Origin of the sequence: Williamsia deligens (assembly GCF_024171765.1) — a bacterium.
Lineage (GTDB): Bacteria > Actinomycetota > Actinomycetes > Mycobacteriales > Mycobacteriaceae > Williamsia_A > Williamsia_A deligens.
Window position 1 is genome coordinate 1197162 of record NZ_JAMTCI010000001.1, and the last position, 56052, is coordinate 1253213.

At 69.6% G+C, this 56052-nt stretch carries 59 protein-coding genes, 1 tRNA gene and 1 pseudogene (2 of these 61 running past the window's edge); 36 read left to right on the top strand and 25 right to left on the bottom strand.

What is annotated here, in order from left to right; all coding sequences use genetic code 11:
• The 5 genes in view from LX14_RS05720 to LX14_RS05740 are tightly spaced (each overlapping or abutting the next) and all read left to right on the top strand, a layout consistent with a single transcriptional unit that may run on beyond the window.
• Positions 1-1397, top strand: the 3' portion of a protein-coding gene (locus tag LX14_RS05720; RefSeq protein WP_253646287.1) for a dynamin family protein. It extends 430 nt beyond the left edge of the window; 1397 of the gene's 1827 nt are visible here — the last part of the coding sequence; its start codon lies off the left edge, out of view; the stop codon is at positions 1395-1397.
• Positions 1394-2851: a GTPase gene (locus LX14_RS05725; protein WP_253646288.1), complete on the top strand. Its 1458-nt coding sequence runs from the start codon at positions 1394-1396 to the stop codon at positions 2849-2851. The genes LX14_RS05720 and LX14_RS05725 overlap by 4 nt, the downstream gene beginning before the upstream one ends.
• Complete coding sequence (locus LX14_RS05730) at positions 2848-4593, top strand: Hsp70 family protein (RefSeq protein ID WP_253646289.1); 1746 nt, start codon at positions 2848-2850, stop codon at positions 4591-4593. The genes LX14_RS05725 and LX14_RS05730 overlap by 4 nt, the downstream gene beginning before the upstream one ends.
• Positions 4590-4961 carry a hypothetical protein gene (locus LX14_RS05735; RefSeq protein WP_253646290.1) on the top strand — a complete coding sequence of 124 codons (372 nt, stop codon included), beginning with the start codon at positions 4590-4592 and terminating at the stop codon, positions 4959-4961. Before LX14_RS05730 ends, LX14_RS05735 begins: the two co-directional genes overlap by 4 nt.
• Positions 4954-5496, top strand: a complete 543-nt coding sequence (locus LX14_RS05740; protein WP_253646291.1) for an RNA polymerase sigma factor — start codon at positions 4954-4956, stop codon at positions 5494-5496. The genes LX14_RS05735 and LX14_RS05740 overlap by 8 nt, the downstream gene beginning before the upstream one ends.
• 9 nt (positions 5497-5505) lie before the next feature.
• On the opposite strand, the gene LX14_RS05745 is transcribed toward LX14_RS05740, so the two are convergent.
• Both LX14_RS05745 and LX14_RS05750 read right to left on the bottom strand, forming a co-directional pair.
• Positions 5506-7041: an HNH endonuclease signature motif containing protein gene (locus tag LX14_RS05745; RefSeq protein WP_253646292.1), complete on the bottom strand. Its 1536-nt coding sequence runs from the start codon at positions 7039-7041 to the stop codon at positions 5506-5508.
• A gap of 83 nt (positions 7042-7124) precedes the next feature.
• A complete protein-coding gene (locus LX14_RS05750) occupies positions 7125-7754 on the bottom strand; it encodes a TetR/AcrR family transcriptional regulator (RefSeq protein ID WP_253646293.1) in 630 nt (209 codons plus the stop codon).
• Positions 7755-7856: 102 nt separating this feature from the next.
• Between LX14_RS05750 and LX14_RS05755 the strand changes: the two genes are divergently transcribed.
• Positions 7857-8636, top strand: coding sequence for an SDR family NAD(P)-dependent oxidoreductase (locus LX14_RS05755; RefSeq protein WP_253646294.1), 780 nt, complete (start codon positions 7857-7859; stop codon positions 8634-8636).
• A 7-nt stretch (positions 8637-8643) separates the two neighbouring features.
• Here the strand turns inward: LX14_RS05755 and LX14_RS05760 are convergent, their stop codons facing one another.
• Positions 8644-9288, bottom strand: a complete 645-nt coding sequence (locus LX14_RS05760) for a class I SAM-dependent DNA methyltransferase (protein WP_253646295.1) — start codon at positions 9286-9288, stop codon at positions 8644-8646.
• A 113-nt stretch (positions 9289-9401) separates the two neighbouring features.
• Between LX14_RS05760 and LX14_RS05765 the strand changes: the two genes are divergently transcribed.
• The 3 genes from LX14_RS05765 to LX14_RS05775 are packed head-to-tail and all read left to right on the top strand — an operon-like array spanning position 9402 to position 14169.
• The gene (locus LX14_RS05765) at positions 9402-10994 is read left to right on the top strand and encodes a carboxyl transferase domain-containing protein (protein ID WP_308214074.1); all 1593 of its coding nucleotides are present in this window, start codon (positions 9402-9404) and stop codon (positions 10992-10994) included.
• Positions 10995-10999: 5 nt separating this feature from the next.
• On the top strand, positions 11000-13009 hold the full coding sequence (locus LX14_RS05770) for an acetyl-CoA carboxylase biotin carboxylase subunit (RefSeq protein ID WP_253646296.1): 2010 nt from the start codon (positions 11000-11002) through the stop codon (positions 13007-13009).
• Positions 13006-14169: an acyl-CoA dehydrogenase family protein gene (locus LX14_RS05775; RefSeq protein ID WP_253646297.1), complete on the top strand. Its 1164-nt coding sequence runs from the start codon at positions 13006-13008 to the stop codon at positions 14167-14169. Before LX14_RS05770 ends, LX14_RS05775 begins: the two co-directional genes overlap by 4 nt.
• A 25-nt stretch (positions 14170-14194) precedes the next feature.
• Here LX14_RS05775 and LX14_RS05780 read toward each other — a convergent pair whose 3' ends face one another.
• On the bottom strand, positions 14195-14695 hold the full coding sequence (locus tag LX14_RS05780; protein ID WP_253646298.1) for an SRPBCC family protein: 501 nt from the start codon (positions 14693-14695) through the stop codon (positions 14195-14197).
• 96 nt (positions 14696-14791) lie between these two features.
• Between LX14_RS05780 and LX14_RS05785 the strand changes: the two genes are divergently transcribed.
• Both LX14_RS05785 and LX14_RS05790 read left to right on the top strand, forming a co-directional pair.
• Entirely contained in the window at positions 14792-15544 is a 753-nt protein-coding gene (locus tag LX14_RS05785; protein ID WP_253646299.1) for an isocitrate lyase/PEP mutase family protein, read from the top strand.
• 153 nt (positions 15545-15697) lie between these two features.
• On the top strand, positions 15698-16771 hold the full coding sequence (locus tag LX14_RS05790) for a GGDEF domain-containing protein (protein ID WP_253646300.1): 1074 nt from the start codon (positions 15698-15700) through the stop codon (positions 16769-16771).
• 12 nt (positions 16772-16783) lie between these two features.
• Here the strand turns inward: LX14_RS05790 and LX14_RS05795 are convergent, their stop codons facing one another.
• Together LX14_RS05795 and LX14_RS05800 are read right to left on the bottom strand one after the other, a co-directional pair.
• Complete coding sequence (locus tag LX14_RS05795; RefSeq protein ID WP_253646301.1) at positions 16784-17110, bottom strand: DMT family transporter; 327 nt, start codon at positions 17108-17110, stop codon at positions 16784-16786.
• Positions 17110-17454 carry a DMT family transporter gene (locus tag LX14_RS05800; protein WP_253646302.1) on the bottom strand — a complete coding sequence of 115 codons (345 nt, stop codon included), beginning with the start codon at positions 17452-17454 and terminating at the stop codon, positions 17110-17112. The genes LX14_RS05795 and LX14_RS05800 overlap by 1 nt, the downstream gene beginning before the upstream one ends.
• 151 nt (positions 17455-17605) lie before the next feature.
• Between LX14_RS05800 and arr the strand changes: the two genes are divergently transcribed.
• A complete protein-coding gene (arr, locus tag LX14_RS05805) occupies positions 17606-18031 on the top strand; it encodes an NAD(+)--rifampin ADP-ribosyltransferase (protein ID WP_253646303.1) in 426 nt (141 codons plus the stop codon).
• Positions 18032-18105: 74 nt separating this feature from the next.
• On the opposite strand, the gene LX14_RS05810 is transcribed toward arr, so the two are convergent.
• Positions 18106-19011, bottom strand: a complete 906-nt coding sequence (locus LX14_RS05810; RefSeq protein WP_253646304.1) for an alpha/beta hydrolase — start codon at positions 19009-19011, stop codon at positions 18106-18108.
• Positions 19012-19102: 91 nt separating this feature from the next.
• On the opposite strand from LX14_RS05810, the gene LX14_RS05815 reads away from it, so the two are divergent.
• Positions 19103-19549, top strand: a complete 447-nt coding sequence (locus tag LX14_RS05815; RefSeq protein WP_253646305.1) for a YdeI/OmpD-associated family protein — start codon at positions 19103-19105, stop codon at positions 19547-19549.
• A 1-nt stretch (position 19550) separates the two neighbouring features.
• On the opposite strand, the gene LX14_RS05820 is transcribed toward LX14_RS05815, so the two are convergent.
• Complete coding sequence (locus tag LX14_RS05820) at positions 19551-20423, bottom strand: LysR family transcriptional regulator (protein ID WP_253647903.1); 873 nt, start codon at positions 20421-20423, stop codon at positions 19551-19553.
• Positions 20424-20557: 134 nt separating this feature from the next.
• Between LX14_RS05820 and LX14_RS05825 the strand changes: the two genes are divergently transcribed.
• From LX14_RS05825 to LX14_RS05845, 5 genes are read left to right on the top strand one after another with little or no spacing between them, the layout of a single operon-like run.
• Entirely contained in the window at positions 20558-21742 is a 1185-nt protein-coding gene (locus tag LX14_RS05825; protein WP_253646306.1) for a CaiB/BaiF CoA transferase family protein, read from the top strand.
• A 50-nt stretch (positions 21743-21792) separates the two neighbouring features.
• Positions 21793-22965 carry an acyl-CoA dehydrogenase family protein gene (locus LX14_RS05830; RefSeq protein ID WP_253646307.1) on the top strand — a complete coding sequence of 391 codons (1173 nt, stop codon included), beginning with the start codon at positions 21793-21795 and terminating at the stop codon, positions 22963-22965.
• Between the two features lie 17 nt (positions 22966-22982).
• Positions 22983-24158, top strand: coding sequence for an acyl-CoA dehydrogenase family protein (locus LX14_RS05835; RefSeq protein ID WP_253646308.1), 1176 nt, complete (start codon positions 22983-22985; stop codon positions 24156-24158).
• 9 nt (positions 24159-24167) lie between these two features.
• Positions 24168-25079 carry an SMP-30/gluconolactonase/LRE family protein gene (locus LX14_RS05840; protein WP_253646309.1) on the top strand — a complete coding sequence of 304 codons (912 nt, stop codon included), beginning with the start codon at positions 24168-24170 and terminating at the stop codon, positions 25077-25079.
• The gene (locus LX14_RS05845) at positions 25076-26014 is read left to right on the top strand and encodes a 3-hydroxyacyl-CoA dehydrogenase NAD-binding domain-containing protein (protein ID WP_253646310.1); all 939 of its coding nucleotides are present in this window, start codon (positions 25076-25078) and stop codon (positions 26012-26014) included. Before LX14_RS05840 ends, LX14_RS05845 begins: the two co-directional genes overlap by 4 nt.
• Positions 26015-26235: 221 nt before the next feature.
• On the opposite strand, the gene LX14_RS20900 is transcribed toward LX14_RS05845, so the two are convergent.
• Positions 26236-26934, bottom strand: a complete 699-nt coding sequence (locus tag LX14_RS20900; RefSeq protein ID WP_253646311.1) for a GAF and ANTAR domain-containing protein — start codon at positions 26932-26934, stop codon at positions 26236-26238.
• Positions 26935-27370: 436 nt separating this feature from the next.
• Here LX14_RS20900 and LX14_RS05855 point away from each other — a divergent pair, with 436 nt between their 5' ends.
• The 7 genes from LX14_RS05855 to LX14_RS05885 all read left to right on the top strand — a co-directional run bounded on the left by LX14_RS05855 (position 27371) and on the right by LX14_RS05885 (position 33612).
• Positions 27371-27952, top strand: coding sequence for a hypothetical protein (locus tag LX14_RS05855; protein ID WP_253646312.1), 582 nt, complete (start codon positions 27371-27373; stop codon positions 27950-27952).
• A gap of 319 nt (positions 27953-28271) precedes the next feature.
• Positions 28272-28772, top strand: coding sequence for a hypothetical protein (locus LX14_RS05860; protein ID WP_253646313.1), 501 nt, complete (start codon positions 28272-28274; stop codon positions 28770-28772).
• A gap of 507 nt (positions 28773-29279) precedes the next feature.
• The gene (locus LX14_RS05865; protein WP_253646314.1) at positions 29280-29810 is read left to right on the top strand and encodes a hypothetical protein; all 531 of its coding nucleotides are present in this window, start codon (positions 29280-29282) and stop codon (positions 29808-29810) included.
• A gap of 386 nt (positions 29811-30196) precedes the next feature.
• Entirely contained in the window at positions 30197-30592 is a 396-nt protein-coding gene (locus tag LX14_RS05870) for a hypothetical protein (protein WP_253646315.1), read from the top strand.
• An 86-nt stretch (positions 30593-30678) separates the two neighbouring features.
• Positions 30679-31698, top strand: a complete 1020-nt coding sequence (locus LX14_RS05875; RefSeq protein ID WP_253646316.1) for an alpha/beta hydrolase — start codon at positions 30679-30681, stop codon at positions 31696-31698.
• Complete coding sequence (locus LX14_RS05880) at positions 31695-32930, top strand: glycosyltransferase (RefSeq protein WP_253646317.1); 1236 nt, start codon at positions 31695-31697, stop codon at positions 32928-32930. The genes LX14_RS05875 and LX14_RS05880 overlap by 4 nt, the downstream gene beginning before the upstream one ends.
• 97 nt (positions 32931-33027) lie before the next feature.
• Entirely contained in the window at positions 33028-33612 is a 585-nt protein-coding gene (locus LX14_RS05885; RefSeq protein WP_253646318.1) for an Rv1733c family protein, read from the top strand.
• A 24-nt stretch (positions 33613-33636) separates the two neighbouring features.
• Here LX14_RS05885 and LX14_RS05890 read toward each other — a convergent pair whose 3' ends face one another.
• Positions 33637-34215 carry a TetR/AcrR family transcriptional regulator gene (locus tag LX14_RS05890; protein WP_253646319.1) on the bottom strand — a complete coding sequence of 193 codons (579 nt, stop codon included), beginning with the start codon at positions 34213-34215 and terminating at the stop codon, positions 33637-33639.
• 107 nt (positions 34216-34322) lie between these two features.
• Here LX14_RS05890 and LX14_RS05895 point away from each other — a divergent pair.
• Positions 34323-35093, top strand: a pseudogene (locus LX14_RS05895) (DMT family transporter); the annotation flags it as partial.
• A 90-nt stretch (positions 35094-35183) separates the two neighbouring features.
• Here LX14_RS05895 and LX14_RS05900 read toward each other — a convergent pair.
• Complete coding sequence (locus tag LX14_RS05900; RefSeq protein WP_253647904.1) at positions 35184-35591, bottom strand: DoxX family protein; 408 nt, start codon at positions 35589-35591, stop codon at positions 35184-35186.
• A gap of 151 nt (positions 35592-35742) precedes the next feature.
• On the opposite strand from LX14_RS05900, the gene LX14_RS05905 reads away from it, so the two are divergent.
• The gene (locus LX14_RS05905) at positions 35743-36882 is read left to right on the top strand and encodes an acyl-CoA dehydrogenase family protein (protein ID WP_253646320.1); all 1140 of its coding nucleotides are present in this window, start codon (positions 35743-35745) and stop codon (positions 36880-36882) included.
• 9 nt (positions 36883-36891) lie between these two features.
• Here LX14_RS05905 and LX14_RS05910 read toward each other — a convergent pair whose 3' ends face one another.
• Positions 36892-37974 (bottom strand): DNA polymerase domain-containing protein, encoded by a 1083-nt coding sequence (locus LX14_RS05910; RefSeq protein WP_253646321.1) that lies wholly within the window; start codon positions 37972-37974, stop codon positions 36892-36894.
• Between the two features lie 70 nt (positions 37975-38044).
• Between LX14_RS05910 and LX14_RS05915 the strand changes: the two genes are divergently transcribed.
• The 5 genes from LX14_RS05915 (at position 38045) to gluQRS (ending at position 43059) form a co-directional block, all read left to right on the top strand.
• Entirely contained in the window at positions 38045-39112 is a 1068-nt protein-coding gene (locus tag LX14_RS05915) for an ATP-dependent DNA ligase (protein ID WP_253646322.1), read from the top strand.
• On the top strand, positions 39109-39549 hold the full coding sequence (locus tag LX14_RS05920) for an NUDIX hydrolase (protein ID WP_253646323.1): 441 nt from the start codon (positions 39109-39111) through the stop codon (positions 39547-39549). The genes LX14_RS05915 and LX14_RS05920 overlap by 4 nt, the downstream gene beginning before the upstream one ends.
• 9 nt (positions 39550-39558) lie before the next feature.
• On the top strand, positions 39559-40392 hold the full coding sequence (locus tag LX14_RS05925; RefSeq protein ID WP_253646324.1) for a TIGR03854 family LLM class F420-dependent oxidoreductase: 834 nt from the start codon (positions 39559-39561) through the stop codon (positions 40390-40392).
• Positions 40393-40468: 76 nt separating this feature from the next.
• Positions 40469-42154, top strand: a complete 1686-nt coding sequence (locus LX14_RS20905) for an SMP-30/gluconolactonase/LRE family protein (RefSeq protein ID WP_253646325.1) — start codon at positions 40469-40471, stop codon at positions 42152-42154.
• The gene (gene gluQRS, locus LX14_RS05935) at positions 42151-43059 is read left to right on the top strand and encodes a tRNA glutamyl-Q(34) synthetase GluQRS (RefSeq protein ID WP_253646326.1); all 909 of its coding nucleotides are present in this window, start codon (positions 42151-42153) and stop codon (positions 43057-43059) included. Before LX14_RS20905 ends, gluQRS begins: the two co-directional genes overlap by 4 nt.
• Positions 43060-43077: 18 nt before the next feature.
• Here gluQRS and LX14_RS05940 read toward each other — a convergent pair whose 3' ends face one another.
• A complete protein-coding gene (locus tag LX14_RS05940) occupies positions 43078-43956 on the bottom strand; it encodes a hypothetical protein (protein WP_253646327.1) in 879 nt (292 codons plus the stop codon).
• Positions 43957-44151: 195 nt separating this feature from the next.
• Here LX14_RS05940 and LX14_RS05945 point away from each other — a divergent pair, with 195 nt between their 5' ends.
• Positions 44152-44886 (top strand): RDD family protein, encoded by a 735-nt coding sequence (locus LX14_RS05945; protein ID WP_253646328.1) that lies wholly within the window; start codon positions 44152-44154, stop codon positions 44884-44886.
• 16 nt (positions 44887-44902) lie between these two features.
• Here the strand turns inward: LX14_RS05945 and tgt are convergent, their stop codons facing one another.
• Together tgt and LX14_RS05955 are read right to left on the bottom strand one after the other, a co-directional pair.
• Positions 44903-46162 carry a tRNA guanosine(34) transglycosylase Tgt gene (tgt, locus tag LX14_RS05950; protein ID WP_253646329.1) on the bottom strand — a complete coding sequence of 420 codons (1260 nt, stop codon included), beginning with the start codon at positions 46160-46162 and terminating at the stop codon, positions 44903-44905.
• A gap of 51 nt (positions 46163-46213) precedes the next feature.
• Positions 46214-46693, bottom strand: a complete 480-nt coding sequence (locus LX14_RS05955; RefSeq protein ID WP_253646330.1) for a cupin domain-containing protein — start codon at positions 46691-46693, stop codon at positions 46214-46216.
• An 80-nt stretch (positions 46694-46773) separates the two neighbouring features.
• On the opposite strand from LX14_RS05955, the gene LX14_RS05960 reads away from it, so the two are divergent.
• Entirely contained in the window at positions 46774-47274 is a 501-nt protein-coding gene (locus LX14_RS05960; RefSeq protein ID WP_253646331.1) for a hypothetical protein, read from the top strand.
• A gap of 71 nt (positions 47275-47345) precedes the next feature.
• On the opposite strand, the gene LX14_RS05965 is transcribed toward LX14_RS05960, so the two are convergent.
• From LX14_RS05965 to LX14_RS05980, 4 genes are all read right to left on the bottom strand, one after another.
• A tRNA-Ser gene (locus LX14_RS05965) sits at positions 47346-47436 on the bottom strand.
• A 66-nt stretch (positions 47437-47502) separates the two neighbouring features.
• On the bottom strand, positions 47503-47712 hold the full coding sequence (locus LX14_RS05970; protein ID WP_253646332.1) for a CsbD family protein: 210 nt from the start codon (positions 47710-47712) through the stop codon (positions 47503-47505).
• Between the two features lie 99 nt (positions 47713-47811).
• Positions 47812-48249, bottom strand: coding sequence for a nucleoside deaminase (locus LX14_RS05975; protein ID WP_253647905.1), 438 nt, complete (start codon positions 48247-48249; stop codon positions 47812-47814).
• A gap of 48 nt (positions 48250-48297) precedes the next feature.
• Entirely contained in the window at positions 48298-48807 is a 510-nt protein-coding gene (locus LX14_RS05980; RefSeq protein WP_253646333.1) for a tRNA adenosine deaminase-associated protein, read from the bottom strand.
• Positions 48808-48887: 80 nt separating this feature from the next.
• On the opposite strand from LX14_RS05980, the gene LX14_RS05985 reads away from it, so the two are divergent.
• The gene (locus tag LX14_RS05985) at positions 48888-49880 is read left to right on the top strand and encodes a prephenate dehydrogenase (RefSeq protein WP_253646334.1); all 993 of its coding nucleotides are present in this window, start codon (positions 48888-48890) and stop codon (positions 49878-49880) included.
• On the opposite strand, the gene LX14_RS05990 is transcribed toward LX14_RS05985, so the two are convergent.
• The 3 genes from LX14_RS05990 to LX14_RS06000 are packed head-to-tail and all read right to left on the bottom strand — an operon-like array spanning position 49877 to position 52771.
• Positions 49877-50476 carry a putative glycolipid-binding domain-containing protein gene (locus tag LX14_RS05990; protein WP_253646335.1) on the bottom strand — a complete coding sequence of 200 codons (600 nt, stop codon included), beginning with the start codon at positions 50474-50476 and terminating at the stop codon, positions 49877-49879. The genes LX14_RS05985 and LX14_RS05990 overlap by 4 nt on opposite strands.
• Positions 50442-51263: an aspartate/glutamate racemase family protein gene (locus tag LX14_RS05995; protein ID WP_301283167.1), complete on the bottom strand. Its 822-nt coding sequence runs from the start codon at positions 51261-51263 to the stop codon at positions 50442-50444. Before LX14_RS05995 ends, LX14_RS05990 begins: the two co-directional genes overlap by 35 nt.
• Positions 51264-51268: 5 nt before the next feature.
• The gene (locus LX14_RS06000; protein WP_253646336.1) at positions 51269-52771 is read right to left on the bottom strand and encodes an NCS1 family nucleobase:cation symporter-1; all 1503 of its coding nucleotides are present in this window, start codon (positions 52769-52771) and stop codon (positions 51269-51271) included.
• A gap of 96 nt (positions 52772-52867) precedes the next feature.
• Here LX14_RS06000 and LX14_RS06005 point away from each other — a divergent pair, with 96 nt between their 5' ends.
• Positions 52868-53248 (top strand): VOC family protein, encoded by a 381-nt coding sequence (locus tag LX14_RS06005; RefSeq protein WP_253646337.1) that lies wholly within the window; start codon positions 52868-52870, stop codon positions 53246-53248.
• Between the two features lie 182 nt (positions 53249-53430).
• Here LX14_RS06005 and LX14_RS06010 read toward each other — a convergent pair whose 3' ends face one another.
• The 3 genes in view from LX14_RS06010 to alc are tightly spaced (at most 29 nt apart) and all read right to left on the bottom strand, a layout consistent with a single transcriptional unit that may run on beyond the window.
• Positions 53431-54120 (bottom strand): GntR family transcriptional regulator, encoded by a 690-nt coding sequence (locus tag LX14_RS06010; RefSeq protein WP_253646338.1) that lies wholly within the window; start codon positions 54118-54120, stop codon positions 53431-53433.
• Between the two features lie 7 nt (positions 54121-54127).
• Complete coding sequence (puuE, locus tag LX14_RS06015) at positions 54128-55051, bottom strand: allantoinase PuuE (RefSeq protein ID WP_253647906.1); 924 nt, start codon at positions 55049-55051, stop codon at positions 54128-54130.
• Between the two features lie 29 nt (positions 55052-55080).
• Positions 55081-56052, bottom strand: the 3' portion of a protein-coding gene (alc, locus tag LX14_RS06020) for an allantoicase (RefSeq protein WP_253646339.1). 12 nt of this gene lie beyond the right edge of the window; the window shows 972 of its 984 coding nt (coding positions 13-984); its start codon lies off the right edge, out of view; the stop codon is at positions 55081-55083.

Sequence of the window (56052 nt, forward strand, 5' to 3'; positions counted from 1 at the left end):
ACACCGCCCTGCCCGGCGTCACGATCGTCGACACCCCGGGCGTCGGTGGGCTCGACCCGGCGATGGCCGCGCTGGCGACGCAGACGGCGCAGACCGCGTGCGTCGTCGTCGTCGTGTGCGACGCCTCGAGTCCCCTCACCGCTCCGGAGATGGCGTTCATCCGTGAGGCCGGCGCCTCGGTCGACTCGCTGATCGTCGCGGTGACCAAGACCGACAAGCACCTGCGCCGGTGGCGGGCCATCGTCGACGACGACCGCCGACTGCTCACCGAACACCTGCAGCGCGACATCACCGTCGTCGGTGTGTCCAGCCTGCGGGCCTCGCTCGCCCGCGACATGCCGACCGGCCCCGATCGTGATCGCGCGGAGGAGGCGTCCGGCATCGTCGCCCTCCGATCGCTCGTCCTCGATCGTCTCGACGCCGCAGCGGGTCTGCCGGCCGCGGACGCTCTGCGCACCCTGCGCGAGGGGCTCGTCCGTGTCCGGACCCAGGTCTCCGCCGAGCGGGACGCCATCGACGGCCGCGGCGCGACGGTCCCCGACCTCACCGCGAAGCTCGACGAGCTCAACGCTTTCCGTGAGCAGAGCCGCGAGTGGGAGCAGTTCCTCGCCCGCGATCTCACCGAGCTGCGACAGAAGGCCATCGAGGACAGCGACCGGCGCCTGGAGGACATCCGCCGGCGGTGGACCGAGCGCATCACGAAGAGCGGCATCGCCGTGCTCCGTCGCAGCCCACAACAGTTCACCGCAGAGATGCAGTCGGAGCTGGAGGTGGCTCTGGCGGAGACGATCTCGGGATTCCTGCAGAGCCTGTACACGACGGTCGTCGAGCCGCGGTTCGCCTCCGACGCCGTGTGGGAGCAGATCTGCGGACGGATCGTCGAGTCGATGGCCGGCCCCCGGATCGATGCCCCGCCCGTGGGCAGTCGCAAGCAGGGTCTCTTCGACCCGACGTTGCTGAACATGGGCGTGATGGGGTCGTCGGTGATCGGCGGGATGGTCGGCCTGTCCGCCGTCCTGGGCGTCGGCGCCGTCGTCGGGACCCTCTGGGTCGGCGTGAATCTCGGGTTCCGCGCGATGCGCACCGGGAAGTCGAACCTGCTGTCCTGGTTGCGGGAGACGCTCGCGACCACGAAGACGGTGACAGCCCGGCTGCTGGAGATGGCCATCGCGCAGGCCCGCCCCGAGATCGTCGTGCGCCACCGCGAGTACCTCCGGGTGTCCATCGAGGACCTGCAGCGTCAGATCACCGTCGCCCGGGAGTCCGCCACCGCCGACGCCTCGCGTCGGGAGAAGGACCTGGCGCGCGTCACGTCCAACCTGGAGATCATCGGCAAGCGCCTCGTCGAGGTCGAGACAGCGCTCGGCGCGCTCGCACCGGCGGGAGCGCTCCGATGACCGGGGTCGGGATCGATCCCGTGCACGCTGCACTCGACCGTGGTCTGCACGCGCTCGCCGCCATCGGGGGCGATCTCGTCGAGCACGCGAACGCGATCGGCGCGACACTGTGGGCGCCACCGCGTCTCGTGGTGGTCGGCCGGCTGAAGGCGGGCAAGTCGACCCTGGTGAACGCGATCGTCGGCGCACCGATCGCGGAGACCGCGGCCCTGGAGGCGACGAGGGTCGTCGCGGTGTACTCCGACGGTCAGCCGTCGCGCGCCGAGGTCGTCGCGCTGGACGGCACCCGCATGCCGGTCCCGTTGGGGCCCGGGCACGTCCGCGAACTGCCCCTGCCCGACGAGGAGATCGCCTACCTGCAGCGGTGGCTGCCGTCGGCCGCGATCCGCGACCTCACCTTCGTCGACACCCCCGGACTGGCGACGCTCACCGCACGGAACGACCGCGCGACCCGGCGGGTGCTCATCGACGGCGTGGAGCAGACGCGCGCTGCGTCGGTGGACGCCGACGCAGCCGTCTTCCTGTTCGACGCGACACCCCGCCAGGACGAGCTGGATTTCCTGCGGAAGCTGCCGCTGTCGCCGCTGAACACCATCGGGGTCCTCTCCCGCGCAGACGGTTTCGCCGAGGGCGCCCTCGGACGACGGGACCCGATGCAGCATGCCGCCGAACACGCCCGCCACCTCGCGTCCCGCCTCGCGGGGACCGTCGCGACGGTGGTGCCCGTCTCGGGACTGATGGCCCAGACCGCGCGGACGGGTGCGGTGTCGGAGGCGGACGCGCGGGCGTTGGCCGCGCTCGACGGGCTGCCCGCCCTCGACCTGGTCGAACTGCTCGAGTCCGACGCCCCCGGGCCTGTGTCGCCGGAGACGCGGGATCGACTGCTCGATCTCGTCGGCGAGTACGGGATGATCCACGGACGCACCGTCGCCGGCCGGGGCGCCGCCGCACTCACGGCCTGGCTCGATTCGACGTCGGGCATGGCCGAGCTCATGAGCGTCGTGCGGTCGTCGTTGCGGGAGTACGCGGTGCTGAACCGGGCCCGACGGGTACTCGACCAGATCGAGGCGTTGGCGTGGTCGCATCCCGACCGCGACCGCATCCGGGGAGTTGTCCACGAGGTGCGATCCGATCCGGTGATGCTGCGCGTCGCGCTGCTGCGGGACCTGCAGAACGTCCTCACCGCGGATCCGACAGCGCTCGTGGCCGACGATCTGCGGACGCTCCTGGTCGGCCGCACGCCCGCAGCACAGGTGGGGCTCTCGCCGGACGCCCCGGACCACGAGGTACGCCGGGTGGCGCGTGACCGCGCCGCCGAGGTGGGTTCGCGAGCACTGGCCTCGGCGAGCGCCGCCGAGGACGCCGCGATCGTCGACGTGGTGCGCGCCTACACCGCCATCGCGAGCGGACCGGGCGCCGGCCCCGCACAGTCATACGGGAGGATGCAGCCATGAGCACGGGGAACTGGCTCCTCAGCGTCGATTTCGGGACCTCCAACACGGCGGCCGCGCATTCGGCTGCGGTGAGCGGTGCGACAGAGACACTCCCGCTGTCGCACACCTCCAACGTGATGCCGTCGGGCGTGTTCGTCGCCGGACCGGACCGGATCGCCGTCGGCGACCATGCACTGGATGAGGCTCAGCGGTTCCCCGCCGGGTTCCTCCCCGCCCCCAAGAGGCTCGTCGGCCAGGGTTCGGTGTCGGTGAACGGCGTCGACCTGCCGACGTGGCAGCCGGTGGCGGCCATCTTCCGCACGGTGTTCTCGCGCGCCGCCGCGGTCCACGCGGGGCAGATGCCGGAGCGGCTGGTGCTCACCCATCCCGAGGCGTGGTCGCCCGCCCAGGTCGACGTCCTCCGGCAGGCCGCTGCGGCAGCGGGGATGGATCCGGCCGCGACGGTCACCGTCTCCGAACCGCGAGCTGCAGCAGCACATTACGCACGCGGCAACCGGGTCCCGCCGGGTGGCCGCATCGCGGTGTTCGATTTCGGTGGCGGCACACTCGACGTCGCCGTGCTCGGGACGGACACGGACGGCGGGTTCGAAGTGGTCGCGGCGCGGGGCGACAACGCGTTGGGCGGCAAGACACTCGACGCCACCGTGCGCAGCTGGGTGATCGAGCAGCTCGATGCGCGCGATCCCGACCTGTCCACCGCGCTGCGGTCGCCGGTGGCGCGACGCGCGCTGGACGAGTCGATCCGCCGTGCCAAGGAGTTCCTGTCGGAAGCGCCGTCGGCCACGATCAGCGTCTCGGGCGACGGCGTCGCCGAGACCCTCCAGATCACGCGCGACGAGTTCGAGGAGTTGATCGCCGACCCCGTCGCGGCCGCGGTGCGGTTGGCGCGGGCGGTGTTCGACGACGCCGGCGTGTCCGCCGAGAACCCGCTGTCCGCGATCTTCCTGACGGGCGGCACGTCCCGGGTTCCCCTCGTCCAGCGCGCCCTGCAGGATCTCGGTCCCGTCGCCACCCTCGACGATCCGAAGACCGTGGTCGCCCGCGGCGCGATCGCTGCCGTCACCACAGCGGGTCGTCAGCCGTCGATGCCTGCCGCCGGCGATCTGCTCACCCGGTGGGACACGGCGCCGACGCCGGCCGCGCGCGCCGACGACCAGCCCCAGCGTCGTGGCCGACGGCCGCTGATCGCTGCGGGTGTCGCGGCCGTGCTGGTCGTCGCCGCGGTGGTGACGGCGGTGGTCCTGACCCGCGGCGGTTCCGACGAGAACCCCTCGGCAGGGGGCGCATCACCGTCGGCGGCCGCGTCGTCGTCGGTCGCGTCGGCGACCACCGCGGAGCAGGTCCAGGCCGCACTCCCCGACCGCCTGCGGGGGTCGCTGCGCGGGTGCACGCAGAGTTCGGCGATGGTGGGCAGCCCGTTCGCGATCACCTGCAGCATCGACTCGTCGAGCGGCCTGGTCACCGGCCTGCTCGACAGCAGGGCCCGCATCATCCTGGCCGTGGACGACGGCAACGCCCGCCGCGACGTGGTGCGGATCCGTCAGGGCGCCGGGGCTTCTGCCGACGACGTGCTGGTGGAGAACACCGCACGGACAGCCGCGGCCACCATCAGTCAGGACCCCGGGTCGTCGGCGACGATCATGTACGCCGGCTCCGCCAACGGCATCCGGATGTTCCTCACCGGCGTGCTCGGTGCCACGGAGGGCAAGACCTTCCTCACCCGATCGGAGTTGATCCAGTGACCGATCCCGACGAACCGGTGCTGCGCGGCCTCGCGCTGACCGACACCGTCCCGGACGACGTGTGGACGCGAGCGCTGTCGGTCGCGTTCGATCCGGACGCCCACGCGGCGGACGCGTCGGTGGTGCCGACGATGGACGACGCCGGCGACCTGCCGGACACCGCCGACGACAGCGATGTCGGGATCGTCCACCACGCCGGTCACGACGACGGCGCTCACGAGGGACACGACGCGATCGACCTGGGTGGCCACGAACACGACGGGGTCCACGACGACGAGACGCATCACGACACCGGCGCGCACGACATCGATCACGGACACGACGACGGCCCCGGTCACGATCCCCATGATTCGGGGTGGCATGTCTGACGCGGCGACGCTGATGGCCGCCCGGACCGGCGACCAGCAGGCGTTCGCGCAGTTGGTCGGCGAGCACCGCAACCACATCTGGGCGGTGTGTGTGTCGATCACGGGGAACGCGCAGGACGCCGAGGACGCGCTGCAGGAGACGTTGATCTCGGCGTGGCAGCACCTCGACCGCTTCCGGGGTGACGCGAAGTTCGGGACGTGGCTGCACCGCATCGCCGCGAACTGCGCACTCGCCGTGGTGCGGCGGCGGAAACCGAACACCGACACCGTCGACTTCACCGACACGGAGCGTCCCGTCGTCCTGGTCGACACCGCCCCCGCTGTCGACGAGCGCGTCGCGCGTGAGGATCAGGTGCGGGCTGCGCTGGCGACGCTGTCGGAGGACTTCCGCGAGGCGATCGTGTTGCGGGAGTTCGGCGATCTCAGTTACGAGGACATCGCGACCCACCAGGGGGTGGGTGTGCAGACTGTTCGGTCGCGGCTCAATCGTGCGCGCAGCCAACTCGCCGCGGCGCTCGCGACGTCCGACGCATAGTCGGGTCCTTCAGCACTCGGCGAATCCGTACGCGGACGGATGGATTCCCGGGACGGTACGGACATCGATGACCGTGATCGGCGGCGGGATGGTCTCGCGCAGAATGGTTCTCAGACCATGCTCGACCGCGGACTCGACATCCGGTGGTGCGTGGTCGGCGAGTATCTGATCCGGTCGGTGCAGATGGTTGGTGCGGGGTGGATCGGTGGTGCCGTTGGCGGTCCATCCGAACTTTCCGCGGTCGGGGCCCTCGGTGATCTTGCGGGTCTGCCATCCGCCGGGTCTGTCGTGGACGGCGCGGTTGTGGGGTCCGCAGGCTGGGGCGAGGTCGGTGATGTCGGTGTTGCCGCCTTGGGCCCAGTCCTGTTCGGCGTGATGGGCCTCGGTGTGGGAGAACGGCGCCGGGCAGCCGGGCATGGAGCAGCCACCGTACTGGGCGAACGTCATGAACCGTTGCGCCTCCGAGGCCAGGCGGCGGCTGCGGCCGTAGAACAGGGCTTCGCCGGTGATGTCGTCGAACACGGCCAGGTGCATCTGGGCTTGCGCGGCGAGTTTGATGATCTCGCTCATGGGCAGGTCGGTCCCGGTCGCGGTGTGCCCGATCCCCGCGCGCTCGCGGAGTTGGGTGTCGGTGATGGAGATGATCAGGTGCGGCGGCAACCCACGGTGGGATTTACCGAGCAGCCCGCCGTCCGCGGCGGCACGCAGCAGCGCGTTCAGTGCGTCGTGGTTGCGCTGCGGCTGCGACCGCGAATCCCGTTCTGCCGCCGCTGTGAGTGCGTCGGTGTCGATGCCGGCGTCATCGACCCCGCCGCGCGGTGAGGCCTCGTCGTCGGGGTTGTTCATGCCCGGCTTGGCCCACTTCGCCAACACCACCTCGAACAACGCCCGCGTGACCGGATCGAGATTCCCGCGCAGCTTCGACATCAATTGCGGGTCCTGGTTGCCCAACGACAGCGACCGCTGCCGGGCCCGATCACGATCCGACGGTTCCTCGCCGTCGGGGTCGAGGTGGGCGAGCAGCCGCGCCCCCGCGCGGTGAATGTCCTTCGGCGAGTGATGCCGAGCGATCTCAGCCATCTGCTCCTCGGCCTTCTCCCGCACCTCCGGCGGTGTCGCGGCCGGGACCTTGTCCATCACGCCCAGTACCGCATCCACGTGCTCGTGGGTGAGGTCGCCGTCGGCCATCGCCGCCGCGGTCTCGGGGCACTTCGCGGGCAGTTTCTCGCCGGTCACCGAGTGCATCTCCGACAGTGCCAGCACCTGCTTCAACCGCCGCTTGGGGTTCGGCACCCGCAATCGTTCGGCCACGAACTGCGTCAGCGTCGAGCACTGCACCGACGTGTGGGCATCACGATCGCTCACATCGAGAATGCGTCGCAGCCCGATCGACCCCATCGTGCGGACCGCACGCTCATGCGTGATCGCCAACTTCGCGACCTCCGCCTCGGAGCACGAGTCGGACGTCGTGGCAGCAATACGATCCAGGAGCTGTTCCAGCGCAGCGTAATCCGCGATCAGAGAATCCTCGACGACGTCACTCACGATGCACCTCCCCCAGCTACAGCGACACCTCCATCATAGAACAGGCGTACGACATTCGCAAGGGTGTTCGAACGCGAACAGGGCTACCGGCGGCTTCTCTCGACGTAGCGGGCGACCATCGTGGCGACGGCCTCGTCGACCACCTGGCCGACACGCTCAGCGGACACCGTCCACCCCGACACCAGCAACGCCGGCCAGAAGACGTAGTTCGAGATCATCCCCAGGAACTGGGTCGCGGCGAGGTCCGGGTCGTCGAGATCGAGTCCACCGGAATGCTTCTCGGTCACCAGGTATCGGCGGACCGATTCGAAGTAGGGCAGTTTGCCGCGCGTGAACTGTGCATCGGCGAGGTCGGGGAATCGTGGGAGTTCTGCGATGACGATGCGGAAGAGGTCGACCATCTGCGGACGGAGCAGCAGGTCGGCGTAGCGGCGCCCGATGGTCGTCAGGCCGGCGGCGAGGTCGCCGGGAGGCGGCGCTTCGTCGTCATGGTCGGTGGACCACGCCTCGCCGACGATGGCCTCGAACAGCGCGGCTTTCGTCGGGAACTGCTTGAACAAGGTGGCCCGAGAGACGCCCGACTGGGTGGCGATGCGGGCCAGGGAGGTCCTGTCGTACCCCAGCTCGAGGAACAGGTCCGTCGCCGCCTGCACGATGACGGCGCGCTTCTCCTCAGCCACACGCTGGTGGTACGTCGAGACGGCCTTGGTCACCTCGCCACCTTATGAGGTGAGTGGCTTGACTCACCTCACTGCCCGGCCTACCGTCGTCAATGGTGAGTCACCGGGCTCACCACTACGACAGGGAGAGCAACCATGGGCCGCTTCACCGATCAGACCGTGCTCGTGACCGGCGGGACCGGCGGGCAGGGTGCGAACCACGTCCGCGCCTTCCATGCCGAGGGCGCCAACGTGGTCATCGGTGCCACCGACCCCGACCGTGGGGCCGCTCTCGCATCCGAGCTCGGCAGCCGCACTCTGGTGGCATCCCTCGACGTCACCGACGAGAGGGCGTGGACCGGTGCCGTCCGAGACGCGGAACGCTCGTTCGGATCTCTCGACGTGCTGGTCAACAACGCGGGCGTGCAGAATCCCCCGGCGCTGATCGAACACACGGATCAGGCGACCTGGTCGCGCATCCTCGACATCAACCTCACCGGCGCCTTTCTCGGCATCAAGGCAGCGGTGCCCGCGCTGCGTCGTGCCGGCGGCGGATCGGTGGTCACCGTCGGCTCAGTCATGGGCATCGGCGGAACGGCCCATTACGCCCCGTATGTCGCGAGCAAGTGGGCGCTGCGCGGCCTGACGCGGACGGCGGCCCTGGAACTGGGTCGCGACCTCATCCGGGTCAACGCCATCCATCCGGGGGTGATCTCGACCCCGTTCATCCACCAGCCCGCACTCGGGGCCGCCGCCGCGATCGCCGACCACTTCTCCCCCGAGCCTTTCGCCGTCTCCCGGCTCGGAGAGCCCGCCGACGTCACTCAGCTCCTGCTGTTCCTCGCATCGTCCGACGCGTCGTTCGTCACCGGCTCCGAGTACGTCGTCGACGGCGGACTGCACCTCGGCCCGGCGCTCGCGCACGACGCGGCGTGACGGCCCCTCAGCCGGCCGGGTTCTTTGCGCAGACGATCACCCCTGGGGGTACGGACGCCTCGGGCGACGGCACGCGCAGCTCGACGGTCCGGCGGAGACCGGCGTCCTCGACCAGTCCCGCCAACTCGTCCGGCTGATACAGGTGCGAGGTCCAGTCGACAGGGACGTCGCCGTAGCAGCGCGTGCGACGCAGATCCCCGTCGCCGCAGTGCATCCCCATCAGGAGCTGTCCGCCCGGACGGAGTGCACCTGCCATGGTCGCGATGATTCGTGGGAGCCACGGCCGCGGGAGGTCGAACCAGGACCACCAGCCGAGGACACCACCGAGAGACCACGGATCGGGGCGGAACTCCGTCACCGACGCCACGTCGAACGTGATGTCGGGGTGCCGCCGCCGCGCGTGGTCGATCATGCGCGGCGACAGATCGATGCCGTGGATGTCGACGCCCCTGTCGTGCAGGTAGCCCGTGACCCAGCCGGGCCCGCACCCGGCATCCAGCACCGGACCGACGGGCCGAACCTGCTCGGCGAACGCGTCGAGAACCGCGCGATGCCATGGACCGGGGTCGCCCACCATCGCGACATAGTTGTCGGCCACGGCGTCGTAGGACGCGCGCACCGCGTCCAGATCCGGGGGCGGCTCAGGGTCCACACCGAGCACAGTAACGAGGGTCCGCCGGTCGGTGACGAGCACTGGACAGCGTCGTCTCGTCAGACGTACTCTTCGGTCAGTTATTCACGATTAACCGAACCGGGGGTCGAGCTGTGGCCGTGGATCGTGCGCGCAACCGTGCCGAGCACGAACGTCTCGTCGCCGAGCTGCGCGAGCGGACGGCCGTGGCCGCCCGGGGTGGGCCGGAGAAGGCCCGCGATCGCCATGTGGCGCGCGGGAAACTGCTCCCCCGCGACCGCGTCGACACCCTTCTCGACCCGGGCAGTCCCTTCCTCGAGCTGTCGCCGCTGGCGGCGTTCGGCATGTACGACGACGCCTGCCCCGGCGCCGGGATGATCGGCGGGATCGGGCGGGTGTCGGGCCGCGAGTGCCTCGTGGTGGCCAACGACGCGACGGTCAAGGGCGGCACCTACTACCCGATGAGCGTGAAGAAGCACCTCCGCGCGCAGGAGGTGGCCGCGGCCAACAACCTGCCGTGCATCTACCTCGTCGACTCCGGTGGCGCCTTCCTCCCACTCCAGGACGAGGTCTTCCCCGACCGCGATCACTTCGGCCGGATCTTCTTCAACCAGGCGACGATGAGCGCACGCGGTATCCCGCAGATCGCCGCGGTGCTCGGATCCTGCACCGCGGGAGGCGCGTACGTGCCGGCCATGAGCGACGAGGCCGTGATCGTCGCCAACCAGGGCACGATCTTCCTCGGCGGTCCGCCGCTGGTGAAGGCGGCCACCGGTGAGGACGTCACCCCCGAGGAACTCGGTGGCGGCCTGTTGCACTCGCAGACGTCGGGCGTCACCGACCATCTCGCCGCCGACGACAGCGACGCGCTCGCCCGGGTCCGGTCGATCGTCGCGACGCTCGGGCCGAGGAGCCCGTCACCGTGGGAGGTCGCCGAGACGGTCTCTCCCGCCTACGATCCCGACGAGCTGTACGACGTCGTGCCGGTGGACCTGCGCACCCCCTACGACGTGCGGGAGGTGATCACGAGGGTCGTCGACGGCCGCCCCGACGGTTCGTCGTCGTTCGACGAGTTCAAGGCCCTGTACGGGACCACCCTCGTGACGGGGTTCGCCCGCATCCACGGCCACCCCGTGGGCATCGTCGCCAACAACGGTGTGCTGTTCGCCGAGTCGGCGATGAAGGGCGCGCACTTCATCGAGCTGTGTGACAAGCGCTCCATCCCACTCCTGTTCCTGCAGAACATCTCCGGCTTCATGGTCGGGCGTGAGTACGAGGCGGGCGGCATCGCCAAACACGGCGCGAAGATGGTCACCGCCGTGGCGTGCGCCCGGGTGCCGAAGCTGACCGTCGTTATCGGCGGGTCGTACGGGGCGGGCAACTACTCCATGTGCGGACGCGCGTATTCGCCACGTTTCCTGTGGATGTGGCCCAACGCCCGGGTGTCGGTGATGGGCGGAGAACAGGCCGCCTCGGTGCTGGCGACCGTCCGCGGCGACCAGCTCGACGCGGCCGGCGAGCCGTGGTCCGAGGACGACGTCGAGGCGTTCAAGGCGCCGATCCGCGACCAGTACGAACAGCAGGGCAATCCGTACCATTCGACTGCCCGGCTGTGGGACGACGGGATCATCGACCCCCTCGACACCCGGCGCATCGTCGGCCTGGCCCTGGGGGCGTGCGCCAACGCGCCCCTCGCGCCGGTCTCCTACGGCGTCTTCAGGATGTGACCGCGATGACCGGGAACCGTTCCATCGACTGCGTCCTCGTCGCGAACCGCGGCGAGATCGCCGTGCGCGTGATGCGCACCCTGCGCGCCATGAACATCCGGTCCGTCGCGGTGTTCAGCGACGCCGATGCCGACGCACCGCACGTCCACGCCGCTGACGACGCCGTCCGGGTCGGTCCGGCGCCCGCCCGCGAGAGCTACCTCGATGTCGCCGCGGTGCTTGCCGCCGCGAAGGCGACCGGGGCCGACGCCATCCATCCCGGCTACGGGTTCCTCTCCGAGAACGCGGCGTTCGCCCATGCCTGTGCGGACGCGGGGATCGTGTTCATCGGTCCGCCGGCGGAGGCCATCCGCGTCATGGGCGACAAGATCACCGCGAAGGCGACGGTCACCGGCCACGGAGTCCCTGTGGTCCCGGGGATCTCGCGCCCCGGGCTGACCGACGACGACCTGCTCTCCGCCGCGCCCGAGATCGGCTTCCCGGTCCTGGTCAAGCCGTCCGCCGGCGGCGGGGGCAAGGGGATGCGCGTCGTCGCGGCGATCGACGACCTCCCTGCTGCGCTGGCGGGCGCACGACGCGAGGCCGCGGCGTCCTTCGGCGACGACGCCCTGTTCCTGGAACGATTCGTCCACCGCCCCCGCCACATCGAGGTGCAGGTCCTCGCCGACGGACAGGGAGGCGTCGTCCATCTCGGCGAGCGCGAGTGCAGCCTCCAACGCCGCCACCAGAAGGTGATCGAGGAGGCCCCGTCACCCCTTCTCGACGAGGCGACCCGCGCCCGTATCGGCGAGGCGGCCTGCGCCACCGCGCGCAGCGTCGACTACTCCGGCGCCGGCACCGTCGAGTTCATCGTGTCCGCCGACGCACCCGACGAGTTCTTCTTCATGGAGATGAACACGCGGCTGCAGGTGGAGCACCCCGTCACCGAGATGGTCACCGGGATCGACCTGGTGGAGTGGCAGATCAGGGTCGCCCGCGGTGAGCGGCTCACCATCGCGCAGTCCGACATCACCATGACGGGCCACGCCGTCGAAGCGCGCGTCTACGCCGAGGACCCGGCAGCCGGGTTCGTCCCGACCGGCGGCACGGTCGCCCGCGCACTTGTCGCCGACGGCCCCGGGATCCGCGTCGACACCGGCATCGCCGACGGCACCGTGGTCGGCGGCCACTACGACCCGATGCTCGCCAAGGTGATCGCCCACGCGCCCGACCGGACGGCAGCCCTCGCACGACTCGACCGAGCACTCGCCGACACCGCCGTCGTCGGCGTCGGTACGAACATCGACTTCCTGCGGTACCTGCTGTCGGACAGCGAGGTACAGGCCGGACGCCTCGACACCGCACTTCTCGACACGATCGCCGCCGACTACGCACCCACTCCCGCACCCGACGACGTCGTCGCGGCGGTGGCGGCTGTCGAGGTCGCGAGGCGATGGGCCGCCGCGGACGACGACCTGTGGTCCCGACCGGACGGCTGGCGCAGCGGCAGCTCGTCCGCTCCCCACCGCATCACCCTGGGCGTGGAGGATTCCGAGACAGTCGTCGAGGTCACCGGACCCCCGACGGGCATGCAGGTGGTCATCGACGCCACCCCACACCCGACGACGGTGGGGCGACTCGATTCGACGGGGATCACGACGACAGCACAGGTGACCGTCGACGGACGTCGGCGGTCCTACGTGCTCACGACGACACCGGATCGCTGGTGGGTCGCGCGCAGCGGTGGGTGTTGGGAGGTGCGCCGCGTCGACGCGGAGCGAGCCGAGGCGGGCTCGACGGTCGGGGGCGACACCGATGTGCGGAGTCCCATGCCGGGCAGCGTCATCGCGCTCCCCGTCGAGACCGGCAGCACGGTCACCGCGGGAACCGTCGTCGCCGTCGTCGAGGCGATGAAGATGGAACATTCACTGACCGCAGCCGTCGACGGTGTCGTCGACGTGACCGTCGCGGTCGGGGACCAGGTCAAGGTCGGTGACGTGCTGGCGCATGTCACCGCGGAGGGAGACGAGACATGAGCGGGTTCTTGAGCACCGAGGATCTACCCGAGGACTACCGCGACCTGAAGGCGACGGTGGCCGACTTCGCCCAGAGCGTCGTCGCACCCGTTGCGGCGCAGCATGATCGCGACCACACGTTCCCGTACGAGGTCGTGAAGGGCATGGCCGACATGGGCTTGTTCGGCCTCCCGTTCCCGGAGGAGTACGGCGGGATGGGTGGCGACTACTTCGCGCTGTGTCTGGCGCTGGAGGAGCTCGGCAAGGTCGACCAGAGCGTCGCGATCACGCTGGAGGCGGCGGTCTCCCTCGGCGCCATGCCGATCCACCGTTTCGGGACCGAGGAGCAGAAGCAGGAGTGGCTGCCCCGCCTGACGTCCGGGCAGTCCCTGGGTGCGTTCGGCCTCACCGAACCCGGCGCGGGCAGCGACGCCGGCGGCACGACCACCACGGCCGTGCTCGACGACGACGAGTGGGTGATCAACGGCGCCAAGCAGTTCATCACCAACTCCGGCACCGACATCACCGCGCTCGTCACCGTCGCCGCGGTGACCGGTACCGACACCGCCGGCCGCAAACAGATCTCGACGATCATCGTCCCGAGTGACACCCCCGGCTTCGAGGTCGGCCCCGCCTACGACAAGGTCGGCTGGAACGCTTCGGACACCCATCCCCTCTCGTTCACCGACGTCCGGGTTCCCCGCGAGAACCTGCTGGGTCAGGAGGGGCGTGGGTACGCCAACTTCCTGCGCATCCTCGACGAGGGGCGTATCGCGATCGCCGCCCTGGCGGTCGGTGTGGCGCAGGGATGCGTCGACGAGTGCGTGCGATACGCCAAGGAGCGCAGCGCCTTCGGCAAGCCCATCGGCGCGAATCAGTCGATCGCCTTCACCATCGCCCGTATGCAGGCACGGGCGTACGCGGCACGGACCGCGTACTACGACGCCGCAGCACTGATGCTGTCGGGCAAGCCCTTCAAGCGTCAGGCGTCGATCGCGAAGATGGTGGCGTCCGAGGCCGCCATGGACAACGCCCGCGATGGCACACAGGTGCACGGCGGCTACGGCTTCATGAACGAGTACCTGGTGTCGCGGCACTACCGCGACTCCAAGATCCTCGAGATCGGTGAGGGCACCACCGAGGTGCAGTTGATGCTCATCGCCCGCGACCTCGGCCTCTGAGCACAGACTGATCTGACCGAAGCCGTCAGGAGCCGTGGGACGCGACGACCCCCGGTAGCGCGTCGACGAACCGTTGCAGCATCGCCGCGACCACCGGTCGGCCCGCTCTCACACCGAGTTTCGCGGGTGCGGTCCTCGGTGCCATCGCGACGACCCACGTCAGCCGACACCCCGTCGCGGTTCTCTCCAACCGGTAGTCCTCGAGGAACGCCGACAGCGCCGAGGACGACGTCGCGTCGAATCGGAAGACAAGTCGGCTGCCGCGGTCCCACACCAGGAACTTCTCGTAACCGGTGAGGCCGGCGAGCATCGACACCGTCCGTTCGGAGTCGACGCCGTAGGGCTCACCCGTCGTCCACCGCGCGTGCCGGACGACCTTCGCCCACTTCGGGAGCGCGATGGCGTCGACGAGGACGTCGAAGACGACCTCGGGCGTCGCGTCGATCTCGACCGTGCTGTCGAACCGGACCGGTGCCGCATCCGCGTAGTCGGGCCCGACCTTCTCGAACTCGTGTCGTGCAGCCATCGCCCCATCCTCTCGGACAACGGACCCGCAGAACGAGCGTTCTCACATCGTGGGACGGACGGGAATCGACCCCGGAGAACGCTCGTTGTCGGGGCCATGACGAACTTGAGCGACAAGGCCACCACCCTCCTGCAGCTGCACAAGCCGGGCGACCCCGTGATCCTCCCGACCGTGTGGGACGCGTGGTCGGCGAACCTCGCCGTCAGCGCAGGGTTCACCGCCCTGACCGTCGGAAGCCACCCGATCTCGGACTCGATCGGCAAGCCCGACAACGAGGGACTCACCTTCGACGAGGTGCTCACCCGCATCCGTCAGATCACCGCTGCCGTCGACGTCCCCATCTCCGTCGACATCGAGAGCGGGTACGGGGAGGACCCGAAGCGCCTGATCGAGGGGCTCATCGACGCCGGGGCGGTCGGCCTGAACATCGAGGACACCGTGCACAGCGAGGGCGGCCGGCTCCGCGAGGCACAGGAACACGCGGACTTCGTCGCGGCACTGCGCGCCGCGTCGGACGCGACCGACGTCCACGTCGTCGTGAACGCCCGCACCGACCTGTTCGTGAAGCAGATCGGCGACGAGGCCGACCGGGTCGATCGCGCGATCGAGCGCCTGAACCTCGCCGCCCAGGCCGGCGCCGACGTCCTGTACCCCGTCGGGTTCCACAGCGACGCCGACCAGAAGCGCCTGGCCGACGAGCTGGCGAAGCCGATCAACGCCATCGGCCACCCGGCGAAGAACGACAAGGCGTCGCTCGCCGCACTCGGTGTCGCCCGGGTCAGCTTCGGCCCCCTGCTGCAGGCCACTCTCGCCGAGCGCGCGACGGAGCTGCTCAACCGCTGGAACTGAGGAATTCTCCCGCCCAGACGCATCGCACACCCGCCGGCCTCCGGGTCATGAGGTCGGCGGTGTGCGATGTGGCGGCGCCGCGTGTGGTGGACTGACCACCGGTGTTGAACCATGCTGCACCCGAGATGAAGCATGACGGACAGGCGGTGATGCATGACCGCCGGTGGACAGAGGCTCCAACCGCGGTGGGCGCGGCCACCGCTGTACGTCCCGGGGCGTGACCGCCGCCTCGACTGGGTGGTGCGGTCCGCCGTCGTCGCGGGGAGCGTCAGCCTCGCGGTGTACGGCGCCGTCGCGGCCGCAACCGGACTCGGGAGGCCCGGTCCCGGCACCTACGCCCTGTGGGTGCTCAGCGCGATCGCGGTGTGCAGCGTGCTCGTGTGGGTGAGCACTCCCCGCATCCTCAGCGGAACGCCGGCCGCGGGCTTCGCCGCCCTCGCGGACGTGACCGTCGCTGCCGCGCTCTGGGGGTTGGACGACCCGCGGATCACCCTGTTCGGCTGCGTGTTGTTCGCCCTGCACGCGACGTACGTGGCGATGCATGTCCCGGCCGTCGGACTGGTCCTGCACATGCTCTTCGTCACCGCGTTCGTCAGCTGGGTCGGGGTGCATGTCGCGATGACGACCGACATCTCGTCCACCGTCGTCGCGATCGGCACCACGACGTTGCTGTGGGTGCTGGTCGGTGTTCCGCTCATCGTCCGCCAGGTGTGGGTCGGTCTCTCCAGGGTCGCCGAGTCGGCCAGCTACGACCCGCTCACCGGAGTGCTCAACCGCGGAGGCCTCGAACGGCAGTTCCGCCGACTCACGGAGGACGCTGCGGACGAGCGCGTCGAGGTGTTGGTCGTCGCCGTCGACCTGGACCACTTCAAGGCCGTCAACGACCGCTACGGACATGGCGTGGGCGACGCCGTGCTCATCGAGACCGCTCACCACCTCACACAGCATTTCGGACCCGACGCGGCGGTCGCGCGGAGCGGCGGCGAGGAGTTCACCGTCGTCGCGATCGGACCACGACCCCACCTCACGCACGTCCTCGGCGGCCTGCGCACCGTGTCACCCGGTGTGCACGGCCCGCCGACCACCATGAGCGTCGGAGCCGTCTGGTGCCGGGAATCGCGCGCCCCGAAGGCGCTCACACGGGCCATGGCCGCCGCCGACTACGCGATGTACACGGCGAAATCGGCCGGTGGCGATCGCGCGCACCTCGTCGACGGGGTCGTCTGACGCAGCGTCCGGTCAGCGCGTCGGCGCCGCGCCGAGTTCGATCGCGAGGACTCCGGCCGCGATGAGCACGATCCCCATCAGCATCCGGCGCGTCAGCGGCTCGGCGAACAGGAACCGCGAGGCGATCGCGGTCAGCGCGACCCCCGCCGCGGCCCAGACGCCATAGGCGACGCCCAACGCCAACCCCGCGCGGAGCGTCCAGATCAGCGCGAAGAACGACAGGACATAGCCGACCGCGACGCCGACGTAGAACACCCGGCGGCCGGTGGCCGCCGCCCGCAACGCCAGCGTGCCGAGGACCTCCGACACGATCGCCAGGGTCAGGTAGAGGTACGCCATCACGGGGTTCGCCCCGGCTCGACGGCCTCGTGGCGAGATCCGGTCTCGACCAGCAGGACGCCCGCGATGACGAGGACGATCCCCCCGATCATCACCGGGGTCAGACCCTCGCCGAAGACGAGCCACGCCGCCACTGCGGTGAGTGCGACGCCGGCTGCGCCCCAGATGCCATACGCCACACCGAGAGCCAGCCCGCGCTTCAACACAGCGGTCAGACAGATGAACGCTGCGACGTAGCCGAGGACGACGACGACATACAGGGCCGGGTGCGACTGCGACCCCTTCAGCGACAGCGTCGCCGCGACCTCGGCGAGGATCGCGCCGAGGAGGATGAGCCAGGTCATCCGGTGACTCCACCATCCGACGGGCGCCGCACGCAAAACTCGAACCGTCGTCCCCTTTCAGCATATGAGAGGTACCGGGTCTTGCGGCAAGACCCCTGCGCCGATGCAGAATCCCCCCGGCCACCACAGATGCCACGAGGCGGGAGCGACCTTGGACCACACGCAGACACCACTCGACACAGGGCCGTTCTTCCACGGGACGCGCGCCCACCTTGCGCCCGGCGACCTGCTGACCGCCGGGCGCCGATCGAACTACCGGCCCGAGGTCGTCATGAACCACATCTACTTCACCGCATTGCGGGATGGCGCCGGGCTGGCAGCGGAGATCGCCGCGATGGACGTCGACGGGGCGTCGCCGCATGTGTACGAGGTGGTCCCGACAGGCCCGTTCGAGGACGACCCCAACGTGACCGACAAGAAGTTCCCCGGCAACCCGACCCGATCGTTCCGCAGCACCGAGCCGCTGCGGGTGGTTCGGGAAGTGACCGACTGGACACGCCTCACCGACGCCGATCTGCAGATGTGGCGTCAGCGACTCGGGGCCATCCGCGACCGACGCGGCGAGATCATCAACTAGACGCGACGCGAGGCGTCGTCGAGCCGTGCGCCTCGGTCACCCGCCTTCACGGGGCATGTGCTGCCTGTGGCGGTTCATGATTCGCCGATGAGCCATGAGTTGATGTCGCCGAGGGCGGCGCGTGCGAGGGGTGTGGGGTGGTGCGTGAACCCGTGTGGTGCGTCCGGGTAGACGCGCAGATCGACGTCCACCCCTTGGGCCGACAACCGAGCTGCCATGGCGAGGTTGTCGTTCAGCAGGATGTCCCGATCGCCCACGATCATGAGAACCGCGGGTAGGCCGGTGAGGTCGGCGAAGATCGGGGACAGATCCGGGTGGGTGCGGTCTGGGGTGTCGGCCGCATAGGCGGAGATGAAGTACTCGTCGGTGATGAGCCGTCCGGCCGGGGTCTGTCCACTGAGGTCGTAGGTTCCGAACTGCAACACGGCACCACTGATGCTCGCCATCGCGCGATCACGGAGCCGGAGCATGGTGGTGGTGGCCAGAGTTGCACCGGCGGAGAACCCGAGCACGGTCAACCGGGTGGTGCCGAACCGGGCTTCGGCGTTGTCGCAGAGCCACAGCGCGGCGGTTTCGCAGTCGTCTGGTGCCGCGGGCCACGGGTGTTCGGGGGCGAGCCGGTAGTCCACGCTCACGACCGCGACTCCGGCGCCGTCGGCCAGCTGCTGGTTTCGGACGGCGCCGTCCGCTGCAGATCCCATGGAGAAGCCGCCGCCGTGCATCTCCAGGACCACGCCGGTCGCTGGTCGCGTCTCGGGGTGGTGGACACGGATCGGCACCGATCGGCCGCCTGCCTGCGCCATCTCGACCAGACCCGGTGGTGATGCGACCGCTTGCCGAGTGGCGGCGCCTCGGACATCCCGTAGCTCGGCCAGGCCGGCCGGTCCGCGCCCGGGCGTACGGCCCGCGTAGAAGTGTTGCGAGTCGCGACTCAGGGGGATCAGGCGGGGATCGATCAGATCGGCGAGACCCAGCTTCATCACGACACCATACGAGCCGCAGCACCGGCTTCTCGGTCGCACGAGCAGAACTGCAGAGCTCTGACGGCACGACTCGATATCGTTGCGCACCATGAGCGACAGCCTCCGGATCACGGTGGAGTTGGAGAAGCGCGGGCCGGCCGCCGCGATCGTCCTCACCGACGAGCAGATCGCGACACTGGGGTCCGCCAAGACTCCACCGGTGCGGTTCACCATCGGCGGCCAGACCGTCGAGGGCCGCATCGGGCGGATGGGCGGCGAGAACCTCCTGGGCCTGAGCAAGGCGGTGCGTACACAACTCGGCGTCGAGGCCGGCGACACCGTCGACGTGCTCATCGAGGCCGACACCGCACCGCGCGAGGTCGAACTCCCCGGCGACCTCGCCGCCGCACTCGACGCCGAGCCCGGACTTCGGCCGGCGTTCGACGCCCTCGCTCCGTCGCGTCGCAAGGAGCACGCGCGGTCCGTCGCCGACGCGAAGAAACCCGAGACCCGGGAACGTCGGATCGTCGCGGTCCTCGACGCCGTGCGCGGCTGACTCAGTCCGGACGCGCGTCAGCCGTACCGAGAACGGCCGCAACGGGATCGAGCCAGGTGTCCGCCGCTCGTCGCACCAGGTAGGTGGTGAGGGTCTCGGACATGTCGTCGACGGGCAGGACGGCGAACTCGGTGCGGTCCAGCGACGCCGCCACCTCCGACTCCAGCGGGACGACGGTGAACGCCGCGGCGCCCCGCAGGAAGATGAGCATCCCGCTCACGTCGGTGAACTGGGCGTCGGTGTCGATCACCGCGCCCACCGCCGCCAGTCGATCGGTGCGGCCCGAGCCGAGATCCCAGTGGCGTGGGCCCTGGATGTAGCGCATGCCCCGGAGGTCCTCCGACGTCAACGACGTCCGGTCGGGGAAGCGGGAGGCATCGACGACCGCGCCGAGCGGCTCCCGATAGAGGACCCGCGACGAGAGGGTCGGGTGCGTCGTCCCGACGTGGGAGACGGCGACGTCGATGGACGAGCTGGCCAGGGCGGACTCCATATCCAACGACGGCATCTGCCGCAGTGCGACCGCCCAGTCGGTCTCGAGGTCGCGGATCGCGTCTCCCAGCGCACGTCGATGCCGCGGGTTGAGGACGTCGGGGACCGCGATGCGGACCTCGCGCCGCACCGCGTCGCGGCCGACGAGCTGGGGGATCGCGTCGAAGTCCGCCACCACCGACGACGCCAACGGCACCAGCGCCTCACCGGCCGCGGTCAGCCGCGTGTGGTGGGTCGAGCGCTCGAACAGCGGGGTGCCGAGCTCGCGCTCGAGGGTCCGGATCCGTTGGCTGAGCGGCGGCACCGACATGTTCAACGACCGTGCCGCCCGCGTGAAGTTCAGCTCGCGCGCGACGGCGAGGAAGTAGCGCAGATGGTGCATCTCCACCGGTCACACGCTACCCGCGGTGTTATCGCTGTGGACATACCGTCCTGAGTCCATCGGACATTCCCTTACCTGCAGTAACGACCTAGCGTCGAAGACACAGGGAAAGAGTTCCGGACGAAGGAGGACGCATGACCGTCCAGCAGACCACCGACACCGAGCCGACAGGGCCTCTCGCAGGCGTGAAGGTCGTCGACATCTCGACAGTCGTGATGGGGCCGTACGCCACGCAGATCCTCGGCGACTTCGGCGCCGACGTCATCCGCATCGAGCCGCCCTTCGACACCGCGCGGACCTCCCCGGCCAACACCGGTCGCAATCCCGGCATGGCGCCTCTCTACATGCAGGTGAACCGCAACAAGCGCAGCGTCGCCCTGAACCTCAAGGACCCCGAGGGCCTCGCCGACCTGTTCGCGATCCTCGCCGACGCCGATGTGCTCGTCACGAACATGCGTGCCGGCGCGCTGGCTCGCCTCGGCCTCGACTACGACGCCGTCCACGAGCGCTTCCCCCACCTGATCTACGCCCACGCACAGGGTTTCGCACCGCAGTCGTCACAGGGCAGCCGACCCGCCTATGACGAGGTCATCCAGGCCGTGTCCGGGCTCGTCAGCCTGCAGGACCGCGCCGGCGACTCGCTCCAGTTCATGCCGACGTTCATCGCCGACAAGACCGCGGCGCTGTACCTGCTCAACGGCATCCTCGCCGCACTCTTCCACCAGCAACGGACCGGTGAGGGCCAGCACGTGGCGCTCGCCATGGCCGACGCGATGATCGCCGTGAACCTCGTCGAGCACATGGCCGGCGACGTGTTCGTCCCCGCCGCAGGCGATGTGGGCAACCCGCTCAGCCTCACCGGCGCCCACGCCGCGATGCGCACCAAGGACGGTGGCGCGATCGCCGCCGTGCCCTACACGAACGAGGCTGTCCGGAAGCTGCTCATCGGCGCCGGACTCGACGACGACGCAGCCGATCCGGCCTGGCAGTCACCCACCATCGACCGGCCGGTCTTCACCGCCGGGATCGAGAAGGTGTTGGCGCACTCGACGAACAAGACCACCGCGGAGTGGGAGGCGTACCTCACCGCCAACGACATGCCGTACGGCATCGTCGTGGACATCGCCGACCTGCCGAACGACCCGTACGTGCGGGAGATGGACCTCATCACCGAGGTCGAACACCCCACCGAGGGCACCATCCGCGTGATCGCCAACCCGCTGCACTTCTCGGCGACACCCACCGAGTACCGCCGTCACGCCGAACGCGCCGGCGCCAGCACCGACGAGGTGCTGAGCAGCGTCCGCACCAACGCCTGACGCCGGCTCGACACACCGACCACTCCACCCGAACGATCAAGGGAGACATGATGGACCTCGAACTCTCGAGCGCCGACATCGAGTTCCGCGACAATCTGCGCGAGGTGTTCCTCGGCGAGATCCCCGCCGACATCCGCCGCCGCAGCGCGCTGAACCAGACCACCCACGACGACATCGTCACCAGCCAGCGCATCCTCAACCGCCACGGACTCGCGGTGCCGCACTGGCCCGCCGAGTGGGGCGGCAAGGACTGGACCGCGACGCAGACGCACATCTACGGGTCGGAACTCCAGCGCGCCGCGGTGCCGCAACCGTTGGCGTTCAACGTCTCCATGGTCGGTCCGATCATCGCCGAGTTCGGCACGCAGGAGCAGAAGGAGAAGTTCCTCCCGGCGACGGCGAACCTCGACATCTGGTGGTCGCAGGGCTTCTCCGAGCCCGAGGCCGGCTCCGACCTGGCGTCGCTGAAGACCACCGCCCGGCGCGACGGTGACCACTACGTGCTCAACGGCCAGAAGACATGGACCACCCTGGGCCAGTACGGCGACTGGATGTTCGTCCTCGCCCGGACGAACCCTGATGCGCCGCGCAAGCAGCAGGGCATCTCGTTCCTTCTGCTCGATCTCACCACTCCCGGCATCGAGCGCCGTCCGATCCGCCTGTTCGACGGCAGCGCCGAGGTCAACGAGTTCTTCTTCGACGACGTCGTGATCCCCGCCGAGAACCTCGTCGGCGAGGAGAACAAGGGCTGGACCTACGCCAAGTTCCTGCTCGGCGACGAGCGCAACAGCATCGCGCAGGTCGGCACAGCCCAGCGGATCTACGCCGATCTCGCCGCGGCAGCCGCCCAGACCGACACCGGAATCGGCACTCTCGCCGACGATCCCGCGTTCCGTGGATCCATGCACGCGCTGAAGACGCGTCTGCTCGCCCTCGAGGCGACGCAGCTGCGGGTCACCGGCGCGTCCGAGAACGGGCAGGCCAGCCCGGTGTCGTCGCTGCTGAAGATGGAGGGCACCCAGACACTGCAGGAGCTGACCCGACTGCGGATGACCGCGGCCGGCTCCGACAGCGCGATGGTGACCGCCGACGGCGACCTCGTCGCCGACCCGGCTGCCACCGCCTCCGCGGCCCAGTACCTCAACCTGCGCAAGCTCTCGATCTTCGGCGGATCCAACGAGATCCAGCGCGGCGTCATCGCCAAGACCATCCTCGGACTCTGAGGGACAGGGAGAACATCATGAACCTCGACTACAACGACGACCAGCAACTCCTCTTCGAGACCGTCGACTCCGCCGTCGGCCGCGACTACACGATGGGCGGACGCGCGAACGCGACGTCGTCAGACCTCGGGTGGAACGCCCGCACCTGGTCCACCCTCATCGAACTCGGGCTCACCGGGCTCACCATCGCCGAGGATCACGGCGGGGTCGGCGCCGGTCCGGTGGAGCTCTACGCGAGCCTGCAGGCCATCGGCCGTCACGCCGCGACCGAGCCCCTGCTCGACGGTGTCGCCCTGCCCGGCTGGGTCATCACCGATCTCGCCACACCGACGCAGGCGAAGGAACTGCTCGGCGCGTTGGCCGCCGGCGAGACGACCATCGCGGTCGCCCACGCCGAGCCCGGTCGCGCCTGGGATGCCTCTCCGACGTCGACCGTGACCGTCGCCGACGACGGCACGGCCACCGTGTCCGGTGTGAAAGCACCCGTCGCGCATGCCGATCAGGCGTCGCACCTGCTCGTCACCGCGGTCGACGCCGACGGGCGCACTCAGGTCGTCCTCGTCGACACCGACGCCTCCGGTGTCAGCCGCGCCGACGGTCGCACCGCGGACTGGACCCACGCCTCGCAGGTGACCTTCGCCGAGGCGTCGGGCGTCCTGCTCGGTGACGGCACCGCCGACGCCGCGAGCGCCCTGCGTTCCGCCTTCGCGAAGGCGCGCATCGCCATCACCGGCGAGGCTGTCGGTCTCATGGAGTCCGGCCTGTCGATGACAGTGGACTACCTGAAGAGCCGCAAGCAGTTCGGCGTCCCGCTGTCGACGTTCCAGGCGCTCGTCCACCGGGCCGCCGACCTGTACGCACAGGTCGAGCTCGCGCGGTCGATGGCCCTCTACGCCACGGCCACCGCCGAAGCCGTCGTGAACGGGACCGCCGACGTCGACGTCCTCACGTCGACCGCCGACGACGCGTTCGTCTTCGTGTGCGACGCCGCGATCGGCGTCGCGGAGGAGATCGTCCAGCTCCACGGCGGCATCGGGATGACCTACGAGTCGGAGATCGGCCACCACGCCGCCCGCCTCGTCGGGCTCACCGCGACACTGGGTGGGGTGGAGGCCGCGCGTCGTCGGGCTGTCGCAGCCGACACCGTGCTCCGCGAACCGAGCGCGCTGCTCAACAACGCCGACGCAGCCTAGGAGGCGACCATGTTCGACCATCTGCTGGTCCTCGACATCGCCGGAGGTGCCATCCGCCGGGTCGACCTCGACGGTGCCGTGAGCACCGTCGTCACCGACACCGGGCCCGCCCCGGACGGCATCGTCCGTGACGCCGCCACCGACCGGATCTGGTGGACCCTGATGGGCCGCCCGACTCGCGGCGACGAGGGATCCGACTTCACCGCCCGCAACGGCGGCCTCCGCTCGGCGCGGACCGACGGCTCCGATGTCACCACCGTCCTTCCTGACGGTGCGATCACCACCGGCAAGCAGCTCGATCTCGCCGGCGGCCATCTCTACTGGGGCGACCGCGAGGGCGGACGCATCAGCCGCGTGGCCGTCGACGGTGGCGAGGTCACCGACCTCGTGGTCCGACCTCGTGATCCCGAGACCGGCCTCGTCGACATCCACGACCAGTGCGTCGGCATCGCGGTGGATGTCGCCGGTGGCCACCTCTACTGGACACAGAAGGGCCCGGCGAAGGGCGATGCGGGACGCATCTTCCGCGCCGGCATCGACATCCCCGACGGCGAGACCGCGGAGACCCGCACAGATGTCGAGACCCTCTGGTCCGATCTCCCCGAGCCCATCGACCTGTGGTTCGACGCGTCGTCGTCGACCCTGTTCTGGACCGATCGCGGCGCGGCCCCGTTCGGCAACACGCTGAACAGCGCGCCCGTCCCCGCTGTCGGTGAGTCCGGCGTCGAGCCGACGGTCCTCGCGAAGGACTTCGCCGAGGCGATCGGACTCGCGGTGGACACCGACGCGGGCGTCGCCTACGTGACCGCCCTCGACGGCAGCGTGCGGGCCGTGCCCATCCGCGACGGCGCCCCGGCCGAGCGGGTCGTCGCGACCGTCGACGGCAGCGCGTTCACCGGGATCGTGGGGGTGGCGTCATGAGCCGCGGCAGCACCGGTCAGACCGTGGCCATCGTGGGTGCCGGCGTCATCGGTCTGTCGTGGGCGCGCCTCGCCCGTGAGCACGGCTGGACCGTCGCCATCACCGACCCCCGGCCCGATCTCGCCGAGATCGTCGCCGCGGAGTTCGGTGACGACCCGTCGGTGCGCGCGGCCGACAGCCTGGCCGACGCCGTCCGTGACGCGGACCTCGTCCAGGAGAACGGACCCGAGCGGTTGGCGATCAAGCAGGAGCTGTTCGCCGAGATCGGCGCTGCGGCTCCCGCGAACGCGATCCTGGCGACCTCCAGCTCGTCGATCACCGCGTCGGAGATCGCCGTCGACCTCGACGCGGATGTCGCTGCCCGGCTCCTCGTCGGTCACCCGTTCAACCCACCGGAGCTGATGCCGCTCGTGGAGGTGTTGCCCGGCACTCGGACAGCGCCCGACACCACCGAGCGGGCTGTCGCTCACTACCGCGAACTGCGACGCGAACCGGTCGTCATCGCGAAGGAGCTCCCCGGTTTCGTCGCGAACCGACTGCAGGGGGCCATCTCCCGCGAGGCGCGGTATCTCGTGCAGCAGGGCGTGGTCTCCCCCGCCGACCTCGACACCATCCTGCAGAACTCGCTGGGTCTGCGGTGGGCGACCATCGGGCTGTTCGAGGGCAACGTCCTCGGCGGCGGCCCGGGCGGCATCCGCCACCTGCTCGCCGGGGTCGGCGCGCAGACCGGCGGCATCGAACCCGGCGTGCCCGCTACGGATCCCGCATCGATGGAGCGTCTCGTCACTGCCGTCGAGGACACCTACGGCACCGGTGACGCCGTGTACGAGGAACTCCGCGCTCGTCGAGACCGGCGCACCCGCGCGGTGCTGGCGGCGCTCGAGGCCGATGACGGCGGCGCCTCCGCTCCGAGCCCTGCGGATGCGCCGGCGTAGGAACCATGTCCGGACGGGCGTACGCTCACGAGGTAGGACATTGCAGGGCAGGTTGCGTCTGATGGCTACAAGGTGATGTGAAGGCGCAACCCCGTCGGTTCAGCAAGTAGCTTGTGGGTCCTTTTCTTCACCGTTGCGATGGCGTTCTCCAACGGATTTCACGTTGTGTTCGATCGCCGCCGTACAACAAGGTGACCCGCTCGTCGGGGCGGGCAAGGGATTCAGCTCTGCGCGGGATGGTCGATGTCGACGAGCCGCTGCGCGACGTCGACAACGAGAGTGTTGGTGTCCTGGGACAGTTCTCGCAGCATGTCGAAGGCTTGTTGGCTGTCGATGTCGAAACGTTCCATGAGCATCCCTTTGCTCTGGCCGATGATGTCGCGGCTGGCCAGGGCGCGCTCGAATTGCTCCTGCCGTCGTGCGGCATCCCAGACCATGGCAGTGTGGGTCGCGAAGGTCATTCCGATGTCGCGTGCGGCGGGGGTGAAAGCGTGCGGCGTGCCGGAATACACGTTGAGCGCGGCCCGGGTGCGGGTGCTGCTGAACAGCTGTAGCGACAGGATCGACCGGATCGGTGTCCGTGCCAGGGCGTCGACGCGGTAGAGCGGCCAACGGGTTTCGGTCTCGAGGTCTGTCACCTCGACAAGGAGGGCGCCGGCTGCGGCAGTCAGGCAGGGCCCCTGGCGGTGTTCGCGTTGGATGTCGTCGAGCGTCACGGGAAAGTCGGTGGTCGCGGCCGGGGTGGTGACGTGGTTCGCGGTGGCGACAGTGATACCGGCGTGTTCGGCACCGGGAATGACGCCGAGCGCATAGTCGGTCATCTGGGCTATGACGGTGCCGGAATCGACAGCGTCGGCGTGAAGATCTCGCGCAAAAGCGTTGATCGCGAGTTGAACAGCGGAAAAATCAGGAGTGGTCACGTGCGATCCCTGCGTAGGTGTCGCACTGACCGGCGGGCGCGGACAATTCTTGCGAGCTCCGTCGCCGCCCGAACGGCAGTGACGAAGCTAGTCAGATCAACAGACCTCAGTGTACGGGCCGCGTCAACGTGTCGAGTCGAGCATCCTGGCCTCGGAAGCGCACTCCCATCCGCCGTCGCCATCGGTCAGCGAACTGCGCGCTGCTGTCTGTACTGAGAACCATCTGACGGAACAGAACTTCTCAATCCTGAATTTTGATCACGGGTGCACCGTTGCAGGTTTACGGTTGCGGAGAATCAGGTGGTTCTCGGTGATCCCGCTCCCCTGCAGCGTCGGCCGACCGGACGAGGTGAGGACTGCAATGACAGGTTCCGGGTGGAGTCTTGGTAAGCGCGTCGCCTGTGATTCACCGGCGAACCGATCCATCGAGCATGCCGTGAGCCCTGCGGTGACCATCACTCGACGGACCCTGCGCAGGTTGCGGGGCGTGGTCATCGCCGTCCTGGTGTTCGCGACGATGTCGGTGGCGCCGGTGGCGAGTGCGGCCGCGTCGCCTCTCGACGACGTTCTCGGTGCTCTCGATCTCGGATCGAGTTCCGTCGCCCCGGGCGTGGGGTCGCCGCCCGCCACCGGGTCGCCGGTGGAGCACACCCTGACCATCCGGTACACCGGGGCCGCCACTGACATCAGCTACGCAACGTTCAACGTGCGTGCGAGTTCGTGCCTGCGACCCGTGTCACCGGATTACGCCACCCAGGAGAACGAGTTCCCGCAGACGAGAACTGCGGCAATCGTTTTCCGTGTGGTCAGAAGCGGTGGCTGCACCAAGGGCTACGTGCTGTTCCAGCTGATCCTCAAAGCGGGGAACCAGCGGTTGACGGGCAACTTCCGACTCGAGGTCACCGACTCGGCCACCGCACCGGCACCGAAGGTGACCTGCTCGTCGGACCCCGACTGGGAGCGAGGAAACACCCCCATGGCGTGTGCTGCCACGCCCGACACCGTCACCTACTCGTGAACGCCACGACCACGGCGACCTCGACGCGCGGCTGCGTACCGGGCCGGTCCCAGAGAGCAGGAGAACCTGGATGATCGGACACAACTTCGTTCGCGTCGCCGTGGTCGCGGCCGGTGTGACTCTGTGCGGCGCGTTCCTCATGCCCGCGGTGTCGGCTGCGCCCGTTGTGCCGCTCGGCATCGACCTCGGGTCGTCGGGAACGACACCGCCATCGGGGCCTACACCCAGCGGGTACGGTGTCTATACCAAAATCGACCCTGACCTGTCCGGGCTCGAGGTCGGAACCACCTGAGGTGCAACGTATCTCGGGGGTGACTGCGTGACCGACCCAGGAGGACGAGGGTTCTTCTGGGACAGCGGGAACGGCAACCCGTTCCGTTCGTGCTTCTACGACCCGTCGACGGCCCTGTACCGGTTCGAGCTCACCACACCCACAAGACAGCGGGCAACGGTGCAGATCCGCTTCACGTCGTTACCCACCATCGTCCCCGGCTTCGCTACGGTCGGCGCGGAATGCGACGGGGGCGGCAACACGACGTGCGCGGATGGACGAGACGGCGCGCAACGAATCACCGGTGCAGTACTGATGCCACGTCCCAAACTCGGACCACTTCCCACATCGCCCGCTGAGAACTACCGGTTCTGCGCGAGCGAGTCGCTGCCGTGCTCGGTGCAAAACGGAACCACAGTCGCCTTCGGAACGGGAACCGCGTTCGTGCAGAAAGTCGTCGATGGCCCCAGCGTCCGCTGCACCACCGAGCAGTTCGGTGGCGTGGACCCCGCGCCGGGGAAGTTCAAAGACTGCTTCGTCGTTCGATGAACGCGAACGCCGACTCCGTGCCGGCGCGACTCAAGTCAGTGGTGGAGCGCAGTGGCGCTCCTCTCGGCGGTGTATGTGTCCCGAGGCGCTGTCGATGAGTAGTGAGCAGGCATCGCTCAAGGATCGGGAAGCCGGCCTCGGTGGGCGCGCCTCTCAGCCGACAATTCCTCTGACAGAGGTTTGCACAATGAATGCACGTCCCGCGTACCGTCCGAAACGGTTGCCCGCAAGCGGCTGCGCGCCTGCCGACCACAAGCCAGACCTCTCGCGAGCTCCTTGCAATCGTTTGCCGGGAGGTGGGTCGACGGCCGTGTGGGCGTGCACGCCGCATGAAGTCGAGCTGTCCCGTCGCGCGCCGAGTCGGCGAAATCGGCCATGCGCGTTGAACAACGACACCACCGAGAAAGCTGGCTGACGATTTTCACCACAGGTCAGAAATCCGATCGGATACACCGACGTGTCTCCGCGACAATCTCCTGCGTTCGTTCGACGACGTTGGTTCTCCTCGTGTCGGCGGTCGCCGTCGCCGTCGTCGGTGCAGCACCTGCGGTCGCGACACCCCCGGCCGCGACGCCGGTCACCACGCTCTTCCAGATCTACGCTTCCCGCGGCGGGGATCAGAGCGGCGCGCGCTGCGCCTGGGACGAATCGAGCGGCACATGCCGACTCGATGGGGGCCCAGCGAATTCGGTGGGCTTCGATTCGACGCCGATCGACGTGCAGTGGAGCACCACATCGACCTCGACTGACGGCTCGAATCGTATTCTCACGGTTCGCCCCTCCAGCCCGACGTCACGGATCTTCATCCAGGGCCGTCTCACCATTCGTACTGAACAAGACCACGACTTCGGTGAGCTGTTCGTCGACAAGATGTTCGACCCCCGATTCGGAGTGCTGACCCAGACAGGGCAGCGACTTTCGCTCCAGGTGCAGACGTTCAGCGACCCATATCTGTTCAGGTTCTTCGTGGGTGGACCCCTCAGTGTCTACAGCCCGGACACACCCAACTCAGGTGCACCTGTGTTCGGGAGCAGCTAGCTGCGTTCGCAGCCGAGACCGCTGTCGTGACGGCGCCCCCATCCGCTCGCCCAGACATACGGTCAACGTCACGAAAGGACACGACGATGTGGCTTCGGTCCAAGCCTTCGGATCACGACCAGGTCGACCCGACGACGCCTCCGACACAGCGGCGGACAACTGGCGCGGGCCGCTCGCCCCGGCGCAGTCTCCCTGTGGCGATCATTGCTGCGGTGATCACACTGGGGTCCGTCGCAGCTCCCGCGACCGCAGACATCACGGCCCCCCGTCACCTCCCCTCCACCGATCCACGAGTCGTCGACAAACCGTTCTCGTTCGTCGGCACCGGTGATCTGGATTCCGGGTCCGGGCCCTGGTGGAGCGACCCACCCGCGGGACGAAGTGTGTTGACGACGGACCGCGGAAACTCAGAAGGATTCGTCGGCGACGGCGCTCTCCTCACGTGGCGGATGGGCTTTCCTGAACTCGACGGCACCCAGATCGTTCCGACCACCTTCGTCTCCCTCAGAGTGCCCGGGGAGGACGGGGTCTTCCTGCACGGCGACTTCGTGTCCTCGCGGCCCTCCGGCGATGATCCATCGGGGTCCGGGACACTGAAGCTCACCAGGTTCCACAGCCCCGACTTCGGAACGCTCATCGACCCGGACACTGGGGGATACCAGCGCGTCCAGCTGACGACGACCCGCACCGCCTCGACGCTCCGGTTCGAGCTCTCCGGCGTCCTCCGCGTGCTCCCACCCGACACCCCGAACACCCCACGGCCGCTGCTCGGGAGCAGCTGAGATCTCTCGCGCTGCGGCGGGGCCACCGTCGACTTATTCTCACGATCGTCCATTCGCGAAGATGAATGTCAGGTTCGGGGAAGCCCATGTCGCGGTTGCTCGTTCTCGTCACGGCGGTGGCGCTGATGTGTCTGTCCGCGGTGTCTGCCGCGTCGGCCACGCCCGTCGACGCCATCGGGACAGCACCCCGAGACCTCGCCCGACCCGGGCCGTTCGTCGTCGCATCGACGGCAGCAACCGTTCCCTGTTCGGGCCCGGGCGCGGCCGATCAGAACGCTGACGCGCGGCGGCAGGGCGCGCGCACCCCACTGCAGTGCACGACGACCCAACCGGTCCTCGGCGGTCCCGAGACGAGCGTCGACTTCTACTACCCGACAACCGCACCCGGCCGACGACCACTCGTCGTGTTCGTTCCCGGCGACGGCGCCAACCCCGGGTACTTCGCCGCGCTGGCGCGCCACTGGGCCGGCTACGGCTTCGTCGTCGCCATCGCGATGATCCGGCACGAGATCCTCCCGGGCAGCCCGTTCCTCGGCGTCCGGCGAGCACTGGCCGCGGACCGCGACCCGCGCTCACCGGTGTTCGGGCGTGTCGACGACAGGTCGGTGATCCTCGCAGGGCATTCCGCAGGTGCGACGAAGGCGATCGAGGCCGCCGGACTGGACGGCGCCGCCCGGCGCGGACTGCCGACGCCACCCGATCTCGCGCTACCTCACGGCGTCCGACTGACAGCCGTCCTCGCACTGCAACCCGACGTCCACACCGTCACCGCCGCCGTCGACGCCCCCACGTTCACCGTCACCGGCGACGCCGACCGGACATCGCGACCGGGTCCGATCGGCTCGATCGTCCAGGATCGGATCGACGGCCCGGCCTGGTTCGCCGTCGCCCACGGTGCGCCACACCTCGTCAGCGTCGATCCCGTCGCCACCGTCCCGTTCACCCGGGCCGCGCTCGCGTTCCTCCTCGCGACGACAGGCGACGTCACCGCCTGCCGGGCATTCGTCGGCCCGCAGTGGTCACTCCGCACCGATCCGACCTTCGTCCGCACCGTCCGGAACCGAACCGCAGCGGCGGTCACCTGCCCGGTGGGAGCGACGCGGTGACCCGCATCCTGGCGCTGACGTCGCCGGCACGGGGACTGCTCTATCCGATCGTCGAGACGGCACTCACCCTGCGCGCCCGCGGCCACGACGTGCACCTCGCGACCATCGCCGACGAGGTCCCGATGCTGTGGGACCTCGGCCTCGGTGCATCCCCGCTGCCGCCCGCGCTGGAGAACGCCGTCCCCGGCGATCACCACGACGGCAACCACCGCAGCGTGCGCGCCCTGACCGACCGCCTCGTGGCCCGCGCCGACGCCGAGTTCGACCACCTCTCCCACCTCATCGCCCAGCACGCCCCCGATGTGGTCATGGCGGACGTGTCCGCGACCGGCGCGCACCTCGCCGCCGAGGCGTCGGGCCTGCCGTGGGCGATCTGGAGTCCGACCTTCCTCCCGCTCCGGACCGACGGGCCACCGCCGGGTCTCGGTCTGCGGGTGCGGCCCGGTCGGGTGTGGCGGGCCCGCGACGCCGCTCTCGGTGCCGTCGCCCGTGGGGTGTGGGACCGCGCGTTCCTGCGACCGCTGAACGACCTGCGTGATCGTCGAGGCCTCCCTCCGGTGGCGCACACCGAGGACATCGTGCGGGGTGCGCCCCTGGTCATCAGCCTCTGCGGCCCGCCGCTGCAGCAGCAGTCGTCGACGTGGCCGTCGTCGATCGTGACCGTCGGCCCGTCGTTGTGGGGGCCGCCGGCCGACCCCGACCCCCGCGTCGCCGCGATCAGCGGACCGCTCGCGCTGGTGACGTGCTCCACCGAGCTACAGGACGACGCGGTACTCGCCCACACCGCTCTCGACGCGCTCGCGGACAGCGGCCTGCACACGGTCGTCACCACCGGCGCCCACGACCCAGCTCGCTTCACCGCGCATCCGTCGGCGACGGTCGCGCGCCTGCTGCCCCACGATCAGGTCCTCGCCCGCGCGGACGTGGTGATCACCCACGGCGGCCTCGGCATCACGCAGAAGGCCCTCGCCCATGGCGTCCCGCTCGTCGTGGTCCCGTTCGGTCGGGATCAGCGCGACGTCGCCGTCCGCGTCGAGGCGGCGGGTGTCGGTGTCCGGCTCCTGCCCCGCTCGATGACGACCCGCAGCCTGCGCGACGCGGTCGATCACGCGGTCGGACTGCGCGCTCGGGTGCGCGACGTCGCACGGGTCATGGACGCCGACGGATCGGCCAGACGCGCCGCCGATGCGCTCGACCACCTCGCCGCGTCCGCGCGGCGACGGGCCGCATGACGTGATGGTCGGCCGGACACCACGTGGACGATCCGGACATCGCCTACGCTGGTTTCGAGATCCGTAGTCCCGAGCGGTACTCCAGGAGAGCGAGACGATGTCCGGCGACAAGACGCGACGATCGACACACCGTCGCTTCGTCGCACGCCCGGAGGCTGCCCGCCGTCATCCACTCGAGCGGGACGTCGACGTCCGCGAGCGCCGACAGCATCTGCTGCTCATCCTGATGGCGATGGTGTTGCTGCCCCTCGCCGTCGTCCCCGGGATCATCATCTGGGCGTCGCAGGATCCTGCGCCGACGCCGACCATCACGATGGTCAACGCCACCACCGACACGTCCGCACCACCGATGACACCGATCGCCTCGACCCTGGGACGCGACGACATCGGAACGGTGGTCGCCCACTGGGACTTCCGCGGCACCACCCACACGGGCCGCATCGTCGTCCCGCCGGGCACGCAGTCCGGTAGCAAGCTGTTGCTGACCGTCGACGACAAGGGCGAACCCACACCGCCCCTCCCGCTGCGTGCGGATTCGAGCGTCACCGGCGTCGCCGTCGCGGTCGTGTTGGTCGGTTTGGTGATCGCGGTCTTCCTGGCGCTCCGGACGTGGGTCACCACCCGGTGCGATCGGGCGCGCATGGCGCAGTGGGATGACGACCTCGCCCGACTGCTGAGCTGACCCGCTCCACCGTCGCCCGGTGACTCAGGCGGAGGCCACCAGACGTACCGCCGCGTCCCTCGCGCTGCCCCAGGGGTCTGCTCCGACGCCGACCCCGTGGGCGACGAGGGCACCTTCGTGGAGCGCGAGGATCGCCTCCGCGACGCCGTCGTCGGCCACTCCGGCATCGGCGATGATGCCCCGGAAGAGGTCGAGCAGTTCCTGTTTCTGCGCCGAGACGAGCTTCGCAACCGGGTGGGCCGGGTCGCTGAACTCGGCGTGGGCGTTGGTGAACCCGCACCCCCTCCCGCCGTCGCTGTCGGACCATCCCGCCGACGCGTCGAACACAGCGCGCAGGCGGTCGATCGGGTCCGGGCCGGCCGCGTCGAGGGACTCGGTGCGCAGCGCGAGCCAGCGGCGGTCGCGGCCCCGCAGATACATCTCGACGAGGACGTCCTTCGACCCGAAGCGGTTGTAGAGGGTTCTCTTCGTGACGCCGGCCTCCTCGGCGATCGTGTCCACCCCGACGGCGTGGATGCCGCGGTCGTAGAAGAGCGTCGACGCCGTGTCGAGGATGCGTCGCGCTCCCGGCGTCAGGTTCGTCATCGAGTCCTGCGACCTCATGGACGTTGACTATACCGATCTGTAAAGTCTGCCCGGTGACTACTTCACAGATCGGTAAAGTTCCCGCGTCGATCAGCGGTGGCACCGTCGCGACGGTCGGCCTGTCGGTGTTGTTCGTCCTGTGCTGGAGCAGCGGGTTCATCGGCGCCAAGCTCGGCGCGGCTGACGCCGAGGTGGCCACCGTCCTGATGTGGCGGTTCCTCCCACTCGCCGCGGTGCTCGCGCTGCCGGCGTGGCTGCTCGCCCGGCGACGCGGCGCAGTGCCCGGCCGGCGATCTCTCGCCCGGCAGGTGACGATCGGCCTGCTCTCGCAGAGCGGCTACCTGCTGTCCGTGTACTGGGCGATCGCGCTCGGTGTGAACACCGGGACCACCGCACTCGTCGACGGCATCCAGCCCCTGGTGGCCGCGGCGGTGATCGGGCCGCTGCTGGGGGTCGTCGTGTCGGGGCGGCAGTGGCTCGGGTTGGTCCTCGGGCTCGCCGGCGTCGCTGTGGTCACCCTCGCCGACGCGGGCACGAACGGCACCGCCCCGTGGTGGTCCTACGCGATCCCGGTCGCGGGGATGCTGTCCCTCGTCGCCGCCACCGTCGTCGAGCGACGTGACGCCGAACCGGTGCCGCCGCTGACCGCACTCGCCATCCACTGCGCGACGAGTGCCGTGGTGTTCACCGCGCTGGCCGTCGTCACCGGACAGGCCGTGCCGCCCGTCGCGCCGTCGTTCTGGATCGCGATGGCGTGGCTGGTGGTACTGCCGACGTTCGGGGGCTACGGGCTCTACTGGCTCTTGCTGCGGCGCATCGGCGTCACCCGGGTCAACACGCTGATGTTCCTCATGGCGCCGGTCACCGCGGTGTGGGGAGCGATCGCGTTCGGCGAGTCCTTCCCCGCGACAACGGCGGTGGGGATGATCATCGGCGTGCTGGCGGTCGCCGTCGTCGCCGGCCGCGATCGGACCGGCGCCGGGGTGTCACGCCGTCTCGCGGACCCGACGACCGCGCACAGCCGCCCACGCGCCGGTGCACCAGAGGGCCCACGCGATCAGCACGGGCTGGAAGAACAACCGGATCAGTCGGGCGCTGTCGGTGTCGAGACCGAAAGCGTCCCGATGATCGACGTACTGCGCGATGTTGCCGGGGAACACGGCCACGAAGAACGCCGCGACGATCCACCCCATGACCACCTTGTGCCGATACAGCAGGATCAGCGCGGCGCCGAGGACGATCTCCACGATCCCCGACGCGATCACCACGAACCCGGTGTCCAGTGGCACCCACCCCGGGACCTGCGCGTCGAACGAGTCGCGCGCGAAGGTCAGGTGCGCAGTACCGGCGAAGATCAGGAACCCACCGAGGACCCCACGCAGGGCGTTGCGCAACCAGAGCACGAGGCCTCCATCGCCGGGGGATGTCGTGTCCCACGGTAAGGGATCGACATCTCGCGCATGCGTGTGTCCGGTTGTGGGTCGGCGTTCACCACGCCGGTAGTTTGCGGGTACTGCACCACCGCCCGCTTTGTGAGGAGCCACCATGGCCGTCGATCGACTCCTTCCCTCCCAGGAGGCGCACGATCTGATCGACCTGACCCGCGATGTCGCCGACCGCGTCCTCGCGCCGATCGTCGACGAGCACGAACGCTCCGCCACCTATCCCGACGGTGTCTTCGCGACCCTCGGTGAGGCGGGACTGCTGAGCCTCCCGTACCCGGAGGAGTGGGGCGGCGGTGGGCAGCCCTACGAGGTGTACCTCCAGGTCCTCGAGGAACTCGCCGCCCGGTGGGCGACGGTGGCGGTGGCCACGAGTGTCCACGGCCTGTCGTGTCACCCGCTCGCCGCGTTCGGTACCGAGGAACAGAAGCAGCGGTGGCTGCCGGACATGCTGAGCGGCAGCATGATCGGGGCGTACAGCCTGTCGGAGCCGCAGGCGGGGTCGGACGCAGCCGCGCTGAGCTGCAAGGCCGTGCTCGAGGGCGATCACTACAGCGTCACCGGGACGAAGGCATGGATCACCCACGGCGGTGTGGCCGACTTCTACAGTCTCTTCGCGCGGACCGGCGAGGGGTCCAAGGGCATCTCGTGTTTCCTCGTCCCGTCGGACACCGACGGCCTGTCGTTCGGTAAGCCGGAGGACAAGATGGGCCTTCATGCCGTGCCCACCACCGCGGCCCACTACGACAAGGCCGTCGTCCCGGCGGATCGACTGATCGGTGACGAGGGCCAGGGTCTGCAGATCGCCTTCAGCGCCCTGGACTCGGGTCGCCTCGGGATCGCCGCCGTCGCGGTCGGTCTCGCGCAGGCCGCGCTGGACGCCGCCGTCGACTACGCGCACGAGCGCACCACCTTCGGGCGCAAGATCATCGACCACCAGGGGCTGGGGTTCCTCCTCGCCGACATGGCCGCGGCCGTGGACTCCGCGCGCGCGACCTACCTCGACGCGGCCCGTCGGCGCGACGCGCAGCGGCCGTACTCGCGGCAGGCGTCGGTGTCGAAGCTCGTCGCCACGGATGCGGCCATGAAGGTCACCACCGATGCGGTCCAGGTCTTCGGTGGGTACGGCTACACCCGCGACTACCCCGTCGAGCGGTACATGCGCGAGGCGAAGATCACCCAGATCTTCGAGGGCACCAACCAGATCCAACGCCTGGTGATCAGCCGGACCCTCGCCCGCTGATCGTCGACGTCAGCCGTCGATCTTGTTGCCGTCGGCGTCCCAGTGCTCGGCGACTTTCTTCGACGGCTGCACCCGCGGCGGTTCGCCGGGCATCTTCGGGTAGTCGGGCGGGAAGTTCAGCTCGCCACCGGGCAGTCGCTCCCACAGCTCGAGCAACGGGTCGAGGGGGTAGGCGGTGTCGTTCATGCCGGCCCACGGGTCGCCGTCGGCGACGTACTCGGGTGCTGTGAACAGGTTGTACGCCGCGGGGTCGGAGGTGTCGGCGAGACGCTCCCAGCTCATCGGTGTCGAGACGGGCGCGCCGGGGCGGGGCCGCAGGCTCCACGCGCTCGCGATCGTGCGGTCACGGTTGTTCTGGTTGTAGTCGATGAACAGCCGCGCACCGCGTTCCTCCTTCCACCAGGCGGTGGTGACGGAGTCGTCGCGGGTCTCGAGCTCGCGGCCGAATCCGATGGCCGCGTGCCGCATGTCCTCGAACGACCACTGCGGGGCGATGCGGACATAGATGTGGATGCCCCGGTTGCCGCTCGTCTTCGGGTACCCGCGCAGTCCCAGCTCCTCGAGCAGCTCGCCGGCGACCAGCGCGACCCGGCGGGCGTCGGTGAACGTCGTCCCCGGCTGGGGGTCGATGTCGATGCGGAGCTCGTCGGGATGGTCGAGGTCCGCCGTCGTCACCGGCCACGGGTGGAAGGTCAGCGTCCCCATCTGCGCCGCCCAGACGATCGCCGCCGGTTCATGGGGACACAGCTCGTCGATCGGCCGACCGTTGGGTGTGTGCACGCGCACCGTCCGCAACCAGTCGGGCGCGCCCTTCGGCAGCCGCTTCTGATAGAAACCGTCCGCGTCCCGGTCCTGTGGACCGGTGGCGAGCTTCATGCCCTCCCGCCAGCCGTCCGGCCAGCGCTCCATCGCTATGGGTCTGTCGCCGACGGCCCGCATCATCGCCTCACCCATCGATGCGAAGTACTCGCAGACCATGAGTTTGGTGACCTCGGGGGTCGATTCGGTCGCCTCGTAGACGACGCGGTCGGGACTGGACACGCGAACCTCACGGCCGCCTGCGTCCACCGTCGTCGCCGGGGTCTTCGCCATGGGTCCACGCTATCCGCGTCACCGTCGGATCGGGCACCGCTGCGCCGTGCCGGTGCGCCACAATGGTCCGGTGGACCTCCCCGTGATGCCCCCGGTCTCGCCGATGCTGGCCAAGCCGGTGAAGTCGATGCCGCCGGCGGCGTCGTACGAACCGAAGTGGGATGGGTTCCGCAGCATCTGCTTCCGCGACGGCGACGACGTCGAACTCGGCAGCCGCAACGAGCGCCCGCTCACGCGCTACTTCCCCGAGGTGGTCGCCGCCGCGCTCGCCGAACTCCCCGACCGGTGCGTCATCGACGGCGAGATCGTCGTCGCCACCGACCACGGACTGGACTTCGAGGCCCTGCAGCAACGCATCCACCCCGCCGACTCCCGCGTGCGCATGCTCTCGGAGAAGACGCCCGCGGCGTTCATCGCCTTCGACCTCCTCGCCCTCGGCGACGAGGACTACACGTCGCGACCCTTCACCGAACGTCGCGCCGCGTTGGTCGAGGCCCTCGACGGTGTCGGCCCCACCTTCAATGTCACCCCGGCCACCACCGACGCCGACGTGGCGCAGACCTGGTTCTCCGACTTCGAGGGCGCCGGCCTCGACGGGGTGATCGCCAAACCCTTCGACGTCACCTACCAGCCCGACAAGCGCGTGATGTTCAAGGTGAAACACGAGCGCACCGCCGACTGCGTCGTCGCCGGCTACCGCGTCCACAAGTCCGGGCCGGACGCGATCGGGTCGCTGATGCTCGGGCTCTACACCGACAGCGGGTCGCTCGCCTCGGTCGGCGTGATCGGCGCCTTCCCGATGGCCAAGCGACGCAGCCTGTTCGAGGAGCTGCAGCCCCTGGTGACCAGCTTCGACGACCACCCCTGGAACTGGGCCGCGACCGAGGCCGGCCAGCAGACACCCGGCCGGAACGCGGGATCGCGGTGGAACTCGGGCAAGGACCTGTCGTTCGTGCCACTGCGACCCGAGCGCGTCGTCGAGGTCCGCTACGACCACATGGAGGGCGAACGCTTCCGGCACACCGCGCAGTTCAACCGGTGGCGTCCCGACCGCAATCCCCTCTCGTGCACGTACGAGCAGCTCGAGCAGCCCGTGACCTTCCGGCTCGACGACATCGTCCCCGGATTGGGCACGTGACCGCCGCCATCCGACCGATCGCACTCGCCCTCATCCGGCGCCCCGCCGACGGCGCGGTGCTGGTGACAGGCCACGGAATGGACAGTGACGACCCGCGCGTCCGGCCCGTGGGCGGCGGCATCGAGTTCGGGGAGTCCGCCCGCACCGCGCTCGACCGGGAGCTGCGCGAGGAACTCGGTGTCGGCGTCCGGGAGGCGGAACTGCTCGGCGTGTTCGAGAGCATCTTCGACGTGGACGGCGTCACCGGCCACGAGATCGTCTTCGCCTTCCGCACCACCGTCGACGACACCGGTCTGCACGACCGCGACCGCTTCCCGATCCTCGACGCACCCCACGAGATCGCCTGGTGGTGGAGGCCCGGCATCGACGACGGACGGCTGGTCCCCGAAGCGCTGACCGATCTCGACGTCAGCCTCGGACGCACCGACCAGGTGTAGGAAGAACCGATGAGCACACGGTTCGGCATCGGGCTCGGCGGCGAGGTCGAGCCCGGCGAGCTCCCGGGATTCGTCGACCGACTCGAGGACGAGGGCGTCGACTCGCTGTGGTTCTCGGAGCTGGTCTATTCGCCCGCGGTCGACCCGTTCGTCGGCATGGCGTACGCGGCGTCGCGGACGAGGCGGCTGAAGGTCGGGACGTCGGTCGCGGTCCTGCCCGGGCGACAACCGGCGCTCGTCGCCAAGCAACTGATGTCGTTGGCGGCGTTGGCCCCTCGCCGGGTACTGCCGGTGTTCGGCCTCCAACCCGGCAACCCCCGCGAACGCGAGCTGTTCCCCGTCGCGGGCCGGCGTGGCGACATCTTCGACGAGTCGCTTCGTCAGCTGCGCGCAGCGCTCGACAGCGATGACATCCGCCAGGGGACACCCGGCTCCCTGGACATCTGGCTCGGGGGACGGGCGCCTGCGGCGTTCCGCCGGATCGGAGCCCTCGGCGACGGGTGGCTCGGCAGCTTCCTCACCCCCGCCGAGACCGAGGCCGGTGTCGCCGCCATCCGTGACGCGGCAGCAGCAGCCGGCCGCCACGTGGACGACGACCACTTCGGCATCACCCTGCTGGTCGCCGATGGTGCCCATCCCGACGAGGTGATGCGCCGCGCCGGGGCGCAGCGACCCGACGCGGACCCGCGCGAACTCGTCGCCACCGACTGGCCCGCATTGCATCGGATGATCGACGACCACATCGCTGCGGGCCTCAGCAAGTTCGTCATCATCCCGGCGGGCGGTGACACGACGTCCTTCGTCGACCGCTTCGTCGGAGAGCTCCTGCCCCGTCAGACGTGACCGTGCGCGCGGCACTCGTCCGGGACATCGGCGGCGGGGCGACAGTGCGCGCGTGAGCGATCCCTAGACTCGGCTCGTGAGTCGTCGTGAGGGGACAGCGGTACAGGTCTCGTGGCGTCCCGCCGTCCGTTCCGCCTCCGGCGCCGTGGCCATGGAGTGGTGGTCGCCGGTGTCGGGTGCGGGTGACCGGCAGTGGTTGGTCGAGTCGTACGTGCAGCGCATCGCCCGCCTCGCCGATGTCGACGACGTCAGCATCCACCATCTCGACGACGGCGAGCTCGTCCTCGTCGAGATCCTGGCGCCGGCGCGCACCGGCCTCGACCTGGCCGACCTCTCCCGGGGCCCCCTCGAGGCCCGATCCCCCACCGCCGGTCTGGTGACCACCCGGGGCGACGCCCTCGTCGTCCGCTCCGAGGCGACGGTGGGCGGTCGCGCTGTTCTGACGCTCTCGCTGCTCCACGAGGTCGCCCGGGCGGACCTGCTGGTGACCCTGCGCGATGCCGTCGTGCCCGCACTGTCCGTCGCACCCGGTGTCCGTGGTGTCCGTGCGCACCTCGCCGACACGCGGCACGGGGGTTCTGTCCTCGGCGATCTCGTCGTCGTGGTCGCGGCGCGCGATGTCGCCTCCGCCGTGGACGCACTCGACGCCGTGACCGAGTCCACCGGGCTCGCGCAGATGGCGACCGAGCTCCGCACCCGACCGGTCCTGTCGACGCAGATCGTGCGCGAGGACGGCCGACCGCTGCTCCCGCAGCGGGGTCCGGTGGCCAAGCCCTCCCTCGACCCGCGACCCCGCCGGCCTGACGCGCGCCCGGAGGTCGGCACGCCGCGCCGACTACGGTCCGCCCGCGTCATCCGTGTGCCCGGCGGGTTCGCCGAAGACGTCGTCGTGGACGGTGCCGGGCAGCTGCTGTGCGGCGTCGACGGTGGTGCCATCCTGCGCATCGATCCGACGACCTTCGCGGTGGAGACCCTCGCGTCCACCGGCGGTCGACCCCTGGGGCTCGAACATCGCGAGGACGACACACTTCTCATCTGCGACGCACACTGCGGGTTGCTCCGCCTCGACCTGTCCACCGGCGAGCTCGTCACCCTGACGCGGTTCGTCGACTCCCGCCCACTCCGGTTCTGCTCGAACGCGACGACGCTGCCCGACGGGACGATCTGGTTCACCGAGTCGACCACGCGCTTCGACTTCGAGCACCACCGCGGATCGATGATGGAGAACCGCCCATCGGGGCGCCTTCTCCGGCGGACGCCCGACGGGATCGTGACCGTGATCCGCGACGACCTGTGGTTCGCCAACGGCGTCACGCGCACACCGGATGCCGACGCGCTGCTCGTCGTCGAGACAGCCGCTCTCCGGGTGAACCGGATGGCGTTGTCCGGCCCACGAGCTGGTGCCTTCGACGCGGTGACCGCGGGGCTACCCGGATACCCCGACAACATGTCCGCGTTCCGCGAAGGGCGTGCGTGGATCCCGCTGACCAACCCGCGGATGGCCGCGCTCGACATGCTCGGCACCGCGCCGCGGCTGCTGTCGCATCTCGCGTGGCGCATGCCCGAGAGGCTGCGCCCCGAGCCGGATCACACGGTGTGGGCCGTGGCCGTCGACCCGAACGGCGACATCGTCGACGAGGTCCACGGCACGCATCCCGACTTCCACACCGCGACCGGGGCCGTCGAGGTCGACGGGACGCTGTTCATCGCGAGCGTGTTCACCGAGGCAATGCTCGCGATCGACCTGACGGGATCGCGGTGACCGGCGCCGGACGGTTCGCCCCGTCACCGTCGGGCGATCTCCACGTCGGCAACCTGCGAACGGCGTTGTTGGCGTGGCTCTTCGCGCGCCACACCGGACGCTCGTTCCTGCTGCGCATCGAGGACCTCGACGACCGCAGCTCGTCGGAGGTGGCCGACCGACAGGTCGCGGATCTCACCGCCATCGGTCTCGACTTCGACGGTGACCCGGTTGTGCAGTCCCAGCGGCGATCACGCTACGACGAGGTGATCGACGGACTCGACACCGCGGGGATGACGTTCGAGTGCTTCTGCACCCGCAAGGAGATCCTCGCCGCACCGCGTGCGCCGCACTCGCCGCCGGGCGCCTACCCGGGGACCTGTCGCGATCTCGACGAGGGCGAGCGGGCGGAACGCCGCGAGTCGGGCCGACCCCCCGCGATCCGGTTGCGGTCGGACATCACTGAGTTCACCGTGCAGGACGAGCTGTGCGGGACGTTCACCGGCGTCGTCGACGACTTCGTGTTGCGCCGTGGGGACGGCGTGGCGGCGTACAACCTCGCCGTGGTCGTCGACGACGCGGACAGCGGCGTCGATCAGGTGGTTCGCGCCGACGACCTGCTGAGTTCGACACCACGGCAGGCGTACCTCGCGCAGGTGCTCGGACTGCCGGTGCCGACCTACGCCCATGTCCCGCTGGTGCTCAACACCTTCGGGACGCGGTTGGCGAAGCGGGACGGCGCGGTCACCCTGACCACCCTGGCGTCTGTCGGGGTGTCCGCCGAGCGGGTCCGCGCGCAGTTGGCCGGATCGCTGGGTCTCGGCGACGGGTCGGAGACCCCCGACCCCGCAACGCTTCTGGCGCGCTTCGACCCGTCGAAGATCCCCGCCGGACCGTGGATCCTCGATCCCGTCGACCTGCTCTGAGGCCGACGGGACCGGAGGTCAGGCCTGGGTGTTCTTCGCCGGGGACACCACGCCACCGGTGAGCACGCGGTAGGCGTAGGTGCCGGCGATGAGGGTGACGGGGATCGTCACCAACAGCCCGACCAGGCACAGGACCGCGCCGACCACGTTGAGCAGGAAGCAGACGATCGCCAGCGGGAACAGCTGCCCGAAGTGCTGGGTCGTCAGCCGGAACGTGTTCGAGAACGCCGCACCGAATCCGTCGTTGCGATCGATCGCGAAGGTGAGCGCGTACCAGGTCAGATAGAGCAGCACGAGGCCCGGGATGATCAGGAGCACGAACCCGATGCCGACGACCAGACCGACCACGATCACCAGCCCGAAGACGGCCCCCAGGTTCTGGAACCGGAAGAAGGCGCCGAGGTTCGGCTTGCGCCCGTCGCACTCGTCGAGCGCACCCCGGATGTAGGCGGCCTGGAACAGCACGCCCACCACGAAGGACACGATCGAGCCGACGATGCTCAGGGCCGACGTCGTCGTGGTCAGGTCATCGGTGCTGAACCCGCGGAACGCCAGGTTGATGACCACGTTCACCAGCACCGACACCAACGCGATCAGCAGCCAGCTGCCGACGTTGCCGCTGAACTTGCTCCAGCCGTAGGACAGGGCCGACCCGATGGAGAACTGCGGCGGTGTCTGCAGGCCCGGTGGCTGCGGCGGCGGGAACGCCGATCCCTGCCCGTACTGAGGAGGCGGCGGGTAGCCACTCGGCGGCGGCGGATATGCGCCGGGCGGAGGGTACGACCCCTGAGGAGGTGGATACGACCCCGGAGGTGGGTATGCGCCGGGCGGGGGCGGGTAGCCCGACTGCCCGTCGTCGGGATGCTTGCGCAGCGGATCCTCGGGTGGCTGGGTCATCGTCGCTCCTCCGCGGGCGGGTCGTCCGGTCGGAGCTGAGCGTATGGGGTCCGCGGTCCCGGCGGGCGGTCTCCGACGACATGGCTCATGCGCTGCACGTCGGCGTCGTCCGAGACACGGTCGCGCCCGATCTGCCTGTTTTAGACTGACGTCCGATCCGCCGTGACCGCGTCGGACACAGGAGAGGACCCCGAGATGACCGGACCGCAGCAGTACCCGGGCCAGAACCCCGAAGGGCAGGACCCCGGGTACGGGCAGTCCCCCCAGTACGGCCAGACGCCCCAGTACGGGCAGGCACCCCAGTACGGCCAGGGGCCAGATCTCGGCAAGGGCGGCCAGCAGGCGAGCTACCCGCCGCCGGGTGCGTACCCGCCCCCGCAGGGCAGCTACCCGCCGCCGGCCCAGGGCAACTACCCGCCCCCTCCGCCCGGTCAGTACGGAGCCCCGAACGAGCAGGGCATCTACTCGACCTCCGGTCAGCCCGCCGGCGCCGGTCTACGACTGGTGGCGCGCATCCTCGACGGCCTCATCGTCGGTATCCCGGTCGCGATCATCGAGGGCATCGCCGCCGCGGTCGGCGGCTGGGTCGTCGGTTACATCGTCGCGCTGATCCTCAGCCTGGCCGGGTTCGCCTACTTCGTGCTGCTGGAGTCCCGCAACGGCGCGACGCTCGGCAAGCGCATCATGTCGCTGCGCACAGTCGGGCCTGACGGCGGCCTGCCTACGCAGGACGTGGCGATCCGTCGCAACGCGTTCATGCTGCTCGGCTTCGTCTCGGCGCTGCTGAACTTCACCTTCATCCTGTCCGGCCTCGTCGGACTGGTGACCCTCGCGGTGTTCATCGCGCTCGGCGTCACGATCGCCAACGACCAGAACAAGCAGGGTTTCCACGACAAGTTCGCGGGTGGCACGCGCGTCATCCGCGCCTGACGCCAGATCGCCTCGACTACTCCGGCCGGTCCGCCTCCGCGGGCCGGCCGGCGTAGTACCGGGCGAGGAACGCGTCGCGGAAATCGGTGTAGGTGCCGTCCTCGATCGCCGCGCGTACGCGGTTCACCAGGGTGACGATGAAGTGTTCGTTGTGGATGGTGCACAGCGTCGAGGCGAGTCCCTCCTTCGCCCGGAACAGGTGGTGGATGTAGGCCCGGGTGTACGCGCTCGAGTAGTTGGTGAGCTCGGGCTCGATGGGCGCGAAGTCGGCGCGGAACCTGCTGTTGGTGATGTTCACGCGGCCGTCGAAGGTGTAGACCGCGCCGTTGCGCGCCACCCGTGACGGCGAGACGCAGTCGAAGGTGTCGGCGCCGTTCTCCACGGCGGTGAAGATGTCGTCGGGCTCGCTGATCCCCAGCAGGTGGCGGGGTGCCTCGTCCGGCAGCTCGTCGACGACCCAGCCGACGATGGTCCCCAGGTTGACCTTCTCGAGCGCTCCGCCGATGCCGTACCCGCCGAATCCCCGTCCGCCGTCGGCGATGTCGCGTCGGTGCAGCTCGACGAGACCCCGTGTGGCACTGCGACGGAGATCCTCGTACTGCGCACCCTGCACCACACCCCACAGCGCCTGCGGCGGCCGGTGAGCGCGCTCGACCGACTGACGGTTGTGTTCGGCGAGACACCGCTCCGCCCACAACCGGGTCCGTTCCACCGACGTCTCCTGGTACCCACGGGTGTTCATCAGCGTGGTGAGTTCGTCGAACGCGAAGATGATGTCGGCGCCGAGCTGGTGCTGGATCCGCATCGACACCTCGGGGGTGAACCGGTGTGTCGACCCGTCCAGGTGCGACTTGAAGGTGACGCCGTCGTCGTCGACACGCGCCAGCCGCTCCTTCCCGGGCGCGATGACGGCGTCGTCCTCTTGCCCGGAGACGTCCATCGAGATGACCTTCTTGAACCCGGCACCCAGGGACATCACCTGGAACCCACCGCTGTCGGTGAAGGTGGGGCCGGGCCAGTTCATGAACGCGCCGAGACCGCCTGCGGCATCGACGATGTCGGGTCCGGGCTGCAGGTAGAGGTGATACGCGTTGGCGAGCACGGCCTGGGCACCGAGCTCGGCGACAGACTCGGGCAGCACCGTCTTGACGGACGCCTTGGTGCCGACGGGCACGAAGGCAGGGGTCGCGATGTCCCCGTGCGCGGTGTGGATGACGCCGGTGCGCCCGCGGGTGCCGGGCAGCTGCGTGCCCGGCGTGAAGGGTGTGGACGTCACCGGGAAATCATCCCAGGCGACGACGTGACCCGCGGGGACGGGTCAGAGGCGTCACCGGTCGCAGGGCGGCGCTGCGGCGTCCTCGAAGAACGGGGCACCCTTGGGCAGGAGATAGACGACGTCGAGCACCACCGGCTTGTCGGTGAGGTTCTGACCTCGGTGGGTGTTCGCCTTGCCCTCGGGCTCGATGATCAACTGCCCCGCCCGGTAGGTGACGGGCTTGCAGTCGGCACCGGGGTGGGTGAGGGTTCCCGACTCGACGATCCCGACGATCCGCCCGTCGTGGAAGTGCCAGCCCGTGGTGCCGCCCGGCGCGATGGTGATGCGGCGCGCCGTCGCGGTGCCCGGACCCGAGATGAACGGCAGGAGCCCCGCCGGGATGTCGGCGGCGGCGAGCGTCTGGGCGGTGATGCCGGCACTCGGCGTGGCGGACGCCGCAGGCAGCGTCGTCGAGGCGATGCCCGCACCACATGCCGCGACGAGCAGGACGCGTGATGCGAGGACGCGGATTCGAGCTGCACTGGTCTGCATCGGCGCAGAGTAGCGCCGCACCGGGTCCCCGCGACGGTGAACGGGCGGAGCGGACATCACGATTCGCTACGGTGGCGACCATGGCTGTCCCCTCGATGCGTCTCCCCGTCCTGTCCCTCGCCGCCGTCGCCGCCGGCCTGCTGCTCGCGGGGTGCGGTTCGGACTCCGGTGAGGTCGCGGGCACGGTGTCGTCGACATCGTCGGCGGCCACCGCGTCATCCCCGGCATCCGCCGAATCGACCGCGATCGAGGCCCCCACCAGCACCGATCCGAGTGCTCAGGCAGTCCCGGGACCGCGACTGCCGGCCGCGACGTCGATCCCCGCCTCCAAGGAGGAGCCGACCGTCGACGGCACCCGCTGCGACACCGCCAACGGTCCCGAGGGTGCGCTGCGCGTGGTGATCCTGAGCGGTGCCACCGACTGCGGGACCGTCATGCCGGTCGCCCGCCGTTTCGGCCCGCTGATCTCCACCGGACGCAACCAGGACGTCGGCGGCTGGAGCTGCGGGCCGTCGCAGACCACCGGTGTGCTCGCGAAGTGCACCCGGGGTGACGCCGCCTTCGGCTTCCTGCCGCAGTAGCCCGACCGACGGGGGACGACGACCCCGGAGACGACGAATCCCCGCCCCGGGATCCGGGACGGGGAGACATCTGGCGGTGGCGGGGGGATTTGAACCCCCGGTACGGGGTTACCGCACACAGCATTTCGAGTGCTGCACCTTCGGCCGCTCGGACACGCCACCGTCGGTGACTGTACCTCAGGCGGCCGGTCGCCTCTGAATCGGCTGCTCAGCGAGCGGCCGAACCGGTCAGTGGCCGGTCAGCTTGTCCTTGACGTCGTCGATCTTGCCCTTGACCGCGTCGGCGGCGTCGGTGGCCTTCTGCTTGATGTCGGCGCTGGCCTGGTCGCCCTTGCCCTCCGACTTCAGCTGATCGTCACCCGTGACGCTGCCGGCGGCTTCCTTGCCGCGACCCTTCAGATCCTCGGCCTTGTTCTTGGCGTCATCTGCGAGACCCATGGGTGCACTCCCCTTCGATCGATGTGTGTGCAGACGTCGTCGACGTCCCGGACCCACACTGTCACCCGCCAACGGTCCCGCCCACCCGTTGCGCTCATCTCAATCCGATCGTTGTCCGACGAAGAATTGGGTAACGAGCCGGACACAGTCGGCCTCACGGACCCCACCGACCACCTCCGGACGGTGGTTCACGCGGCGGTCACGCACCAGATCCCACTGCGATCCGACCGCACCCGTCTTGGGCTCCCATGCCCCGAACACCACCCGACCCACACGGGCGGCGACGATCGCGCCGGCACACATGACGCACGGCTCCAGGGTCACGACGATGGTGCAGCCCTCGAGACGCCAGCCGTCACCGTGAGCGGCGGCAGCGGCCCGCAGGGCGAGGATCTCGGCATGTGCGGTCGGGTCACCGGCGAGCTCGCGGGCGTTCCCGCTCCGCGACAGCTCGTCCCCGTCGGGCCCGAAGACCACCGCGCCGACCGGGACATCCTGCGGCCCCGACGTTCTCGCCGCCGCCAGCGCCTCGCCCATCGCCGCCGCCAACCCGGCCGGGCCGCGGTCCAGGGTCACGGCGATGGGTCAGTGCCCGAGGCGGTCGAGCACGGCCGAGAGCTCGTCGGCGAACCCGAGGCGCGCGGCGATCATGCCGATCTGCTCGTCGGCGTACAGATCGGTGTCGCCGACGATCACGCTCATCACCGAGTCGGGGAGGCCGAGATCCGCGAGGACCCCGAGGTCGCCTTCCTCCCACGGGTCGACGTCGTCGAGGTCGTCGGAGTCGAAATCGGGGACGTCGACGTTGAGGGCGTCCAGGACGTCGGCGGCGATGTCGTAGTCGATGGCGGCGGTGGCGTCGGAGACCAGCAACCGCGATCGCGACGGCCCCGGACGGATGACGACGAAGAACTCGTCGTCGACATCGAGGAGGCCGAAAACAGCGCCCGCGCTGCGCATGTCACGCAGACTCTTCTCGGCGTCCTTCAGGCCGGTCAACGCGTCGGGTTCCATCGCGGTCACCGACCACTTGCCCTCCTCGCGCACCACCGCGACGGCGAAGCCGTCGAGGTCGTCGTCGTCCGCTCCAGCCATGTGCGACACCGTAGTCCTGTCCCCGGTTCTACCCAACTCACCACGGACACAGTCGCCGCAGCGTATGGAACGCTGGCCCCATGACTGCACCACGGGAGCCGGCGTCGCCGCGCGACCCGCACGCCTCGATCCCGGTGTGCGTTCTGGGCCTCGGACTGATCGGCGGATCACTGCTGCGAGCGCTGGCCGACGCCGGCCGGCCGTGTTTCGGCTGGAACCGTTCCGCGGCGACCGTCGCTGCCGCGACCGCGGCAGGGTATGAGGCCGACGCTGACCTCGCCGCCGTGCTCGCCCGCGCGTCCGAGGCGGACGCGCTGATAGTCCTCGCCACCCCGACCACCGTCGTCGACGACATCCTCGACGCGGTCGCCCAGCACGCCCCCCGATGCGCCCTCACCGACGTCGTCAGCGTCAAGGACGCCGTCGCCGCCGCGGTCGACCGTCACGGGTTGTCCGCGCGGTACGTGGGTGGCCACCCGATGGCCGGCACCTCCGAGTCCGGGTGGGACGCGACCGATCCCGCGCTGTTCGTCGACGCCCCGTGGGTGGTCTGCTGCGACGACCACTCCGACCCGGCCACCTGGTCGGCCGTGGCAGATGTCGCGGTGACCGTCGGCGCCCGGGTGGTGCCCGTCGCGACCGCCGATCACGACCTGCTGGTGGCCGCGATCTCCCACGTCCCCCACCTGACCGCGGCGGTGACGGCGGCGATCGGCGCCGGGCCCGGCGACCTCGCGCTCCGACTGGCCGCGGGGAGCTTCCGTGACGGGACGCGCGTCGCCGGGACCGCGGTGGACCTGCAGCGCGCCATGATCGAGGCCAACCGACCCGCGGTCGTCACACTGCTGTCGGAGGCCATCGACAGGCTCGTCGCCGCCCGCGACGATCTCCGCGACTCCGGCAGTGTCGCCACAACCGTCGACGACGGACATCGGGCCCGTCGGCGCTGGGAGGACATGCGTGCGGCCGGCCCGCAACCGATCGTCGACGTCACCGTCGGTGCGCCCGGGTGGGCCGCCGAACTCCGCCGGCAGGCCCACCTCGGACGGGTCTGGACGGGCGCACCCGCCTAGACGCGCGTCGCGAGCCCGGGGTAGTCGACGACGAAACCGGCGCTGTCGGTGGTCAGGGTGACGTTCCCGACCGGCGACTGCACGGAGACACCCGAGTCGTCGGAGGAGTACCGCGTGACGACCGGCTCGACCGTGCCCTCGGGCAGGCGCAGATAGACCAGCGGGACGTCGACCGCGTCGCTCGCCGTGCGGTGCAGCTGGAGCCGACGGATCGGCATGGCGTTGAACAGGGGGCTGAGCACCAGGTCGACGTCCTGGGCCCCGCCGAAGTCACCGCGTTCGGTGCCCTGCGCGGTCTGGATCAGCCAGGTGCTCTCGCCGTCCCGGGTGATCGACACATGCGACTCGCCGGACTCGCGGATCAGGTGCACGGCAAGGCGTCGGGTGACACCGGCGTCGTCGGTGACGAAGTCGTAGTTGACGTTGAACGCGGGGTGCTCGCCCGCCGCCGAGACGATCTGGCCGTAAGCCTTCACTCGCGATCCGGACACCTGCACGCGGGCCTGCTCCAGCCTGGTCGAGCCGTCGGTACCGCTCCAGGTGAGAACGGTTTTCCGGTCGTCAGAGGCTGCTGGCTTCACCTGTGGGCTGTTCACCCGACCACGGTAAGCGAACCCCCGGGTCGGCGGGGAATCGATCGCGGGATCCGTCGTCGGTCACGGTGAAGTCCGACAGGACCCCGGAGTAGCTCTTGGGCAGCGGCCGGGCGAACTCGGCCAGTTTCCCGGTCGAGAGGCCCATCGTGACCAACGACTGCACCGTGAGCGTCGCGGCGCAGACCCCGTCGACGACGGGGACGCCGAGGTCGGCGGTGAGGTCGGCGCACATGGCCGCCATCCCCGCGCACCCGAGCACGATCGCGTCGGAGTCGTCCTGGGCGACCGCTATCCGGCAGGAGTCGGCGATCAGCTGGTACGCCGCAGGGTCGGTCTCGAGGTCCAACACCGGGATCTCGCAGGCGTGGATGCCGCGGCAGAACCGGTGCAGTCCGTAGTGCTCGGCGAGGTCGGCGGCGCGGCCGCTGGTCCGCCCGAGGGTCGTCACCACACTGAAGCCACGCCCGAGGTAGGCCGCGGTCCGCATGGCCGCCTCGGCGATCCCGACCACCGGTCCCGACGCCAGTTCCCGTGCGGCGTCGAGCCCGGGGTCACCGAAGCAGGACACGACGTACCCGTCGATCCCGGTGCGTTCGCCCTCGGCGATCGCCGCGAGCAGACCGGGGACGGCGAGGGCCTCGTCGTAGTGGCTCTCGATGGACGCCGGGCCCATCGTCGAGGTGACCCCGACGATCTCGGTCCCGGGCGCGGCCACCGACCGCGCGGCGGCCGCCGCGACCTCCGTCATCGCGACGGTGGTGTTCGGGTTGACGACGGCGATGCGCATGCTTCTCAGCGTGCCATCGCCGCGTACTGGCGACGACGTGTGGTCGAGAGGGCCAGATAGACGAGCAGACCCACGGCCACACCGATGAACCAGGAGTACTGGGCGGCGCCGGCCATGCCCCAGATGTGCATGCCGAACGGGTGTGCCTTGGTGATGACCGGGATGACGGCGACCACCGCACCGATGATGGTCGCGGCCACCGCCGCCGGGTTCACGCCCTTGGAGTACCAGTACGGCTTGTCCTCCTCCATGGAGAACAGGGCGTCGACGTCGACGACCTGCTTGCGGACGATGTAGTAGTCCGCGATGAGGACACCGAACAGCGGTCCGATGAAGGCGCCCAACGTCTCCAGCGTGTAGTGGATGACATCGGGGTTGTTGTAGAGGTTCCACGGGGTGATGAGGACCGACCCGACGGCGGCGATCATCCCGCCGGCACGCCAACTGATCTTCTGCGGGTTCACGTGGGAGAAGTCGAATGCGGGCGAGACGAAGTTCGCGACGATGTTGATGCCGATCGTGGCGACGATGAAGGTGAGCAGACCCAGGACGACCGCGACGACGCTGTCCATCTGGGCGACCGTCTCGACGGGATCGGTGATGAGCTTCCCGTAGACGGGCAGCGTCGCCGACGCGGTGATGACGGTGAGCAGCGAGAAGAACAGGAAGTTGATGGGCAGGCCGAGGAAGTTGCCCGTCCGCACCGCCGACATCGACTTGGCGTACCGCGAGAAGTCACCGAAGTTCAGCATCGGTCCCGAGAAGTACGAGACCACGAGGGCGATCGCGCCGAGCATGACCGGGACCGCGGACCACCCGGAGTACTCGACCGACCCGAGGTTCAGGCTGATGTTCGACCATCCGGCCTTGGTGACGAGGTAGACCGCGAGCACCAGCATGACGAGATACACGGCGGGACCGCAGAAGTCGATGAACTTGCGGATCGCCTCCATGCCGCGCCAGAACACCAGAGCCTGCAACACCCACATGATCGCGAAGGCACCCCAGCCGAGAGCCGACAGACCGAGGAGCCCGTGTTGGTCGACATCGGCCCACGGCGCGAGCGACGGCCACAGCTTGAGCCCGAGGACGACGAACGCGTTCGAGGCCAGGTAGGTCTGGATTCCGTACCAGGCCACCGCGATCAATCCGCGGATCACGGCGGGGAGGTTCGCGCCGAGCACCCCGAACGCGGCTCGACAGATCACCGGGTAGGGCACCCCGGCGACCTGCGACGGCCGGGCCACCAGGTTGGCGAAGACGTTGACGATGATGATGCCCACCACGAGGGCGACGAGCACCTGCCAACTGGTGAGGCCGAGCGCGAACAGGCTTCCGGCGGTGACGTACCCGCCGACGCTGTGCACGTCCGACATCCAGAAGGCGAAGATGTTGTAGCTCGACCACGTCTGTGGGACGAGCGGCTTGAGATCGTCGTTGGTGAGGCGGGCGTGATAGCCCAGCTCGGCCGTGCTGACCGCCGCGGCGGGGACGGGTGTCGTCGTCATGAGGGGAAAATATTCGCCTTCTGTTTCCGCCCCGTTGCTCGCAAGATATATCTTCACCGGCTCTCCGCGGGCCGCCGAGATGTGGAGGTGGGCGTCATGGCGTGTCGACTGAGCGAACTGGTCCTCGAGTGCCGGGATCCCGAGGTGCTCGCGACGTTCTGGTGCGCAGTCCTCGACCACGTCGTGCTCGACCGACCGGGCGACGGGTCCGTCGAGATCGGCCCTCGCGAGGGTTTCGGTGGGGTCGCACCCACCATCATCCTCAGCCCGCATCCGTCGCCGGAACCGGCGAAGCCACGGCTCCACATCGACGTGAGCCCGACGGACCGGGATCAGGACGCCGAACTGGAGCGCCTCCTCGGGCTCGGCGCACGTCGCGCCGACGTCGGACAGACCGGCGACGAGTCCTGGCATGTCCTGACAGACCCCGAGGGCAACGAGTTCTGCCTCCTGCGCGCCCGGATCCCGAAGACATGATGGAACTCCCCGTCACAATCGTCCGCTCTACGCGCGCAGAGGGAGCATTGCCCTCTGCTCACGTATGACGGACGTTTCTGACCGATTTCAGTCCGGAACGCGCGCTGACAGCAGCCGCCGTGGACACAATGACCACGACATGACCTCAGGACGCGGTTTTCGACAGCGAACCCGGTGAGCTGTCAGGCGGGTCCCTGGGAGGTCGCGATGGCGGCGCGGAGGCGGTCGTTGTGTTCGGTGGTCGCCGCTGCCAGGGCGTCGGCGTCTCGGGCGAGGAAGGCCGACAGCATGTCGGCGTGACCGAGGTGCAATGCGACGCGCTCGGTGACCGGTAGCTGCCACATCGGCCGGCCCGGCTCGGTGATGTTCCACGTGGACTCGAGGACGTGCAGCAGTCGCTGCATCCGACAGGGACGTACCAGCGCGAGGTGGAATGCGCGGCTCTCCTGGTGGTAGCCGGTGACGTCGTCGGCGAGCACCGCGCGATCGAGTGCGATGTACGCCGACTGCGCCTGCGCATCGTCGTCGGCGCAGGCGGCCGGCAGCGCGATGCCGTGCGCCGCCGTCTCCAGCGCACCGCGGACGAGATAGAGCTCGGCGAGCTCGGCGGCGGTCAGTCGGGCGATCGAGTAGCCACCGTTCGCGCGGTGGTCGACGATCCCCTCCCCCACGAGCGTCTTCAGCGCCTCGCGGACGGGTATGCGACTGACCCCGAAGTGCGCGGCGACCGTGTCGACGGGGATGGGTGTGCCGGGCGGCGCGACGCCGTCGAGGATGACGGTGCGCACCGCGTCCAGAATCGCGGCCTGCGACACCCCGCCGTCGGCGCGGGGCAGCGCTGCGATCAGACGTTCCTGCGGTGGACCCAGCATCCGGCCATCATCCCGCCGTGGCGGACTGTCCGCTCGACGTCGGCGGATGTGTCGCGCGCCAGTGTCGCGCGATGTCGACCCTGCGGGTCACCCACACCCGGTCATGCGCAGCGACGTGGTCGCAGAACCGTTCCAGCGCCGCGGTTCTCGCAGGTCGACCGGCGATGCGGCAGTGCAGACCCACCGACAACATCTTCGGCGCACCCCGCTCACCCTCTGCGTACAACACGTCGAAGGCGTCTCGCAGATGGGCGAAGAACTGTTCGCCGGTGGGGAACCCACCCGGCGACGCATAACGCATGTCGTTGGTGTCGAGCGTGTACGGCACGACGAGGTGATCATGGGCCCCGGAGGACGTCGTCACCGTCGTCCAGTACGGCAGATCGTCGGCGTAGGAGTCGGAGTCGTACTCGAACCCTCCGTGCTCGACGACGAGCCGGCGGGTGTTCGGGGAGTCACGGCCGGTGTACCAGCCGACCGGCGCCGACCCTGTCAGCTCCGTCAGCACCTCCACCGCTGCCTGCATGTCGGCGCGCTCGGTGACCTCGTCGACCTGCTGGTACGACTTCCACCACAGCCCGTGACTGGCGATCTCGTGGCCCAGTTCGGCGAACGCGGCCACCGCCTCGGGATTGCGCTGCATCGCCCGCGCGACCGCGAAGATCGTGATCGGCCATCCGCGGCGCTCGAACACCCGCAGGACCCGCCAGAGACCGGCGCGAGACCCGTACTCGTACAACGACTCCATGCTCATGTGCCGGTTCGGGAACGCCTGCGCTCCGATCATCTCCGACAGGAACGTCTCCGACGCGGGGTCCCCGTGCAGTGGGTTGTTCTCCGCGCCCTCCTCGTAGTTCAGGACGAACTGCACGGCGATCCGAGCACCGTCGGGCCACTGCGGATCCGGTGGGGTCCGTCCGTACCCCACCATGTCCCGCGGGTAGGCGTCGCGGCCGCTTGTCACGACGCGAGCTCCGCTCTGCCCGCCTCGGTGAGGCTGCCCCACAACCGGATCCGGGCCATCCCGCCGTCGGGATACGCGTCGACGCGCAGCTCGGTGATGGGCACCCCGTCCGTCACCACGAAACGATGCCGCGTGTCGGGATGCAGATCCGTCCGGGGCAGGAGCTCCACCCACTCCCCGTCCGCCGACCGGCCCTGCACGCGAGCCGCGCCGGGAGCGTTGCCGAGGAAGTAGGACGTGTCCAGCTCGATCAACGTCGGGACGCCCTCCGCGGCCAGGGCGATCTGCACCCAGTCGTTGCCGTCGTCACGACGACGCGCCGTCTCCCAGCCGTCACCCATGGAGCGCGCGACGCCGGGCAGGAGGAGGTTCTGCGGCGAGCTGTAGAACATGTTGGAGCAGTCGGTGACGCGCGCGCCGTTCTCGATCGCCGCGAGGTCGACGGGACCGGCGTCGAGATAGGTCACGTCGGGGCGCGCGATCCCGTGCACGCGGAGGCGGGCGACGCCACCGTCGGGGTGCATCGTCAGTTTCACGTGGGTCACACGGGGGCCGGGTTCGACGTCGAAGTCGTTCTTGGTGTCGCCCCGCACCCGGGACCGCGGGACCAGCGTCACCCACTCGGCCGCGCGGACCTCGTCGACACTCGGATGACCGTCGACGGATGCGCCCTCGACGGACACCTCGGGCGGATAGTTGCCCTTGAACCAGGCGGTGTCGACGACGACTCCGTGGACGATCCCCGGTGCACCGAGCCGGACGATGGCCTCGTCGACACCGGTGGACCGGCGACGGCGCGTCTCCCACCCGTCGTAGACCTGGCCCTTGTGGCCGAACGTCGCGGCGGAGTAGCCGGCCGGACCGGACTTGACGAGGTTCTCCCGCTCGGCGAAGAACTCGTCGTTCGCCCAGATCACCGCGCCGCCGAGGGAGCGCAGGGCGAGGTCGGGCAGGGTGCGGAACACGTG

Coding starts and splice junctions, on each gene's coding strand:
- LX14_RS05725 (WP_253646288.1), top strand. CDS start 1,394: ATGACCGGGGTCGGGATCGATCCCGTGCACGCTGCACTCGACCGTGGT.
- LX14_RS05730 (WP_253646289.1), top strand. CDS start 2,848: ATGAGCACGGGGAACTGGCTCCTCAGCGTCGATTTCGGGACCTCCAAC.
- LX14_RS05740 (WP_253646291.1), top strand. CDS start 4,954: ATGTCTGACGCGGCGACGCTGATGGCCGCCCGGACCGGCGACCAGCAG.
- LX14_RS05755 (WP_253646294.1), top strand. CDS start 7,857: ATGGGCCGCTTCACCGATCAGACCGTGCTCGTGACCGGCGGGACCGGC.
- LX14_RS05770 (WP_253646296.1), top strand. CDS start 11,000: ATGACCGGGAACCGTTCCATCGACTGCGTCCTCGTCGCGAACCGCGGC.
- LX14_RS05775 (WP_253646297.1), top strand. CDS start 13,006: ATGAGCGGGTTCTTGAGCACCGAGGATCTACCCGAGGACTACCGCGAC.
- LX14_RS05780 (WP_253646298.1), bottom strand. CDS start 14,695: ATGGCTGCACGACACGAGTTCGAGAAGGTCGGGCCCGACTACGCGGAT.
- LX14_RS05785 (WP_253646299.1), top strand. CDS start 14,792: ATGACGAACTTGAGCGACAAGGCCACCACCCTCCTGCAGCTGCACAAG.
- LX14_RS05790 (WP_253646300.1), top strand. CDS start 15,698: ATGACCGCCGGTGGACAGAGGCTCCAACCGCGGTGGGCGCGGCCACCG.
- LX14_RS05795 (WP_253646301.1), bottom strand. CDS start 17,110: ATGGCGTACCTCTACCTGACCCTGGCGATCGTGTCGGAGGTCCTCGGC.
- LX14_RS05800 (WP_253646302.1), bottom strand. CDS start 17,454: ATGACCTGGCTCATCCTCCTCGGCGCGATCCTCGCCGAGGTCGCGGCG.
- LX14_RS05810 (WP_253646304.1), bottom strand. CDS start 19,011: ATGAAGCTGGGTCTCGCCGATCTGATCGATCCCCGCCTGATCCCCCTG.
- LX14_RS05815 (WP_253646305.1), top strand. CDS start 19,103: ATGAGCGACAGCCTCCGGATCACGGTGGAGTTGGAGAAGCGCGGGCCG.
- LX14_RS05820 (WP_253647903.1), bottom strand. CDS start 20,423: ATGCACCATCTGCGCTACTTCCTCGCCGTCGCGCGCGAGCTGAACTTC.
- LX14_RS05825 (WP_253646306.1), top strand. CDS start 20,558: ATGACCGTCCAGCAGACCACCGACACCGAGCCGACAGGGCCTCTCGCA.
- LX14_RS05830 (WP_253646307.1), top strand. CDS start 21,793: ATGGACCTCGAACTCTCGAGCGCCGACATCGAGTTCCGCGACAATCTG.
- LX14_RS05835 (WP_253646308.1), top strand. CDS start 22,983: ATGAACCTCGACTACAACGACGACCAGCAACTCCTCTTCGAGACCGTC.
- LX14_RS05840 (WP_253646309.1), top strand. CDS start 24,168: ATGTTCGACCATCTGCTGGTCCTCGACATCGCCGGAGGTGCCATCCGC.
- LX14_RS05845 (WP_253646310.1), top strand. CDS start 25,076: ATGAGCCGCGGCAGCACCGGTCAGACCGTGGCCATCGTGGGTGCCGGC.
- LX14_RS05875 (WP_253646316.1), top strand. CDS start 30,679: ATGTCGCGGTTGCTCGTTCTCGTCACGGCGGTGGCGCTGATGTGTCTG.
- LX14_RS05885 (WP_253646318.1), top strand. CDS start 33,028: ATGTCCGGCGACAAGACGCGACGATCGACACACCGTCGCTTCGTCGCA.
- LX14_RS05890 (WP_253646319.1), bottom strand. CDS start 34,215: ATGAGGTCGCAGGACTCGATGACGAACCTGACGCCGGGAGCGCGACGC.
- LX14_RS05905 (WP_253646320.1), top strand. CDS start 35,743: ATGGCCGTCGATCGACTCCTTCCCTCCCAGGAGGCGCACGATCTGATC.
- LX14_RS05910 (WP_253646321.1), bottom strand. CDS start 37,974: ATGGCGAAGACCCCGGCGACGACGGTGGACGCAGGCGGCCGTGAGGTT.
- LX14_RS05925 (WP_253646324.1), top strand. CDS start 39,559: ATGAGCACACGGTTCGGCATCGGGCTCGGCGGCGAGGTCGAGCCCGGC.
- LX14_RS05940 (WP_253646327.1), bottom strand. CDS start 43,956: ATGACCCAGCCACCCGAGGATCCGCTGCGCAAGCATCCCGACGACGGG.
- LX14_RS05945 (WP_253646328.1), top strand. CDS start 44,152: ATGACCGGACCGCAGCAGTACCCGGGCCAGAACCCCGAAGGGCAGGAC.
- LX14_RS05955 (WP_253646330.1), bottom strand. CDS start 46,693: ATGCAGACCAGTGCAGCTCGAATCCGCGTCCTCGCATCACGCGTCCTG.
- LX14_RS05960 (WP_253646331.1), top strand. CDS start 46,774: ATGGCTGTCCCCTCGATGCGTCTCCCCGTCCTGTCCCTCGCCGCCGTC.
- LX14_RS05970 (WP_253646332.1), bottom strand. CDS start 47,712: ATGGGTCTCGCAGATGACGCCAAGAACAAGGCCGAGGATCTGAAGGGT.
- LX14_RS05975 (WP_253647905.1), bottom strand. CDS start 48,249: ATGGGCGAGGCGCTGGCGGCGGCGAGAACGTCGGGGCCGCAGGATGTC.
- LX14_RS05980 (WP_253646333.1), bottom strand. CDS start 48,807: ATGGCTGGAGCGGACGACGACGACCTCGACGGCTTCGCCGTCGCGGTG.
- LX14_RS05985 (WP_253646334.1), top strand. CDS start 48,888: ATGACTGCACCACGGGAGCCGGCGTCGCCGCGCGACCCGCACGCCTCG.
- LX14_RS05995 (WP_301283167.1), bottom strand. CDS start 51,263: ATGCGCATCGCCGTCGTCAACCCGAACACCACCGTCGCGATGACGGAG.
- LX14_RS06000 (WP_253646336.1), bottom strand. CDS start 52,771: ATGACGACGACACCCGTCCCCGCCGCGGCGGTCAGCACGGCCGAGCTG.
- LX14_RS06005 (WP_253646337.1), top strand. CDS start 52,868: ATGGCGTGTCGACTGAGCGAACTGGTCCTCGAGTGCCGGGATCCCGAG.
- LX14_RS06010 (WP_253646338.1), bottom strand. CDS start 54,120: ATGCTGGGTCCACCGCAGGAACGTCTGATCGCAGCGCTGCCCCGCGCC.
- puuE (WP_253647906.1), bottom strand. CDS start 55,051: ATGGTGGGGTACGGACGGACCCCACCGGATCCGCAGTGGCCCGACGGT.